Annotated in this window: 56 protein-coding genes and 2 pseudogenes; 23 read left to right on the forward strand and 35 right to left on the reverse strand. The window is 38.9% G+C overall.

What is annotated here, in order from left to right; all coding sequences use genetic code 11:
- From SCALIN_RS04420 to SCALIN_RS04430, 3 genes are all read right to left on the reverse strand, one after another.
- A partial coding sequence (locus SCALIN_RS04420; RefSeq protein ID WP_096893058.1) for an ABC transporter permease/substrate-binding protein occupies positions 1-1,158 on the reverse strand: 1,158 nt, incomplete at its 3' end.
- Positions 1,155-1,907: an ATP-binding cassette domain-containing protein gene (locus tag SCALIN_RS04425; RefSeq protein ID WP_096893059.1), complete on the reverse strand. Its 753-nt coding sequence runs from the start codon at positions 1,905-1,907 to the stop codon at positions 1,155-1,157. The genes SCALIN_RS04420 and SCALIN_RS04425, both read right to left, overlap by 4 nt.
- 216 nt (positions 1,908-2,123) lie before the next feature.
- Positions 2,124-2,900: a class I SAM-dependent DNA methyltransferase gene (locus SCALIN_RS04430; RefSeq protein WP_096893033.1), complete on the reverse strand. Its 777-nt coding sequence runs from the start codon at positions 2,898-2,900 to the stop codon at positions 2,124-2,126.
- Positions 2,901-3,066: 166 nt separating this feature from the next.
- On the opposite strand from SCALIN_RS04430, the gene SCALIN_RS04435 reads away from it, so the two are divergent.
- Complete coding sequence (locus SCALIN_RS04435) at positions 3,067-4,461, forward strand: IS1380 family transposase (RefSeq protein WP_096893034.1); 1,395 nt, start codon at positions 3,067-3,069, stop codon at positions 4,459-4,461.
- A 410-nt stretch (positions 4,462-4,871) separates the two neighbouring features.
- Here SCALIN_RS04435 and SCALIN_RS04440 read toward each other — a convergent pair whose 3' ends face one another.
- From SCALIN_RS04440 to SCALIN_RS04450, 3 genes are all read right to left on the reverse strand, one after another.
- Positions 4,872-5,246: a type II toxin-antitoxin system VapC family toxin gene (locus SCALIN_RS04440; protein WP_096893060.1), complete on the reverse strand. Its 375-nt coding sequence runs from the start codon at positions 5,244-5,246 to the stop codon at positions 4,872-4,874.
- Positions 5,233-5,469 carry a type II toxin-antitoxin system Phd/YefM family antitoxin gene (locus SCALIN_RS04445; RefSeq protein ID WP_096893061.1) on the reverse strand — a complete coding sequence of 79 codons (237 nt, stop codon included), beginning with the start codon at positions 5,467-5,469 and terminating at the stop codon, positions 5,233-5,235. Before SCALIN_RS04445 ends, SCALIN_RS04440 begins: the two co-directional genes overlap by 14 nt.
- Before the next feature lie 257 nt (positions 5,470-5,726).
- Positions 5,727-6,242 (reverse strand): hypothetical protein, encoded by a 516-nt coding sequence (locus tag SCALIN_RS04450; protein WP_133111660.1) that lies wholly within the window; start codon positions 6,240-6,242, stop codon positions 5,727-5,729.
- Positions 6,243-6,566: 324 nt separating this feature from the next.
- Between SCALIN_RS04450 and SCALIN_RS21950 the strand changes: the two genes are divergently transcribed.
- Complete coding sequence (locus SCALIN_RS21950; RefSeq protein WP_162532133.1) at positions 6,567-6,728, forward strand: hypothetical protein; 162 nt, start codon at positions 6,567-6,569, stop codon at positions 6,726-6,728.
- Between the two features lie 110 nt (positions 6,729-6,838).
- On the opposite strand, the gene SCALIN_RS04455 is transcribed toward SCALIN_RS21950, so the two are convergent.
- From SCALIN_RS04455 to SCALIN_RS04490, 7 genes and pseudogenes are all read right to left on the reverse strand, one after another.
- On the reverse strand, positions 6,839-7,957 hold the full coding sequence (locus tag SCALIN_RS04455) for an IS91 family transposase (RefSeq protein ID WP_096892569.1): 1,119 nt from the start codon (positions 7,955-7,957) through the stop codon (positions 6,839-6,841).
- Positions 7,954-8,861 (reverse strand): annotated as a pseudogene (locus SCALIN_RS04465) (tyrosine-type recombinase/integrase). Before SCALIN_RS04465 ends, SCALIN_RS04455 begins: the two are co-directional and overlap by 4 nt.
- A 549-nt stretch (positions 8,862-9,410) precedes the next feature.
- On the reverse strand, positions 9,411-9,815 hold the full coding sequence (locus SCALIN_RS04470) for a hemerythrin domain-containing protein (protein ID WP_162532142.1): 405 nt from the start codon (positions 9,813-9,815) through the stop codon (positions 9,411-9,413).
- 184 nt (positions 9,816-9,999) lie between these two features.
- Positions 10,000-10,710, reverse strand: coding sequence for a hypothetical protein (locus tag SCALIN_RS04475; protein ID WP_096893064.1), 711 nt, complete (start codon positions 10,708-10,710; stop codon positions 10,000-10,002).
- Between the two features lie 510 nt (positions 10,711-11,220).
- Entirely contained in the window at positions 11,221-11,595 is a 375-nt protein-coding gene (locus tag SCALIN_RS04480; protein WP_162532143.1) for a phage protein GemA/Gp16 family protein, read from the reverse strand.
- Positions 11,596-11,612: 17 nt separating this feature from the next.
- The gene (locus SCALIN_RS04485) at positions 11,613-12,161 is read right to left on the reverse strand and encodes a D-glycero-alpha-D-manno-heptose-1,7-bisphosphate 7-phosphatase (protein ID WP_162532144.1); all 549 of its coding nucleotides are present in this window, start codon (positions 12,159-12,161) and stop codon (positions 11,613-11,615) included.
- A gap of 58 nt (positions 12,162-12,219) precedes the next feature.
- Positions 12,220-12,807 (reverse strand): hypothetical protein, encoded by a 588-nt coding sequence (locus SCALIN_RS04490; RefSeq protein ID WP_096893067.1) that lies wholly within the window; start codon positions 12,805-12,807, stop codon positions 12,220-12,222.
- Between the two features lie 114 nt (positions 12,808-12,921).
- On the opposite strand from SCALIN_RS04490, the gene gcvT reads away from it, so the two are divergent.
- The 3 genes from gcvT (at position 12,922) to SCALIN_RS04505 (ending at position 17,418) form a co-directional block, all read left to right on the forward strand.
- Positions 12,922-14,019, forward strand: coding sequence for a glycine cleavage system aminomethyltransferase GcvT (gene gcvT / locus SCALIN_RS04495; RefSeq protein ID WP_096893068.1), 1,098 nt, complete (start codon positions 12,922-12,924; stop codon positions 14,017-14,019).
- Positions 14,020-14,158: 139 nt separating this feature from the next.
- Positions 14,159-16,678 carry a leucine--tRNA ligase gene (gene leuS, locus SCALIN_RS04500; protein ID WP_096893069.1) on the forward strand — a complete coding sequence of 840 codons (2,520 nt, stop codon included), beginning with the start codon at positions 14,159-14,161 and terminating at the stop codon, positions 16,676-16,678.
- A 143-nt stretch (positions 16,679-16,821) separates the two neighbouring features.
- Positions 16,822-17,418: a DUF6861 domain-containing protein gene (locus tag SCALIN_RS04505; protein WP_133111662.1), complete on the forward strand. Its 597-nt coding sequence runs from the start codon at positions 16,822-16,824 to the stop codon at positions 17,416-17,418.
- A 35-nt stretch (positions 17,419-17,453) separates the two neighbouring features.
- Here SCALIN_RS04505 and SCALIN_RS04510 read toward each other — a convergent pair whose 3' ends face one another.
- From SCALIN_RS04510 to SCALIN_RS04530, 5 genes are all read right to left on the reverse strand, one after another.
- Entirely contained in the window at positions 17,454-18,344 is an 891-nt protein-coding gene (locus SCALIN_RS04510; protein WP_133111664.1) for a hypothetical protein, read from the reverse strand.
- 242 nt (positions 18,345-18,586) lie between these two features.
- Positions 18,587-20,194 carry a hypothetical protein gene (locus SCALIN_RS04515; protein WP_096893016.1) on the reverse strand — a complete coding sequence of 536 codons (1,608 nt, stop codon included), beginning with the start codon at positions 20,192-20,194 and terminating at the stop codon, positions 18,587-18,589.
- A 281-nt stretch (positions 20,195-20,475) separates the two neighbouring features.
- Positions 20,476-21,378, reverse strand: coding sequence for a tyrosine recombinase XerC (gene xerC, locus SCALIN_RS04520; RefSeq protein WP_096893072.1), 903 nt, complete (start codon positions 21,376-21,378; stop codon positions 20,476-20,478).
- Complete coding sequence (locus tag SCALIN_RS04525; RefSeq protein ID WP_096893073.1) at positions 21,371-21,913, reverse strand: NYN domain-containing protein; 543 nt, start codon at positions 21,911-21,913, stop codon at positions 21,371-21,373. Before SCALIN_RS04525 ends, xerC begins: the two co-directional genes overlap by 8 nt.
- Before the next feature lie 21 nt (positions 21,914-21,934).
- Entirely contained in the window at positions 21,935-22,630 is a 696-nt protein-coding gene (locus SCALIN_RS04530) for an endonuclease III domain-containing protein (protein ID WP_096893074.1), read from the reverse strand.
- A 144-nt stretch (positions 22,631-22,774) separates the two neighbouring features.
- Between SCALIN_RS04530 and SCALIN_RS04535 the strand changes: the two genes are divergently transcribed.
- From SCALIN_RS04535 to SCALIN_RS04560, 6 genes and pseudogenes are all read left to right on the forward strand, one after another.
- Complete coding sequence (locus SCALIN_RS04535; RefSeq protein ID WP_096893075.1) at positions 22,775-23,176, forward strand: hemerythrin domain-containing protein; 402 nt, start codon at positions 22,775-22,777, stop codon at positions 23,174-23,176.
- A 2-nt stretch (positions 23,177-23,178) separates the two neighbouring features.
- On the forward strand, positions 23,179-24,036 hold the full coding sequence (locus SCALIN_RS04540; protein WP_096893076.1) for a hypothetical protein: 858 nt from the start codon (positions 23,179-23,181) through the stop codon (positions 24,034-24,036).
- A gap of 210 nt (positions 24,037-24,246) precedes the next feature.
- The gene (locus SCALIN_RS04545; protein WP_096893078.1) at positions 24,247-24,936 is read left to right on the forward strand and encodes a DUF933 domain-containing protein; all 690 of its coding nucleotides are present in this window, start codon (positions 24,247-24,249) and stop codon (positions 24,934-24,936) included.
- Between the two features lie 12 nt (positions 24,937-24,948).
- The gene (locus SCALIN_RS04550; protein WP_096893080.1) at positions 24,949-25,965 is read left to right on the forward strand and encodes a pyridoxal-phosphate dependent enzyme; all 1,017 of its coding nucleotides are present in this window, start codon (positions 24,949-24,951) and stop codon (positions 25,963-25,965) included.
- 42 nt (positions 25,966-26,007) lie between these two features.
- Complete coding sequence (locus SCALIN_RS04555; RefSeq protein WP_096893081.1) at positions 26,008-27,174, forward strand: homoserine dehydrogenase family protein; 1,167 nt, start codon at positions 26,008-26,010, stop codon at positions 27,172-27,174.
- Between the two features lie 350 nt (positions 27,175-27,524).
- Positions 27,525-27,851, forward strand: a pseudogene (locus tag SCALIN_RS04560) (ATP-binding protein); the annotation flags it as partial.
- 26 nt (positions 27,852-27,877) lie between these two features.
- On the opposite strand, the gene SCALIN_RS04565 reads toward SCALIN_RS04560, so the two are convergent.
- From SCALIN_RS04565 to groL (SCALIN_RS04610), 10 genes are all read right to left on the reverse strand, one after another.
- Positions 27,878-28,432, reverse strand: a complete 555-nt coding sequence (locus SCALIN_RS04565; RefSeq protein WP_096893084.1) for a hypothetical protein — start codon at positions 28,430-28,432, stop codon at positions 27,878-27,880.
- Entirely contained in the window at positions 28,429-29,802 is a 1,374-nt protein-coding gene (gene der, locus SCALIN_RS04570) for a ribosome biogenesis GTPase Der (protein WP_096893086.1), read from the reverse strand. The genes SCALIN_RS04565 and der overlap by 4 nt, the downstream gene beginning before the upstream one ends.
- 195 nt (positions 29,803-29,997) lie before the next feature.
- Positions 29,998-31,173: a hypothetical protein gene (locus SCALIN_RS04575; protein ID WP_133111666.1), complete on the reverse strand. Its 1,176-nt coding sequence runs from the start codon at positions 31,171-31,173 to the stop codon at positions 29,998-30,000.
- A 61-nt stretch (positions 31,174-31,234) separates the two neighbouring features.
- Positions 31,235-31,417, reverse strand: coding sequence for a DNA gyrase inhibitor YacG (locus tag SCALIN_RS04580; RefSeq protein WP_096893090.1), 183 nt, complete (start codon positions 31,415-31,417; stop codon positions 31,235-31,237).
- Complete coding sequence (locus SCALIN_RS04585; protein WP_096893092.1) at positions 31,404-31,691, reverse strand: FmdB family zinc ribbon protein; 288 nt, start codon at positions 31,689-31,691, stop codon at positions 31,404-31,406. Before SCALIN_RS04585 ends, SCALIN_RS04580 begins: the two co-directional genes overlap by 14 nt.
- 39 nt (positions 31,692-31,730) lie before the next feature.
- The gene (gene grpE, locus SCALIN_RS04590; protein WP_096893093.1) at positions 31,731-32,432 is read right to left on the reverse strand and encodes a nucleotide exchange factor GrpE; all 702 of its coding nucleotides are present in this window, start codon (positions 32,430-32,432) and stop codon (positions 31,731-31,733) included.
- A 41-nt stretch (positions 32,433-32,473) separates the two neighbouring features.
- Positions 32,474-33,601, reverse strand: coding sequence for a molecular chaperone DnaJ (gene dnaJ, locus SCALIN_RS04595; RefSeq protein WP_096893095.1), 1,128 nt, complete (start codon positions 33,599-33,601; stop codon positions 32,474-32,476).
- 252 nt (positions 33,602-33,853) lie between these two features.
- Entirely contained in the window at positions 33,854-35,476 is a 1,623-nt protein-coding gene (groL, locus tag SCALIN_RS04600) for a chaperonin GroEL (RefSeq protein WP_096893097.1), read from the reverse strand.
- A 20-nt stretch (positions 35,477-35,496) separates the two neighbouring features.
- Complete coding sequence (gene groES, locus SCALIN_RS04605) at positions 35,497-35,784, reverse strand: co-chaperone GroES (RefSeq protein ID WP_096893099.1); 288 nt, start codon at positions 35,782-35,784, stop codon at positions 35,497-35,499.
- Between the two features lie 101 nt (positions 35,785-35,885).
- On the reverse strand, positions 35,886-37,583 hold the full coding sequence (gene groL, locus SCALIN_RS04610; RefSeq protein ID WP_096893100.1) for a chaperonin GroEL: 1,698 nt from the start codon (positions 37,581-37,583) through the stop codon (positions 35,886-35,888).
- A gap of 447 nt (positions 37,584-38,030) precedes the next feature.
- Here groL (SCALIN_RS04610) and SCALIN_RS04615 point away from each other — a divergent pair, with 447 nt between their 5' ends.
- From SCALIN_RS04615 to SCALIN_RS04640, 6 genes are all read left to right on the forward strand, one after another.
- On the forward strand, positions 38,031-38,573 hold the full coding sequence (locus SCALIN_RS04615; protein WP_096893102.1) for an RNA polymerase sigma factor: 543 nt from the start codon (positions 38,031-38,033) through the stop codon (positions 38,571-38,573).
- Entirely contained in the window at positions 38,510-40,732 is a 2,223-nt protein-coding gene (locus tag SCALIN_RS04620) for a vWA domain-containing protein (protein WP_203415349.1), read from the forward strand. Before SCALIN_RS04615 ends, SCALIN_RS04620 begins: the two co-directional genes overlap by 64 nt.
- A gap of 55 nt (positions 40,733-40,787) precedes the next feature.
- Complete coding sequence (locus SCALIN_RS04625) at positions 40,788-41,177, forward strand: bactofilin family protein (protein ID WP_096893103.1); 390 nt, start codon at positions 40,788-40,790, stop codon at positions 41,175-41,177.
- 43 nt (positions 41,178-41,220) lie between these two features.
- Complete coding sequence (locus SCALIN_RS04630; protein WP_096893105.1) at positions 41,221-41,769, forward strand: bactofilin family protein; 549 nt, start codon at positions 41,221-41,223, stop codon at positions 41,767-41,769.
- A 142-nt stretch (positions 41,770-41,911) separates the two neighbouring features.
- Complete coding sequence (locus SCALIN_RS04635; protein ID WP_096893107.1) at positions 41,912-42,295, forward strand: secondary thiamine-phosphate synthase enzyme YjbQ; 384 nt, start codon at positions 41,912-41,914, stop codon at positions 42,293-42,295.
- Between the two features lie 61 nt (positions 42,296-42,356).
- Complete coding sequence (locus SCALIN_RS04640) at positions 42,357-42,794, forward strand: hypothetical protein (RefSeq protein WP_096893109.1); 438 nt, start codon at positions 42,357-42,359, stop codon at positions 42,792-42,794.
- On the opposite strand, the gene SCALIN_RS04645 is transcribed toward SCALIN_RS04640, so the two are convergent.
- The 7 genes from SCALIN_RS04645 to hisS form a co-directional block, all read right to left on the reverse strand.
- Positions 42,728-43,120 (reverse strand): MBL fold metallo-hydrolase, encoded by a 393-nt coding sequence (locus SCALIN_RS04645; protein WP_133111668.1) that lies wholly within the window; start codon positions 43,118-43,120, stop codon positions 42,728-42,730. The two genes, SCALIN_RS04640 and SCALIN_RS04645, sit on opposite strands and share 67 nt — an antisense overlap.
- A gap of 430 nt (positions 43,121-43,550) precedes the next feature.
- Positions 43,551-43,790 carry an AbrB/MazE/SpoVT family DNA-binding domain-containing protein gene (locus SCALIN_RS04650; protein ID WP_096893464.1) on the reverse strand — a complete coding sequence of 80 codons (240 nt, stop codon included), beginning with the start codon at positions 43,788-43,790 and terminating at the stop codon, positions 43,551-43,553.
- 80 nt (positions 43,791-43,870) lie between these two features.
- Positions 43,871-44,065 (reverse strand): type II toxin-antitoxin system HicA family toxin, encoded by a 195-nt coding sequence (locus SCALIN_RS04655; protein ID WP_203415350.1) that lies wholly within the window; start codon positions 44,063-44,065, stop codon positions 43,871-43,873.
- On the reverse strand, positions 44,066-44,332 hold the full coding sequence (locus SCALIN_RS04660) for a type II toxin-antitoxin system HicB family antitoxin (protein WP_096893112.1): 267 nt from the start codon (positions 44,330-44,332) through the stop codon (positions 44,066-44,068).
- A gap of 98 nt (positions 44,333-44,430) precedes the next feature.
- Entirely contained in the window at positions 44,431-46,512 is a 2,082-nt protein-coding gene (recG, locus tag SCALIN_RS04665; RefSeq protein WP_096893114.1) for an ATP-dependent DNA helicase RecG, read from the reverse strand.
- 205 nt (positions 46,513-46,717) lie between these two features.
- The gene (gene aspS / locus SCALIN_RS04670) at positions 46,718-48,490 is read right to left on the reverse strand and encodes an aspartate--tRNA ligase (RefSeq protein ID WP_096893116.1); all 1,773 of its coding nucleotides are present in this window, start codon (positions 48,488-48,490) and stop codon (positions 46,718-46,720) included.
- Entirely contained in the window at positions 48,491-49,924 is a 1,434-nt protein-coding gene (hisS, locus tag SCALIN_RS04675) for a histidine--tRNA ligase (RefSeq protein ID WP_096893117.1), read from the reverse strand.
- 249 nt (positions 49,925-50,173) lie between these two features.
- On the opposite strand from hisS, the gene SCALIN_RS22575 reads away from it, so the two are divergent.
- From SCALIN_RS22575 to tnpC, 6 genes are all read left to right on the forward strand, one after another.
- On the forward strand, positions 50,174-50,407 hold the full coding sequence (locus tag SCALIN_RS22575) for an OPT/YSL family transporter (protein WP_203415351.1): 234 nt from the start codon (positions 50,174-50,176) through the stop codon (positions 50,405-50,407).
- A complete protein-coding gene (locus SCALIN_RS04685) occupies positions 50,367-52,178 on the forward strand; it encodes an OPT family oligopeptide transporter (protein ID WP_203415352.1) in 1,812 nt (603 codons plus the stop codon). The genes SCALIN_RS22575 and SCALIN_RS04685 overlap by 41 nt, the downstream gene beginning before the upstream one ends.
- A 540-nt stretch (positions 52,179-52,718) precedes the next feature.
- Complete coding sequence (locus SCALIN_RS04690; RefSeq protein WP_096893121.1) at positions 52,719-53,594, forward strand: cytochrome C assembly family protein; 876 nt, start codon at positions 52,719-52,721, stop codon at positions 53,592-53,594.
- A gap of 119 nt (positions 53,595-53,713) precedes the next feature.
- Complete coding sequence (hemA, locus tag SCALIN_RS04695) at positions 53,714-55,000, forward strand: glutamyl-tRNA reductase (protein WP_096893122.1); 1,287 nt, start codon at positions 53,714-53,716, stop codon at positions 54,998-55,000.
- Between the two features lie 168 nt (positions 55,001-55,168).
- Positions 55,169-55,549 (forward strand): hypothetical protein, encoded by a 381-nt coding sequence (locus SCALIN_RS04700; RefSeq protein WP_096893124.1) that lies wholly within the window; start codon positions 55,169-55,171, stop codon positions 55,547-55,549.
- Positions 55,550-55,898: 349 nt separating this feature from the next.
- Positions 55,899-57,458 carry an IS66 family transposase gene (gene tnpC / locus SCALIN_RS04705; RefSeq protein WP_096893127.1) on the forward strand — a complete coding sequence of 520 codons (1,560 nt, stop codon included), beginning with the start codon at positions 55,899-55,901 and terminating at the stop codon, positions 57,456-57,458.
- Positions 57,459-57,671 lie beyond the last annotated feature (213 nt).

Consider the following 57,671-nt stretch of genomic DNA (forward strand, 5'->3'; position numbering starts at 1 on the left):
TACAATCGGCAAGACACTGTAGAGAAAGAGCGCCATAATAGCAGGAGGCCCACCAATACCCAGTAATGGAATCATAAAAACAAGAATGGCCAGTGAAGGAATTGTCTGGATTACCCCAACAATGCCCAGAACAATCTGTCCCAATTTCGGTAGTTTTGCGGAAAGGATACCTAGAGGTATTGAAATTATAATAGCGGCTGATAATGAGATTGCTACCAGAAAAAGGTGTTCTCCTGTATGGCGCATCAATCGGCGAATTGCAGATTCTTCAAAAAATTCAGTTTGCAGAGATAACTTTTCCAAAAGGAAGTCGGAAGCTATCTTACTTTCCGATACCATTTCAAGGTTGGCACGGGAATTCATTTTGATCATTTCTGATTCATTTATTTTGCTTTGAAGTTCTTTCAGAACAGCTACCACATACGGAGCACGTTTTTCTAAATCAGATCGATACAAAATAACAGCATTGTACATAGGAAAATGATTCAGGTCGTCTTCCAGTAACCGCAGCCCATAATACTTTATCCTGGCGTCGGTTGAATAGATATCAATTGCCTGAATACTACCTTTTTCAAGACCTCGATAGGCAAGATCATGATCCAGACCTCTTACATTCTTCTGTGGTAAATTGTAAATTTTGCGTAGGGCCGGCCAGCCGTCTCCTCGGTCCATGAATTCATTACCAAACCCGAATTTTAAATCAGGATAGTGGCGCAGGTCTGATATCTTTTGAATCTTGAGCTCTTCCGCGACTTCCTTGTTCATCCCGATTGCATAGGTATTATTAAAACCCAACGCCTTTGTCATTTTAATATGATGCTTTGTCAGGGCCTGACGAATCTCCTCTTCGCTATATACTCCCTCACCTGCCAGGATTTCCTCACTGATTGTGCCTGTATATTCAGGATAAATATCAATCTCGCCTTTTTTTAAGGCATTCCATAGTACACGGGTACCTCCAAGTTCACGCATATAAACAGGTTGTTTGCCAGTGCTCTTTATTAGATGAGTTACTATCTCACCGAGAATTACAGATTCAGTAAACTTTTTAGAGCCAATTTTGATCTCTGCTGTGGAACTCTGTACAGAAAGAGGAAGGATGGTTATGCTGAGAATATTGCATACAAAAAGGGGTAGGATAATAAAGTATGTTTTCAACTGGAATCCTTCCTCTTAACATCTAAAGGACTCCGTTGAGCATTAATAAAGCTTGTAACAAATGCATCGGCTGGTGATTGTATCAGATCTTCGAGTGTACCTTTCTGTAAAACTCTTCCATCCCTCAGTAACGTAATAGTATCCCCAAAGAAACCGGCTTCCGCTATATCATGAGTTACCAGAACAACTGTTTTGCCAAGTGCTTGAAATATCATTTTCAAATCCTCCTGGAGATCGGCCCTTATCATCGGATCAAGTGCACCTAAAGGCTCGTCTAACAGGAGCACGTCAGGGTCTAACATAAGAGCACGCATCAGACTCACCCTCTGTTGCTGACCGCCCGAAAGCTGTACCGGAAAACGCTCAAGCCCTTCATACGGAAAATGCGTCAGCCTGGTTAGCTCATTCAGCCGTCCATTAATCTGTTCATCACTCCAACACAGGTAGCGTGCCATCAGTACTATGTTTTCATGAGCGGTAAGGTGCGGAAAAAGACCTCCCTCCTGGATAACGTAACCCATTTTTCGCCTTAAAGAAATCACAGTCTCAGGAGTAACTTTGGTTCCTTTAAAAAAAACAGCTCCACTGTCTGCTTGTATAAGGCCTATAATGAGCCGAAGTATAGTTGATTTTCCACTGCCACTCTGGCCGATGAATGCCGTTGTCTGACCTGCAGGAATGGTCAAATTAATGGAATGAAGTGCTGCTGTTCGACCATAAGTTTTAGAAACACTATGTATTTCAATCATAAAAAGGTATGTTTTTAACTAATCGTTCTTGTCTGATTATATGCCCGGTATGTCATTATCGTTTCATAATATAATGAGTTGTAATTCTATTTTGATTGGCAGGTGGAGGTATGTACAGGTACACTTCAGAAAGAAATCGCGCAGCCATTTACGGTTTTGTAACCCATTCGCCACAACTTGTATGACTAACAGAAGTACTTCTTTCCTCAAATTAAGCTAATCAAAATATTTATCATAAAAATCTTTGGGGACATCATAATTTTTTTTACCTGCAACAGCAAAGTAAAATAATGGTTCTCCTTCTATTGAAACACGGTGACGGTATCTCTCTAAATGATATAAATCCATATACTTAGAGAAAATTAAATCTCTAATCATTCTTGAGAACCCGCTGTCGTCACTATTATCAAGAAATGTTTCTTTTATATTAAATGCTACCCAGCCTTCTGATTGGATGATATTAAATGCTACCATAAATGCTTTGGGTGGAATGTCACCAAACCCTAAAGCAGCGACTGTTGTCAAACAGTTTAACGACCATGAAGATAAATCCTCTGCCTCACTTTCATCTAAATTACACAAATCTATAGTGTCATAAGCATCGTATATATGTGGCCTGTCTCGTTCTGTCGCCCGTTTTGCTTCTGGGATAATATCAACACCTACAAGCCTGGAAACACCATGTTTTTTAAGTTCTGCACCCATTAGTCCATTTCCTGCTCCTACGTCTAGTACCCTGAGTTCTGTGAAGTTTTCATTTGTTTGCGCCACACTTGTGTTAAGAATTTCAGTCACTTTTTTTGGAGAGCAGCATTTGAGACGATCATAAAATATCTGTTCATATAATCCCGGGATGTTATAAATCACGTCGTAATCATGAAATTTAATCTTTTTTTGATCCTTAGACTCTAATAAATAAAAAAAAGCTTCATCCTGGTCAGCATTTTGGCATTCACTTTTCGGAAATTGGATTCTGTATCGTTTGTTATTCATAGATTTTTTTGATAAAAAAATTTTATTAAGGACATTATATATAACCTAAGTTGAGCGATTTGTATTTGCTAAAAAGACTTAAAACCCACTTAAAAGGCAATAGTAATTTGTTATAATACATTTTCAAGAAAACAAAATCCATCACCCATTAAGTGAGGAGAGTATTATGAAGAAAAATGTATTTAAAAGCAAGTGCAAGATTAACAAAATCGGAGTAACAAATGACACATTAACCGGCAGAGGAGGCATGTCTTTATTTGTTAAATATTTAAGTAGTGTAGAAATATACCCGTTATTAGAAGAGTTTTTTGGAGATATCAGAAAAAGTGGCAAAGGTCTTCCGGTGTGGAATATATTCAAACAGATATTTTGTTGGTTTTATGATGGGACGAGTCGCCACCTAAATTCATTTGATCAATTAAGAGCAGATGAGGGCTATGCATCAGTAATAGAGAATTCTCAGACAGAGATGGTGTCGTCACATCAGATAAAACGGTTTTATAAATCGTTTTCATGGGTATGTGGAGGCCCATTTCGGAAGATATTACGAAAGATGTTTATTTGGAGGTTAAGGCGAGAAAACCCTGAGGTCATAGACTTAACATTAGATACAATGGTTATGGACAACGATGAAGCACAGAAGCGCTATGGAGTACAGCCCACCTATAAGAAAGTAAAAGGTTTCCAACCTTTACAAGCAATTTGGAATGGTAAGATAGTGGATGCGGTCTTCCGAGGTGGAAAGAAACACAGCAACTATGGTAATACCGTGGTGAATATGATGAGAGACCTTGTGCGGGTAATCCGTGAGGAATATAGTGAGACAGTCACGATAATAGTCAGGCTTGATAGTGGATTTTTTGATGAGAAAATATTACAAGCATGTGACAATCTTGGAGTAGGATTTATCTGTACTGGCAAGATGTATAAGGGAGTAAAGGAGTATGTAGGTGTCCAGTTAGAGGACCAATGGGATGTCTACAGCAATAGGAATCAAGAGTGGAAGTATTTGGAGTTTGGTTATAGATGTGATTCGTGGGAGAGGTTTTATCGTGCAATATACACCAGATTGAGTCATGATGGAGAACAAAGGTTATTGGACTTTGCGCGGCCAGATAATGTAATTCTCACGAATATAGGAGTTAATCCAAAGGTGTTAGCCAACTGTAGTACTCAGGAGGAAGAGAGAAGATTGTTGCATACAGAAACAATTATAGAGAGCCATCATATGAGAGGAGCAGATGAATTACCGCATAGAGGGTTAAAGGATTTTGGATTTGAAGAATTACCGTTTAAGAGATTTGTACCAAATAGTGTAGTATATTATTGCATGCTCATATCATATTTTTTGTTTGAAACATATAAGGAAGATGTATTAGACGGAGTAATGCCAATCGGCAGCTATGCAACAACTGTAAGGAGAAAGGCATTAGACTTTGCAGCAAAGATAATAGGCACTGGCAGGCAGTTAATCCTTAAAGTAACACAGGCAGTAATGGACAATTTGCACTTTGATATATTATGGCAACGAAGTCAAAAACCCATACCAATAATCATATAAGCGTGACAAGAAGTTGAAAACAAGGTTATCTGTGGGAGAGGTATGTCCATGTTCCGGAAAATTGTACTAAAAATGCATTTCTAAAAGAATTTTTTTAGTAAGCGAAGGTTTATTGCCAAACCGAAACAATTTTGGCTAGAAAAAATTGAATATATTTCATTTTTTTTTGTCGTAATATTAAAACCGCTCAATTTAGGTATAAATTTACTATTAAATTCCTTAATATTGTTTAAAATATTTCAAATTCAACCTCTGATTACGTCTGATACAAGTGATTTCTGCATATGGCTAAAGAAATATCGAGCGAAATATAGACTCTTCATAAATCTAATGAATTTAATGTTTCCCGCATTTGAGCATTTGCAGTTTTCCTTATTCGTTATGTACAGAATAATAGACAGAAGCTGATATTACCATTTTGAGTTATTGTAATTATTTAACATCGCCTGATCCTTAGTCACTAATACATCTCCACCTAATGCTGCATTGCTTACAATGATCCTATCAAAGGGATCTCGCGTCCATTTTAAGTTTGTAGCCTTTGTAATAATATTTATAAAGTCTTTATTACATACCTCCAGTCCTATTCGGTTTGAAAGATCAGCAATAACATCGCTAGCTTTTTTTGTAATGCGTTTAATCTCATATAGATATTGCAATTCAAGAATAACTATAGGAGAAACAAAAAGGTCATGTTCATTGATCAAGGCTATTGATAAGTTGCTCAATCGCCCAATATCTCCACTGTAAAGCCAGACAACTATGTGTGTGTCAAGGTAGATCAAGATTCACCTCCTTGTCCCAATGTATATTTACCAGATCACCAGGATTACCTTTTATGAAATCAGGCCTTCTTTTCAATTTACTGATTTTATCCTGTTTTTCGACAGGCACTATCTTTAATTTTTTTCCTTTTCTGTTAATTTCCACAGGAACTCCACTCCGAGCAATCTCATCAAAAATTTTATATATATTAGTCCTAAGCTCTGTGGGAGTTACTGTTTTCATTTTCACACCTCCTTTTACCATTGTTATATTTAGACGTTGTCCATTTGTAATTTAATAAAAAAATTGCCATATCACAGATTATACCAGAGCTGTCGTACATGTCAATAATCAATAGCGTACGCACAAGGCTATGTTTAAAGAAGAATATATACTTGGGTAAAACAGAAATGTGGCAAAAAAATAACTACACAAAAAATCTAACCGGAAGATGTAGGTTTCAATTGTAAAATCTACCCATAATCTCTTTTTTTCTGTTCTTATAATCTTCTTCTGAAATTGAACCCTTTATCATTCAGGGCTTTCAATTTTATTAGTTTATCATGTATGTCTTTATCTTTACTCTTTTCTTCTATGGCGTGTTCTGTTATTCTCACTTTTCTTTCAACAATTCCACCACTACTGCCTGCTTCAATTGAATTATCATTAATTTCATCACCACCAGCCATACCAAACAAATTACTACTTAAGTCAATAATAAGCCAATTTGGACGTCCCGGTGTAAATCGTTGTCCTTCGATGGCAACAAGTCTCCAGCGACAGCCTCTCTTTACTACAAACGGATCTTTAAATATAGATTTATTGCTCTCTCTGGAATAGGTGTCCATCTGGATTGCTCTTCCGTCAGTAAGCCAGCTCTTTTTGCTTTTGATTGCACTGAATACAATGTTAAGTTCGTTGTTTGTCATAAACAAACTAAAATAACTTCGAGTATTGACCTTAATCTCATCATGAGGACGCGAAAAAACTAAAATATCTTGTGATTCGTCAGCCATTGAAAAAGCACTTATAATAGGAGGTATGATATTCTGCAGCTCATCCTCCCGAAACACCATTCTTTCTTTTTTGCCGGTAATATACCCACTTTCTTTGTAAAAGACAGATGAAAGGATATTGAAAAGCCCCACCTCCGTAAAGTAATATGGATGATTGAAACTTCTCTCTATTACATCTCCTTTTTCATCAAGTATTTCTCGTATCTCAACAGAAGCATTTTGGTCGTTAACCGTTACTCCAACTATTTTACTATTTCTGTGAGTTCTCTTAGAATGTGAGGAAGAACAACCAGATGATAAATATAACGAATAAGGTTAGATTGTGTGAGGGACGAACCACAATCTGAACCGTTTGTTGGACAAGCCCGTTGTTTGGGTGCTAAACATTGTATAAGAAAATATCTTATGAAGATTGCTTCTCTTTTTTACCGCAGAAGCTATGAAGCCAAAGAAGTGGATTTTTCAATTGCTGTCGTCATGCTTTAGGAGCTACAGAACATGGTTTTTCGGCCATTTTACCTCAAATTTGGGCAAACGGGGGCCATCTCGACCCGATAATGCCGTTTTTGCAAATCTTAGATGCATAGCGGATTCGATTACATAACCAGAACAGCCTCCTCTTTTGTTAACTTGTAGGGGAAAGACCTGGATTTGTGTGATGGAGGTATCATCGTTTTTATGATCTTCATTATTCCTCCACAGCATTTGCACGTAAGCTTTGGACGCTCTCTGAACCAGGCTGACGACTTATTCGGGTTGATACCGGTAAGGTACTGAAGCAATGCAATCAAGCGTTTGCTATTAGGGTGGAGGAAACCAAAGTTCCGTGTTCGCCTGAAACCTTTGGGTAGAACATGCTGGAGAATCAACCTGAGAAACTGCGGGCCGGGAAGTGTTCTTGTGAGCATTTTTTTGCTCTTACTATCCTGGTAACGAAAGGTCACCTGACCATCTTTGCACGTAATAATATCTTTCTCTTGAATGACCCCTTTGTAGAGATAACGACCAAGATAGACCAGTGCCTTTTCACCGTTGCCGACAAATTTGCAATCGACGACCCATGTTTTGGGATAATTAACTGGAAGCGTAAGAGCCGCTTTGTTCACGGCATCGAGCATTTTTGCTCGAAACACTTTAGCCAGCGCTTTGTGATTGAAAAGGTACCGCGTCTTTCCTTCGCTTTTTTTGAAGCTCCAAAGCTTTTTCTTCTGATTGATGGCCCCGGCTGGCATTACCAGATGGATATGCGGGTGGTAATCGAGAGAGCGAGAGTGGGTGTGCAAAACAGTGATGGCTCCAGCGTTTCCTTGTAATACGCTGTCATTTTGGACAAAGGTTTTTACGGTTTCCCAACAACACTGTATCATTATCGAGTAAAGCAAGCGTTGATGCTGCCATGCTAATGATCGAAGCTCTTTGGGTATAGTAAAGGTGAGCATAAAATAGTCAGCAGGCACTTCTTTTTTCAGTTGACGCTCCAACCACTGCTGACACTCATGACTCTGACAATGAGGACAATTGCGGTTACCGCAGGAGTGCGGTACAAAAACCTGTTTTTCACAGTCATTACATTGGACCAGCATGACGCGGCTTTGCGTAGTGCGACAATCCTTCATGGCTGCCAGGGCTTTGAATTGACTTGGCAGGATCGAACCATGATAAAGAGTGATAAAGTCAGCAATGAAGGTCTCAATTATAGAGGAGAGAGATATCATATAACATTCCCCCATTCTATGGAAAAACCATTCATCAAATCATTAATTAATTGCAAGGCATTACGATTTGTATGAGAGGTCAGGTGGGTATATTTGGCAGTGGTTAAAATACTGTGGTGGCCGAGGATTTTTTGTACTTCAAGCAGATCAACACCCGCCTCAATCAGATGGGTTGCGTAGCTGTGTCGCAGACTGTGTGGTGTAATTTTTTTTTAATTCCACACTCCCGGGCTACCTTACGCAGAGTGGCCTGAACGCCATTTCTATTCAGAGGTGTTTTTGCCAGGTGGGCTGATTTCAAGCCACCATGACGGCCTGGAAATAGAAAGACAGGATTGCGATGAACAAGCCAAAAACGGCGTAAGAGATTCAGGGTTACCTTTGGCAGGGGTACGAAACGGTCTTTATTGCCTTTGCTATCGCGGATATGCACCCGCATTCGCTGAGAATCGACATCGCTAACCTCAAGACGTAGTCCTTCACCCAGGCGGAGACCAAGACTGTAAAGAACAAAGTAGAAGGCCCGGTAACTGAGTTTTCTCGTCACCTGGAAAAGTTGGTGGGCTTCATTAATGGTGACAATATCGGGCAAACGTTGCGTTTTGGGTGGTTTAATAAGATTTACTTGCTCCCAACGCTTATGAAGCACATGAGTGTAGAAAAACTTTAGTCCGTAGAGGTCTAATTTGACTGCGCTCCATGAATGGGTATTGAGGAGATTGGAAAAATAGTCAAGTAGTTGCTGTTCAGATAGATCGTGTATCTGATTGTCAAAATAATCACCGATCCGTCGGATGGCACGTGAATAAGCCTCGATTGTTTTTGGCCGGAGTCCTTTCAAGCGTAGGTGCTTTAGATGCGTTTGGTAATTTTTGTTGAAATCGGATTGAGATAATGTTTTCATAGACCTGTAACCTCCTATTTGTTAATAGATTCACCCTCCCGTTGAGGGTGTGAGGTTACATTATATAATAAATTTCCGATTTTGTTCTCCGCGATAGCGGCTTCGTCCAACAACAGAAGTATAGATACAATTGATAAACACCCAGGGTAGCGATAATGATATTCAGTCATACGTTTGCTTTCCTGAAATAATTTTTTCTTTAAAAAATTTAATTTAGATGGCATAGAGAATATATGTATATTATTCAGTTCATATACATAATAACACGTAATGACTTGAGGATAAAAACGTAAATGGAGTTTTTCTTAGTACCTTGAAATTATTGCTGCATTAACTAAAAACCGTTGGGGAATGATATCATGAAATATTTATAAGGTGAACGAAAAATTCAGGTACATTATGAAGACATAAATGTACCTTCCGATGAATGGCAGGAATATGAAGAGAAGATATGAATCCCTGGACATCAAAAATAATATAGTTATAATCTTCTCAGGTTTAATATGAAGAGACTATCACTATCTATTCAAAAATTGTATAAACAAACAATTACATACCGGCTAATTTATCATACTCGCCATAGAGAATGTTTTCTTCGTACCTCATTCTGTTGCGAAGTACTGAAAAAAGAATCCCAAAATCCAACAAAAACCTATCACCGGAAAATCCTTTTTCATAGCTATCGAAAATTTCAAAAGCAATGCCGGATACATTTCCCCAGTCTTTTGCAAATACATCTAATTCCTTTTTGAGTTTTGTATTTTGCACTGCTGCTTTTCGGAGAGCAGGATAAAACTTTTCCTCCTCCTCTTTGAAATGCTCAAGCAGATTTGCTTTTATTGATATTAGTTTGGTTTGTCCTTTTTTTGTAAAAAACCCAAGCTCTCTACACTCCTTGAGCGTGTCAATAATTTCCGTATGCTCTTTTTTTAATTCTTCAATTAGTGCTGACATTTTTCCTCCTATTGCTTTTTTCCAGTGGTTTGCCTTATAAACGGTGTAAAAAAATATTAACCTTGACATGATAAGGTTTTCAATATTCCATACCTGTTGTTCTTTCTCAGCTATCGCCAGGCTTTTAGAGCCTAGCCAATAATTCTAATATATTATTTTTTAAAACATGAAATACCGTACATTCTTAGCTCTTTGTGAGGTAAATTTCACGTGCTTTCAAATTATCTTTACCTGTCTTACCTGTTTCAGTATTTTTAGAATGTTTATCTTTGCTTTCTGCAGATTTCAATCCGGTTTGATTTTCTTCTTCTGGAATGTGATAAATTATGTTTTCTGAATTATCACATTCCGTATACTTCTTAACTTCATACAATTTTACTTTTGCCTTTAGAGTCTCAGACCAATCCTTTAAATCGTTGGATACGGAATCTATCGGCATACCGATAACAGGAGACTTACAGAAAATCTCTCCCAGAACATTACGAATGTCATTCAAGAAGACCCCCTCATTCTCTTTGCCAAATCCGTCATCATTAAACTTCTTCATAATATTCTTGTCCTCCCTGAGTCGCTGTATAATAAGCTCTATTATCAACTGTTTTGTAGTCGACCGTTCAGCAGTTACCAGTTGTTTTATAACTTGTGGGACTATATGGTTCCAAACGTTGTGCCTGGCAAGTGTAGCATTCATAATAAACCATTGTCGGTTTGCGATATCAACTGCAAGCCCATCCGTAATCCCACCAAGACCATCTTTATTTAAAACCAACTCCCTTGACAGGAAGAAAGAACCTGGCCCAAAGAAGTAATCTGTATTTTCTAAAACCATCTTTTTCAACTCTTCTTCAGAAGTAAAAGAAGATTCGAAAAATTTACTCTTTCCAGATATTAGCATTTAATATACCCTTTTCTATAATGCATAAGCACGGAAGCAGAGCGATCTCTCCCGAACATTTTTATGAATCTATTTATTCGCTCTTCATTATTTAAATAGAGTCAGTATAAAAAGACCATGACGTAATATGTTAATTAATACATTCAAAATGAATAGCAAAATACATTCCATTGTCATTCCCAAACTTATTATATAGCAATTATTGTTCTAAGGTATGGTAAACATACACTTAAAGTCCTAAATCACGTTGCTGATCGAATTGATTAATTACAAAGAAATAGATATGGTTTTCTTTTTATAACACTTACAAGGTAAGGTTGTCTTATTTTATTACACTATCTGGAATATACTATGAGTGGGATCTGTTTTAAGGCACGTTAATAATCGCCCATCAAAAACAGGTCAATTTTTTCCCCTTCCTGATTGAAATTATATAGTAGCCTTACTGTTTAGTCTTTTTAGATCTTCGCCTTACTATTATCTAATACCTTAGTTTTGTCCAGGCTATCTTTAAGTTGAACGTTGACTTCGAAGGATTTTGTTTAACGCCACTATGAGATTGCTGGCATCGTGTTTGGAATAGGTGTCGAGATCGCAATTGTGGAAATATTTATTTATGTAGTTCCGGAAATGGGACTCGTCCCAGCCAAGGTTCTTTTTTATCTGTTTAATATAATACTTTTGCCGTAATGTTATCCCTTTCCCTGTGACACGATAATGCAATGTACGCACAAAATATCGCATCAGCTTATGAAACTGGCTGTCAGTTAAATCTTTGGATGAACGAACACATGCAATCCGTTCAAGTATATTACGATACTCCTCATCAGTCAAAGAGAGTTCTTTCTTAACAATGTGAATAACCGCCAGTTTTTTATTGTCCACAATGTCCTTAAAACTTTTTAGAAATTTTGTATAAGATGTTTTACCGCACTCAACATATCCGGCTTAATGTAATCAGCCCTGGTATCATTCTGGTACTCTCTACCATATCCGGTCAGTACTAAATATGTAGTCAAACCCAACTTAAACCCGGCTTCAACATCACTATCTCTGTCCCCTACAAGGGCTATTTCATTTGCATTAAGTTTCTCTTTATCCATAACATCTTCGATTAATTTAGTACCGGGTTTTCTACATTGGCATTTCCGGGTATATTCGGGTATTGTTCCGTCAGGATGATGGGGACAGTAAAGGACCTTCTCTATTTTACACCTGTTTTTATCAAAACAACTAAGCATATACCGTGTCAGATCAAGGAATTGCTTCTCTTTATAATAACCCCTTGCAATACCTGCCTGATTTGTAATTATATAAATTTTTATATTACAGTCTGTTAGTAATCTGAGGGCTTCAAGAGTACCTGGTATTAATTCAAAATCTTCAATCTTATGAACATAGTTCCTCTCATAATTTATTGTACCGTCTCGGTCCAAAAATACAGTTTTCACTCTGCTCATTAATTGGTAAGTCCTATAAAAAAAGCCAGGAAAATATGGAAGTAATATTTTATTGAAGACTGGTTACGAGGTTTTTCAATATCGTTTTGAGTTCCGGATCATAGTTTTCTGAAATGCCAAGCCTGTTAGCCTGAGATTCTAACGCAATCTTGAGTATCATCTTTTCTCTGGACTCTGCTGCAAGTTTACTCACTAATTCATCATTACGGTCTCTCAACTCTCTTAATTGCGTCTCTTCTCTACTGATATCCACATCTCCTATTATTGGATCCTGTGTGCGATTCTCTACTAATTTGATAACCTTCTGTATCTCACTGACATCTTTTTCAAGTATTTTTATTGTTGTTGCGAGTGATGTGTATTTTTCTTTAATGGTTGCATAATCTTTAATTATTTGCCCTTTCTCCACACTCAAACCATATCTAACAGCCTCCAACTCTTTAGTTTTGATATCAAGTTTTTTGATCTCTTGGTTAAGGTCTTCCACTCTTTGCTCTAATAATATCGTCTGCACAACCTTATTTCTGTATCTATCAGCAAATCTTATGGATACAAACAGGCACACTATGCAGATAATAACTAAAGCACCGCCTGCAACAAGGACTCTTTTAAATTTTTCATCTTGTGTCAATTTCATATTTTTTAATAATTATTCCCTTTGATATTTGAGCTCAAGTTTAATATATTATTACGTCTTAAACTTTACAAGTTAATTATTGTGTAATTATTATTACAGAAAGTGGATATTTAGTTGGAAAATCTCCTCAAAAAGACACAATTATATGACGTACATGTAGATCTCGGTGCCAAGATCGTAGATTACTACAACTTTAAGATGCCATTACAATATGATAGCATCATAAGCGAACATAAGTGTGTAAGAAGCAATGCCGGTCTTTTTGATATCTCACATATGGGAGAATTTGTAATAGACGGCAAAGGGGCGACGGATTTTGTTCAGAAGATAATAACCAATGACGTAAAACACCTCCAGGATTGTACGGCAGTGTACTCCCCTATTTGCGACGAGGAAGGCGGAACTATCGATGATATTATAGTTTATAAATATACCTCTGAAAAATATATGTTCGTAGTAAATTGCTCCACTACCAAAAGAGACTTAAAGTGGATTAATAAACATAAAACTGAAGATATAAATATATATAACAAAAGCGACCAAATCTCCCTTCTGGCCCTTCAAGGACCTAGATCTGAAGAGATAATGCGACTCATTTTTGGGGATAAATGCGCCTCTCTCTCTCGTTTCCAATTTATAGAGATAAATGAACACGAAATGAAACCAACTATATCCAGGACCGGTTACACCGGAGAAGATGGATTTGAGATATTTGTCGACAATTCACATTGCATAAAATTATGGGATCTATTACTAGAAAAAGGAAAAAAGATGGGACTGAAACCTGCTGGCCTTGGAGCGAGAGATACCTTAAGACTGGAAGCCGGTTACCTGCTCTTTGGCCATGAGATTGATGATTTTACAACACCTTTTGAAGCAGGTATCGGCTGGACCGTAAAATTTGATAAACCTGAATTTATTGGAAAAGAACCTTTATTAAGATCAAAAAAATATGGTTCAAAGAGAAAACTTATTGCGTTCAAGATGCTTGATAAGGGCATCCCCAGAACAGATAATGAGATCGTCCTCAATGGCAATGTTATAGGCAAGGTAACAAGTGGGACTTTCAGCCCTAGCCTGCAAATAGGCATAGGTCGTGGTTATGTGCTTAAACATATTGCTGAGCACAAAAGCCAGATAAGTATAAGGATCAGGGACAAAGATTTTCCTGCAAAGATAGTAAGTACTCCTTTTGTCACCCGGGATCAGTGATTTTATGTCGGGTATGAAGATCCGACTAAAACAATAACCTTGACTCCGCCTAAGATGACGTCACGCTGAGCGCCAGCCAGACGTCATTCTGGCCGGTAGTCGAAGTGCTATTAACATTAAATTTAATATATACCTAATCATGAACAATAGAGAATACAAATTTAGCGAAATAGAGAAAAAATGGCAGGATTTCTGGGAAGGGAGTGGTCTTTTTCGTGTAGATGAGGAATGCGACAAAAATAAGTTTTACTGCCTCGTCATGTTTCCATATCCCTCCGGTACACTTCACGTAGGACACGGCAGAAACTATATTATAGGAGATGTTGTCTCCCGCTACAAAATTATGAAAGGGTACAGAGTACTCTCTCCTATTGGATGGGACGCCTTTGGCCTGCCGGCTGAGAATGCGGCAATTGCGAACAGCATCCATCCCTCCATACATACAAAGAACAATATCAAAAAAATGAAAATACAGCTCGAAAAATGGGGTGTAGGCTACGATTGGGATAGAGAAGTCGCATCCTGTGAACCTGACTATTACAAATGGACACAATGGATTTTCCTTAAACTATTTGAACAAAATCTGGCATATAAAAAGAAAGCTGCTGTAAACTGGTGCCCTTCCTGCGCGACAGTCCTGGCAAACGAACAGGTAGTTGACGACCTTTGCGAAAGATGTGATACAAAGGTCAAACAGAGGGATCTTGAACAGTGGTTTTTTAAAATCAGTGACTATGCACAAAGGTTGCTTGATGATCTTGATACACTCGACGGATGGCCGGAACGAGTAAGGACCATGCAGGCAAACTGGATTGGCAGGAGCGAAGGCGCAAAGATCAACTTTGCATTAGACGGGTCTGACAAGGCTGTCCCATGCTTCACCACAAGGCCTGATACTATATTTGGCGTCACATTTATGTCATTAGCCCCTGAGCACCCCATTATAAGCGAATTGATTGATGGTACTGAGTACGAAAAACCTGTATCAGCATTCATTGAGAGAGTAAGAGGGCAAAGCACCATTGAAAGAACTTCTGAAAGCACTGAAAAGGAGGGTATCTTTACAGGCAGATATGTCATCAACCCTGTAAACAATGAAAGAGTGCCTTTATGGATTTCAAATTACGCACTGATGGGGTACGGTACCGGAGCTGTTATGGCCGTACCTGCTCATGATCAGAGGGATTTTGAATTTGCAAAGAAATACAATCTGCCCATAAAACTCGTCATTCAACCTGCAGGCGATGATACTATTCTAAATCCGGATGAGATGCAGGAAGCATATGTTGAAGATGGAGTACAGGTTAACTCCGATCAGTTTAACGGCATACCGAACAGAGAAGCTATCCCAAAGATTTTAGATTTCTTTGAAGAAAAAGATATTGGAGAGAAAAATATAAATTTCAGACTGAGAGACTGGTTAATATCAAGACAAAGATACTGGGGCGCCCCTATACCTATTATTTATTGTGATAGCTGTGGAACAGTACCCGTAGCAGAGGAAAACCTCCCGGTACTTCTACCGGACCATGTAGAATTTAAGCCGCATGGACGTAGCCCGCTTGATGATGTAGACGAATTTGTAAAGGTGACCTGCCCAAAATGCGGAGGCGGTGCAAGACGGGAGACGGATACGATGGACACCTTCGTTGATTCGAGCTGGTATTTTCTCCGGTATATTTCATCTAAAGACAATAACCAGGCGTTTGACACGACAACTGCTAATAAATGGCTGCCGGTTGACCAATATATTGGAGGCATTGAACATGCGATCTTACACCTCCTCTATTCACGGTTTATAACAAAGGTATTTTTTGATCTCAAACTTATAAACTTCAATGAGCCCTTTAAAAACCTTTTCACACAAGGTATGATCATAAAAGACGGGGCCAAGATGTCTAAGTCAAAAGGGAACGTTGTTAATCCTGATCTGTTCACCGATAAATATGGAACGGATACGCAGCGCCTCTATACCCTATTTATTGCCCCGCCACAGCGAGACGCTGAATGGAATGACAGGGGCGTGATCGGTTCATACCGTTTCCTGAACAGGCTATGGAACACTATTACGTCATTTGAAGAACACTTTAATACTATTCCTACATCAGAGATCAAACGCAACTTATTTTCAAAAGAGACAAAAGAACTTTACAGACAGATAAATATAACAATAAAAAAAGTTACTGAGGATATAGAAAAATCCTGGAGTTTTAACACAGCAATCGCCTCAATAATGGAAATGCTGAATATAGTAGTAGATTTCAGCGCTGAGTTAAGAGGCAAGGATTTTAATGATGAGGTTAATATCAATGCTTTGAATGTCCTGAGACTTTCTCTTGAGACAACGGTTAAGATTCTGGCTCCATTCGTACCCCATATATGCGAAGAACTATGGGAGATACTCGAAAAAAATCCAAGTATATTCTCCGAACCCTGGCCGACGTATGATGAGAGCGCAATTGCAGCCGATGAGGTGGAAATGGTGATCCAGATAAATGGTAAAGTAAGAAGCAAACTGGTTGTACCGTCAGAAATAAATGAGGATGACTTAAAATTACTCGTAATGGAAAACAAAAAGATACATGAAAATTTGAATGGAAAGAGGATAATTAAAACTATTGTAATTCCAAAGAAGCTTGTAAACCTCGTGGTCAGATAAATAACAGTTTTCTACTATTAATAAATCGGATGAGAGTCCCAAATGCCTGTAAAAATCGTTTTTTGTTTTTTGTCCTCTTTTTATTACAAATTAAACCTGTCCCTGGACAGATGAATATTTCTCACCAGATTAGAGATATTTATGTGTCGGATGATAAAGGAAATGGAATTCAAAGCGAACTATTTAAAGTAGACTTTCAAGATAGTCGATCTGGATTGGGCACAACTGATGAATATGGATATAAACAAATTTATCTGTTATGTAAAAATGGAGATCAAATCGAAGTTATTCCCGAAAGTGGAAACTACTTTCAACGAACAATTGATTGTACAAAGAGCAGGACAATAAATGTAGAACTGGGTAAAAAGAGGCTCTATAAACTTATTTTTATTAATGGCAATGAAATAGTAGCTGAAATAGTAGCTATGGACCATGAAAAAATTAAGATTGATCCCGTTGATGGTCTTCCAACGGTAACAATATTTTTTAGAGACCTGGACCAGATAATTACAGTAAAAAATCTCAAAACTACCGGTAAAATTGGAAGCAGGGTTGTAACAGGTGCTGGAATTGGCGCCGGAATTGGTGCTCTCTTTTTTGGAATTGGTGCTATCCCGGGCGCTATTATTGGAAGTATTTTTGGTGGAACAACTTCAACAACAGTTATTGGAGATGGAAAAGACGTGTTGCCAATATATTACGCACCGAAAGCAAACTTAAAGAAGGAACTGAATTATTAAGCATTAAGATAGTAATAATTAAAATGAAGTGAATTTCAACTAACAAGTTTATGTAAGTATGTAGTTTTTACCCAATCTTCATTTCTGTACTTTTTCTGATAATGAGTAAGTAAGTGCATGATCACATCTTTAACCTCCAGCCTCTCAATTTCCTTGATCCTGAAGTAATTCCACTCAGGAAAAACACTGAGCCATTTTTTCATCTCCCTATGAACATTTTTTATCTCTTTAATACCATACATCTCATTTTCAGCATACCATTTAACTAAATGACCTTCCAATTCCCTCTCCCACTGTTTCATTATCCTGGTTCTTCCTACACCCGATCTTTTGCCGTTATTCGTTAATTCCATCACCTGGCTTCCATGTGCAATCAATTCATGATACATAGTGCCAATTAATGACTTCTCGCTTGTCTCTTTAAAGGTACGGGCAACATGAATTTGATGAACAGCCTTACCACACATAAAATATGTTAAATCAACATAATATGGATGATACCAGATCTCATATGTTATATGACTGTTTTTCTTGTTAAATTCAGTTAGTATTTCATAACATCTGTGAGCTTCACACAACCTGTTAATCACTTTTTTATATGTTTTGAAGAATATCTCATTTGTAGGCTCCCAGTCGTATCTTTTTAAGCTGCCTATCAGTTTATACTCTTTTTTTGCATCTATATATATGTTATCAGGACGTACCTTTCCTTCAGCTAATCGTGATTTTTCCAGCTCTAATCTTACCTGCCATTCACCATTTATTTTTAATCTCTTCTGCTGTCCATAGTACCCCGGATAGTGTACGATTTCAGAACCAGATGTGTTCAATCCTGTACCATTAAGAATAAGCCCCATCACCGCTGCTGCCATTCCGGTTTTAACAGTATATCCAGCGAACGTAATACCAGGTATGTCGCTGAACATGAATTGTCTTCTACCATAATTGAGTTCTGAATTATTGTTTCTTGAATTATTGTTTTTATTATAGAGCGTAAGCATAAACTCGCACGAAAAGCGCTTGATGCAAAAATTTTTTTCAATCGTACTCAAAAATTACGTTAAAAGAAGACAGTATAAAACTGCACAGCACCAACAATGGAGATAATTTGCAAATTTGAAAACACCTCTCCTACGGTTTTTTGTTTTTTACTTTAAAAATCACCAATTTAATTCTGTAACAACAGATGAAAAGCAATCATCGTCTTGTCCAGGTATGCCTGAAACGCAAGATTCCCTCTCTTGCTTAAACGATCATCACCAATATCACACTTCAAGCGCTTTATCATCCGCTCAACTGAAGGACGACGTGTCATTATTGCCTTGAATCTCTTTGCCATTGGAGGATCTTCCGTGTCTATGTGGGGTAATAACCCAAATGATATATTAATCATCCTGCCAGTTAACGAATTGGGACAACACTCTACCTGATGCAAGCATGTTGAACACACCGGTTCACCATCTGTATCCGTTGGCGCATGGTAAATGAATTTTTCTTTTTCATAACGCATTCCTTTGTAATCCATCTCATGGCCACCATTGCATATTACCACACCATACGGCGTTATCTTCTCCATGCCACGCGGCAAACCATCTGTTATTCCATTCTTGCGCCTTGGATTTAAAGATGCCTTTAATTCTAAGCCGAGTTTGTCCATAAACTTATCTTTCAAATCTCTGCTATCACACGCGCTATCATACAACGCTCTTTTAACCGATTCTTCAATCACCGGATATGTATCAAATACCTTTTCTACATGTGGAAAATATGTCTCTCCATCATGTGTCGGTCCATCCAACACTGCTCTTGCATCCAGAGGCACGCCTTGACGTGGAAAACCTACAATACTTGCTTTGTGCCCCCAATACATCTTTGTTATGGATTTCACGATTGTCCCCGCTCCTTCATCTGCCAATACCCAGTCATGTTCACACTTGTCTCTGTCCTGACAGCGACACCTCTTAGTCAGCTTTGATTGCGACTTCTTCTGCTCCTCCTTACCATCTTCGTCCTTATACTTTACTGTCTCAAACCCTGAATATGCATAATAGTGAGTTGTATCTCCTACTACTTCCTTTTCTATTTTAATCGCACCTGTCTCTATGTTCTCAGTTACCAGCGCAATCTTCATCTTATCCCATAGCCCCCACTCACTCATGATCTGGTCAAATTGCTGCAGTTTACGCTCACTTGGTATATGCCTGCTACAATACTCATCCCTTTCCCCCTTCGGTGCAAATCCACATACTCGCACAAAACTCGGATTACTCTTTAATAACATGGACACTTTTTCCGGCTCGCACGGAAATCCCATTAGAGCTGTACCCAAAAAACTTTTTAACAACGCAAAAAAACATTTTGGCCTCTTACCTCCCAATCGAAATGGCACTACCCCGGGAGATATACTCAGGGGACTTACCATCCGCTGCTTTGATTCAGCCGCTACTTCATAAAGCACATCACCTCTCTTCTCCTTGTCAACTTGCATTGTTGCTCTATTAAACAAAAGCTCCTGTCTTGCATCTTCTTTGCTCTGAGATAATACTACTTGCTTTTGGGGTTGATTTTTCAGCCTCTTTCTCTCTTCTCGTTTATTAAATTCATAAAGTGCATCGTAGTACTCAGCACCGAAATTACGGTGTTTCTCCCAGGGAAAATAATATAAAGCCCGAAACCATTCCGCATCTGGTGTATTAAGCAGTACTTTGTCATCTTCGTGAACAGTGTGAATTAGTAGCGATTTTTGGTTGATTTGAATTTGTGATATTGGTAGCATTCTAGCGTGTCCTTTCTTGTATAGTAGTTTGTGTTATTGTGTGACTTCTATTATACAAGTTGGGCACCGTATTTTGTAATTCTACTATTGGATTTTGTAAATTATTTCACAAAACCCTTTAAAATACGGCTTACTGGCTCGTTGGCACATTATTCTTGTCTCTCCTTTTACAAAATATTGCCTCTAACTCTTTTTATAACTCTTTTACTATCAACATCTTTGTAAGTTTATGCGTCTGCTCTATATTCTGACATATTGATATCTTACAAATGACAGGAAAATTATTTTCGTGGATGGGCTTTATCGTAAACGTTTTTTAATCGTTCTGTCGTAATATGTGTATATATCTGAGTAGTTGAAAGATTGGTGTGCCCAAGCATCTCCTGGACTGATCGCAGATCGGCCCCTTCATCCAAAAGGTGAGTTGCAAAACTGTGCCGGAAGGTGTGTGGTGATGTAAGCATATTAAGCCCGGACATCTTCAAATATTTATCAAGAGACCGCGCGACACTTCTCGCCGTCAGGCGACCTCCAAATTTGTTTAAAAAAAGAGGCCCACTCGTGCTTACTTCTTTTTCTCCATATTTTATCCCTATTGATCTGGATTCTACATATTTATTTATGGCATTTATTGCGTGACTCCCGATCGGTACCAGTCTCTCCTTCTTACCTTTCCCCTGTACCTTTACCATCCCACCGAAGAAATCAATATCTTTTTCATCCAAACTCACCAGTTCACTTACTCTGATTCCCGTGCTGTAAAGAGTTTCCAGGATCGCCATATCTCTTAATCCCATCACAGTAGAACAGTCAGGTGTCTTCAATAAGAGGTTCACATCGTTTATACTTAAAAAATGAGGTAGTTTCTTGTCCTGCTTGGGTGTCCGCAACATCTCAAAAGGATTTGAAACAAGCACACCTTCCTGAATGAGAAATTTGAAAAAAGATCTTATTGATGCCAGCTTACGAGCAATGGTAGTTTTTGAATAATTCTTTGCTCTCAATACAGCAAGAAATTTTCTTAATAGAAGGTGATTTATGCTCTCTAAACCAGTACGTTTTTCAGACTTCAGGAAATTGTTAAATTGTAGCAAGTCTTTGTGATACGCTCTCAGCGTATGCTCGGAGAAACCCTTTTCAAGTTCCAATTTAGTAATAAAATCCAGGAATAGTTTTTCAATCATCAGTCCTCTTCCCCGTTTCTTCAGAGAATATTCTAAGCCAGTATTGTGCCTCACTCCTGGAAGGCCCCAGGTATTTACTGATTGGCTCATCATCTTCATTCTTTTTAAACCTTCTTTCTTCCTGCCCTGCTACCTGCAAATGCGCAACCTTCTTTTTAATATCTCGATAAAATGCTAATGGTCCAACTACCTTAGATCCATATTTCTTTACATACTGTTCTATATCCCTGTCTGAAGTAATTACCGTAATGTGCCTGGGATTTACACTGGCACTCACCATCCTCTTAATCTCTTCATCTGCATCAAGGCCCTGCCTTGAAAAAACGACGTCTATACCGGCTGCTCTCATTCCGGAGGAGTTACCGTTACCCTGACCATCAAAAACAACTATTAATTTGTGTTTCCTTTTTTCTTTATACTGTTCAAGCAATGTGAGTAATCTGTTTCGCAGGACCTCAATATCACACTTTTCAGTAGTGTATCCCAATTCAGAAATCTTAAAGATTACATTATACCCATCTATAATTATATCCATATAAGTCAAACCTTCAGCATTTCATTTTCTATTCTTTCTAATTTTATCTGCCTTTGGGTTATAGGCGCCTTTACGATGAACATTTACCAGAGGACACTCTTCACACTGCATTTTAGGTTTACAATAGTGTTTACCCACCATTACGATAAGAGCATGATACTCATTGTAAAGAGAGACCTCTTTCGGAAGATTATTTTCAAAAACAGCCTTTATTGCATCATATTCATAATCTTCCGTTATCAAACCATGCCTGATAAGGACACGTTTCGTATACGCATCAACAACAAAAGCAGGCTTCTCGGCTGCATACAAAATTATGGAGTCTGCAGTCTCTCTCCCGATCCCATTAACGGAAAGTAATTGCTCGCGTAACAGGGGATAATCCAGTTTAAAAAGCTTCGACAAACGACCATTATAATTACTGAAAAGCCACTCTATAAAGTATTTAAGTCTTTTTGCTTTTACATTGAAATAACCTGAAGGTTTTATCAGTTCAGCAAGTCTGTCTATGTTAATTTCGTACAATTTCTTTGGCGTGAATATTTTCGCTGCCTTCAGGTTCTTAATAGCCTTTTCAACATTGGTCCAGTTTGTATTTTGAGTAAGTATAGCTCCGATAACAACCTCAAAATCAGTGTCCCCAGGCCACCAATATTGTTTGCCAAATGATTTCAACAGACTTTCGTAGATCTCAGTAAGAACTTTTGTTTTATTCATGTCAGCTATTCTAACAAACCTCGTTACATAAAAGCAAAAATTAAAAATGTCTTCATAAAAATATCATCTTACAATTTTCTTATAAATTTGATACTATATTTCAGACATCTTATACCCATCAAACCATTATTGAAAGGAGTAAACATGTCAATACTGATTGATCAGCTTACTAAAGAGCATTCGGATATTTTTGCCGAACTCAACGAAGCTGATAACCTTAGTATTATTACGGAAGAGGGACAGAATAGACTATTTTCTACAAAAGCGGATTTACTTGTACATCTTCACAATGAAGATGAAAATCTCTATCCTGTCCTGAGAAAGGAAGCTGAAAATAATAAGCATCTTGAAAGTGTATTAAAATCATTTTCAAGTGAAATGGAGAGTATTACAGAATCTACGATGAAATTCTTTGAAAGATATTCTAATGGTGTAATAGACTCAAAGTACGTAGAATCATTTCAAATTATTTTATCAGCCCTTAGCGAAAGAATGAAAAAAGAAGAATCAGTTCTTTTTGTGGAGTATGAAAAAATAAATCAATAATTATGAGAAAACCAGTTTATTGCTTCATAGATGATTCACCATTCGAACTTAATCTTTTCAAGGATGTTATTGAAGTTCGTTTCCGGGGAATACAGTTTATATATGCCTCCACATACGATGAGTGCCACAGACAACTGAAGGAACTGGAACTGTATCCATCTCTATTTATTCTCGATCTTTATGGCCCTGAAAATTTACAAAATAGTGGCTGTATTCCCAGGAAAGAGTTGCTGGAAGAACGAATAAAGAAAATACCAGGCGTGGGCGTTGCCTATGATGGCCTTGAGAAGTTTGATCACGATAAAAAACTGCATGCAAATGAGTATCTTAAACGCCTGTTTTCAATATTGAATGAATGGAGGAATCTCTTCTCTGAACAGTGTGCCAGCCTTGACCAGGGATGCCAGTTTGGAATCAATAACCTCCTGCGGGTCAGGCAAGACTATCCATCCGTCACTGCCATCATGTATACCAGAAAAGGTGTATTTACAGATGCTGTAAAATTGTCTCAACACAACTGTGATGGAATATATATAAAGCCTCCCGGTGCTACTGACGAAGACATTTTCGTAGAAACGGAAAAACAAGCAGAAAGCCTTATGGACAACTGGAACAAGAGTGTGATGAATAGCTACTGCCTGTTTCTCCAAACACTAAATACACACGATAAAACACCCAAAAAACTTGCAGATATGTTATCCAGAGATAAGTATCAGATCTCAAAGAATAAAGAAGAAATGAACAATGTGAGTACACTTCTGGATTCATTACAAACTACACTTTCTAACACAACAGATACATCAACACCAAAAATAGAGGCACTCATTCAATGGGTAAACTTTTATTATAGTTTGCCTTGAATACAACACAGCCATCCTCCTTAATATAACAATAAAAAATTGACAATTTCTCTAAATATTTGATAATACGTGAAATTTAAAAAGGAATTATTGTTTTTTTCAATAAGAAATGAGAAGATGTAGCATATGAGCAAACAAGCCCCGCAGTTTATATGGTACTAGAGTACAATTAACTTAACTACGGCATTCTTTCATTGAAGGAGATAGTAGGTGAAAATAGGATTTACGGGAATTGATTTACCGGAAGGAAAAACTAAATATAAGGATGAAAAGCTTATTGCATTGGAAGCAAAAGACAATGCAAAAAAAGTTTCTCCGTTTTTTGCTGAATTTATAAAAGACGAATTTGTACATTCTGAAGCAATCGTTGTTCCGAAAAGTAATATTATTGATCTATTGATTCTTGATATGGATAAGCTTGAGACCCGAATGTCAAAGCTGGAAGATGGTGAAGAAAAAAACTTAATGACAAAATGTATGGAACTGTTGGAGCTGGAAAAACCACTTTGTGATGTCGATTTCAATGATCAGGAGATTGAGTTATTGACAGCCATAGCTCCGGTAAGCTTTAAACCTGTAGTACAGATTGAAGGGAGTGAGGATATCAATACTATTATTTTCCTGGCACTCGAAAAAGCAAATCAGATGTTCTTTTATACTTCAGGTCCAAAGGAGTCGCATGCCTGGCTCGTACAAAAAAATTCAGAGATTATTGCCTGTGCCGAAAAAATACATTCAGACCTTGCACGCGGATTTATAAAAGGCGATGTTGTAAGTTTTGAGGACTATATGAATTGTCATAATTTTAATGACTGCAAATCAAAAGGGGTAGCTAAATTGGTTGATCGTGACTATAAAGTCCAACCTAATGATATTATAGAAATCAGGTTTAATGTGTAAAAGGAGAAAAAGATGATTAACGAAGACGAACTATACCGAAAAGTAGAAAGCGCCTGCCGATTAATATCGGCTGAATCTTTTAACCTCCGGAGCCGCATCCATAGATTGCGATGGTTTAACCGTTCGGATATATGGATTAAGCGTGACGATGAACTCAGTTTTGGTGTGTCTGGGACCAGGTTGCGTAAGCACGCGTCAATAATCCCCGCATTAAAGCTGAAAGGAATTGAAGAAGTCGTCGTAATTGGCGGAGCAAATTCTAACAATGTTCTTTCTGCCGCTCAGACGCTGACAGAAAATAATATTAAGATAACTCCTTTTTTGCTGGGACCACCGGCAAAAAAACAGGGCAATTTAAAGCTGCTCTCTCTATTTGTTGACGATGATGAAATACATTGGATTCCACGTGAACAATGGACTGAGATTGAATCCCATGTAAACAAATATGTAGAGAAGGAAAATGAACAGGGTATAAAGGTATTTGTGATTCCGGAAGGCGGACACCATCGTCTGGCCCTGCCGGGCTCATTAAGCATCTTATTAGATATTCTTCGAAATGAATCTGAATCCGGTACCACTTTTGATCATATTTTTATTGACTCCAGTACCGGTATGGTAGCGCAATCCCTTCTAGCGGGAGCTGCGGCAATTAATAAGAAAACACAATTTCACATAGTCGTCCTGGCAGGTTCGTTTGAAACTTTTGAATGCGGACTAAGCCAGATTATTCAATATACTGAGGAGTTTCTTCAGGGTTTAATTGAATCGCAGCCTGACTATAAGCTCTATTATCCTGCTATTGCCAAGTCTTTTGGAAGCACCGAGAGGACTATTTTCAGGGAAATAAAGAGTATTGCCAGAAATGATGGTATTCTCACAGACCCGGTTTATTCAGCTAAACTTTTTATTACGGCAAAACAGATTATTCAGGATGTTCCAATTGATGGTAATATACTCCTGATTCATTCAGGAGGCACATTGGCATTAAGCGGTCTTATGGACTATCCACTATCCGGTACCGAGACATAAAAAGAGAAAACATACTTTTATAAAAAATGGAGTAATCAAAATATGACTTATCAAAATGTTGTAGTTTTAGGAGGAAGTGGCAATGTTGGCCGGGAATTTATGTCCCAGGTAATGCGACATGATACTGTTTTCTCAAAAAAGCACCTTAATCCCACAAATATAATAGGCCTGACAGACAGCAAGGGTTTCTGGTTTAATCGCCACGGTCTTAATATCCAGAAGAATCCTGAAAACATTTATAAATGGAGGGATTCAAAAGAGACATTTAATACATTTATGCGGGATTTAGATGAATATCACCAGTATGACAATTTATGCGATTTATTAAAATTTATTCAAGATGAAGGAATGGCCGGTGAAATTGTTTTTGTTGATATTACTGCCGGTAAGGACGATTTGAGGGATTTTCATCTTAAAGTAATCAATGATTCAGAAGAGACTATAATTACCGCAAACAAAAATCCGCTCTCCATATACTCAACCGACGTTTTCGGAACACTTACCAGATTTAGAGAAAGATATGGGTTTCTGTGCACTGTAATGGCGGGCGCGAATGCGGTCTCCAACCTACTGGACTATTACGATACCTCAGAGATAGTAAAGAAAATAGAAGCATGTTTTTCCGGTACCCTTGGATACCTGTGTGCAGAACTGGAAAAAGGCGGAAGAAGTTTCTCAGAAATACTGAATGATGCGAAAATAATGGGTTATACCGAACCTCACCCAAAAGATGACCTGAATGGAATTGATGTTGCCAGGAAACTGATAATCTGTGCAAGAACATTTGGGCATAATGTTTCAATGACAGATATTGAGCTGGAGGGTTTCATAGATGAATCATTCCTTAATATCGATGATGTAGACGATTTTATGGAATCAGTAAAAGGAGCTGATCAGGATATGAAAAACAAATTTGATTCTGCGAAAAGAAACGGAAAAACCTTAAGATACATTGCCTGTTTTGAATTGCATGAAAATGGAAATTCAGTTTTTAAAGTAGGTCTGAGAGAAGTCCCTCCAGACTCCCCTCTTGGCAGCCTGAAGGGTTCGGCAAATAAAGTCATCGTCGAGACAGATATTTTTTGCGGTGATAAACAATCTATTATAGAGTCACCCGGAGCAGGGCCAGATGTGACTGCCTGGGGATTAAGAAGAGAACTCCTGTCAAGGTTGACAGGGAGAAAGGGTGGAGACTACAAACTGACGTAACAAAGTAGAAAGAATTTATACCTGAAGAAAAAAATTTAGATTCTATTGAATGGAATAATGGTCTAGATTTAGATCGTGAACTGCTATATCAAAAAAGCATAGAATTAAGGGGAGAATTAAACACAAGCTCACGTGCATGATGGCAGTAATTATTTTGGAGTACTTGGGCCCAAACCTCATTTTCTAATTGGATTGTTTGAAAGTGCCAATTAGCAAGATCATTCTCTGCTCTACCACAACCGTTGAAATGGTACCATGCACCAGGAAATTCTATTGGTAATGACCCTGACGACCCAACAAACTAACACGTCAGATCAAGTTTATCAATAGATTAGGTTTGACCCTAAACCCTGGAGTTACTTGAGTCGGTTGAAATTGGAGAAAGTAAAGGAGAGTTAAAAAAGAAGATTAATGCGATCTTGAAATACGACATCGTAACCATTGACGAGTTGGTTTATTTGCCACTAAACAAACAGAGCGTCTTTAACCTGTTTCAGTTGATTAATGCCTTGTACGAGTATAGATCAATTATCATTACTACAAAAAAGGAGTTTACCAGTTGGGAAGACTTCTTTGCTAATGAAAATGTTGCAGTCCGTATTGTTGACAGGGTCATACATCATTCACACATTTTAATGATGGGAGGTGATAGTTATAGACTAAAAAAAGCAGAATAAATTGTAGTTTTTATCACTATGAGTGGTCATTTTATTGTCCGCAAGGGGGTCACTTCAAAATGGCCATTGACACTATAATTTACACGTTTTGTCCTTTCACTCCCAAGTGACCCGGTAGTGGTAGTCAAAGCAGTCCTTCTTCCAAGGGCATCGCACTCGTATTCAATCTTGCCTATACCAGGATAGTTTAAGGAGATCAGTCTGTTATCTACATCGTCATATCCATAGTGTGTCCAATTTTCTAAAATATCACTATTTGAGGTCATTCTACCATTCGCGTCATAATTGATTTCTACTATCCCAGCTGGTGTAGTCTGCTTGATTACATTGCCATTTGGATCATATGTAGTTTCAGAGATGATCGTATCTTCTTCAGCCGTTCCAACATCTACAGCTTGAATGGTTTTGGTTACACATCCCTGGTCGTCGTACTCAGTCTCTGTCTTTGTTAATAATGCGTCAGGTTCGCCTTCTCTATACGTGGTAGTCTGTGTCAATAGGTTGTTCGTGTTATACTCAAACGCACTTACCACACTTGAATCGTCCTTTAGTGTTAAAAGGTTATTACTATCATTAATCATCTATAGGTTTGAGGTTTTTTGTTGCTGAAATATCTGGTCTCTTCAGCTTCCGTATTGTACTTACTTTTCGGTCTGAAATAAAATTTCAGTGGGATTTCACTGAAAGGGAGTTTCGCCCGCAACTGATTTGAAAGATATCTTTCGTAATCTGAGTTGAATAACCTCTTGTCATTGACAAACAATACAAATGTCGGAGGGCAGACAGACACCTGTGTGGCATAATAGACTTTTGATACTTTGGTTTTCCTTTTTGTAGGTCGGTGGCGTGTAAATGCGCGTTCAAGGACCGTGTTAAGCTCTGCTGTTGATACTCGTGTATTTGCCTGCTGAAACATTTCCTGTGCCAGTTCTATCGTCTCAATGATGTTATCTCCACTGAATGAGCTTATGAATGAGAGAGGCGCGAAGCCCATACCTGGTAAACGTGCATGAACATATTTAATAAATTCTTCTACTTCCACATCTTCCGCAAGATCCCATTTACTTACAACCAGTAAACAGGGTTTATATTGGGTCTTGATGTAGTCACTTATTTTCTTATCTACCTGAGAGATATCTCTGGGTGCGTCAATCAAAAGGATCACAACATCCGCACGTCGAATAGATCTCTCCACCCTTGTCATACCATAAAATTCAATAGAATCCTGAATATGTTTCTTTTTTCTCATCCCTGCAGTATCAATGGCAATAAATTCTTTTCCATCTATTTCGAATTTTACATCAACAGAATCTCTTGTTGTACCGGGAATCTCACTTACAATAACCCTCTCCTCTTGAGCAAGTGTATTTATCAATGTAGACTTTCCCGCATTTCTTTTCCCCACTATCGCAATCTTCATTAACGGCTCCACATTAACTGGCTTTGAGTCAGCCTCAGGAAGCATGGATACAATTTTATCTAAAAGGTCTGATCTGCCGAATCTTTGTAACGCGGAAACCGGGATAGGATCTCCCAACCCCAGTTTGAAAAACTCTGTTGCCTGAAGATCAAATTTCTCTGCGTCACATTTATTAGCTATGAGAAGGAGTGGTTTTTTAATCTTCCGCAGTCTGTCCGCAACTTTCAGATCCAGCGGTGTGATGCCGTCTCGAACATCTACAACGAAGAGGATCAGGCTTGCCTTTTGAATTGCAATTTCTATTTGAACGTCAACTTCGTGGGCTATATCCTCAATGTCTGTTATCCCTATACCGCCTGTATCAATCAACTCAAATAGAGTCTCTTCATGTTCGATATCTATGGACACTCTATCTCTGGTAACACCGCTTGTTGGATCAACAATTGAAACACGTTTATTTGCCAGACAATTTAACAGAGAAGACTTACCTACATTAGGTCTTCCTACAATGGTTACGATGGGAAGGAACATTTTTTTATTTTTTAAAATCCAAACACTAATTTTACAAATTTACACTGACTAAATGGCATTAAGTAATCAGGATAATAATTGATGCCGTTCGCGGTATAAAAGTGGGCTTATTTTAATTCCCCCTTAAAAAAGGGGGATAAAGGGGGTTGTCAAAAACTATTTAACTTGTCTTAACAACATTCAGTTGTTTTCAGGTCACTTTTCCGGTACATCCGATTTTTCCTGTACCGGAGGTACTATTGATTCAGGTGTCAACTGGGTTTTCTGTTCTACAGGTTCTTCAGGCATCTCGTCCTCAACTGCTACCTCTTCATCGCTTTCTTCAATATAGACATCATCAATTTCTGTACCATCGACGTCCTTTCTCAGGATTAAATATGCAATAGTGCTGGCAGAGCCAGTAAACGCAATTATTATACTGCCAACGATCATCTTAACCAAAACTATATACAACATAAACAACAGAGCTGCAATCCGCATTGTTATTGGATTAAGCGATGAGACTATATCACCGACTTCACTTAAGCCTGTTATGAAATTTCTTATTTCATTAAGTTTGCCTCCCATACCTAAACCAACTGTAAAATAGCTGATCCGCATAACAAAACAGGCGCCATATCCAACGACAAAAGTTAAGATTGTTCCACAAACTATTATAGTTATAAAAAGTGATAAAAAATGTAACGGTCTAGATAATACATAACTATATGCTCTACTGATTGCGTCAAAAGCATCAGAGCCCTCAGAACTTATTGCTGGAAACATAAGGACAAATCCTATTAAACCAACAATACCTAAAAAGACGATTAAGAATCCGGAAAGAATAGCTAATGGAAACCCAACGGCAACGGCTATCTCACCTGCAAATTCTATTTTACCCAACAACCCACCGGCCACATTACACGCAATAAAGAACAACACACCCAGGATAGGCGTAAGTGGAGACCAGAAATATGACCAGAACTTCTTCATCACAAAAGTTAGAGAGTCCTTAAGTCCTGTCTTTTCACCTCTGGCAAATTCCAAAGCCGCCAGGCGTGTAACAGCGCCTGCAAAAACTGACCAGATCAGCATTAATCCCAGGACCAATACCATGAGAACAACATACTCTCCCCACTCAACACTCTTTATTGATTCCACAAATACATTTACCAGGCTGCATAGACCAAGCCTGGGCGAAATTAAATAACCATTGATTATCTCAAACGGGGTAATTTTTATTAATTTAAATGCTGAACCAAAGGCAAGTATTACTAAAACCCAAAGTATACTGAATATAATCCCTACAAAGGCAGAGATCAGCTTGTTGAAATCAAGTGACATCTTAATCCCCCGTAGAATATTCTGAGTATCCTGTATGAACGATTGCATTAACACACCCCTTTCTAATTTAGGCACTTTTAACTTTGAACTTTCAGGTGCCAGTATATATCTATTCGTTGTGGTCTTCAAGCGTTTCGTTAGTAACCGGTTCTTCAATACATCTATCCTCATTAAACCATGAACCCAGGTCCATTAGCTTGCATCGATCACTGCAAAAGGGAAATGTTGGTATGTCGCTTATAGAATTGTAGAGAAGTTCTTTACCACAACTACGGCATTTAATCTTTGACATCTTTTTTTGTTTCTTTTTTCTTGGTTTTACTATCTTTCTTCTCAGCGGTACAAGATGATTTATCAGCTTTCTGTCGTGACTTATACTCTTCACTACGGTAGTCAGTTTGATAGAATCCTGAACCTTTAAAAATAATTGTACTACCGGCCCCTATCAGACGTTTTACCTTCAGCTCACCACACTCCGGGCATTTTCTAATATGCTTTGCAGTTATTGATTGAAACAGTTCGAATGTATGGTTACACGCGTTACATTCATAATCGTAAGTAGGCATAATTTTCCTTCTTTCTAACAAATATTAAGACATACAACATTAATCATCAGACTTCTCATCTTCTTCTTTTTCTCCTTCTTCCTCCATGGCCCTTCTCGAAACCTTTACTTTTGAAGGCCTGATAACACGTTCCTTTAAGAGGAAACCTTTTTGAAATTCATCAATAATTGTATGATGAGGCATTTCATTATTCTCTTCTTCCATAACAGCTTCATGAAGATTTGGATCAAACGGTTTTCCTACTGTTTCAATAGGCTCCACACCGTATTTCCCTAAAACTTTAAACAACTGCTCTTCTATTAACTTGATACCTTCCACAAACTTATCAAAATCTTGAGAACTATCCGCAAGTTTCATGGCCCTGTCAAAATTGTCAAGTTCCGGTAAAAAATCAAGTATAAGGTTTCGCACAGCAAACTGTGCGGTTGATTCATTTTCCTTAACCATCCTCTTTTGATAATTCATGAATTCCGCCTTGGTCCTCAGTAATTGATCGAGATAAGTATCACGTTCTTCAGCTTTTTTCTTTAACTCAATAATATCTTCCATTGTCAATTCTTCAGGAACTTTTACATCGTCCTGGGACTTTGCCTGCACAGTCTCTTCACCGCTTTTCTCTTCATCATTTACGACTGAATCAGTTTCCTCCTTAGAATTTTCCTGATCTTTATCACCGTTCATACCGTCTCCCTGTTCAGCTCTGACATTTTCTTCATCATGATTATTTTGCCCTTTAGACATAATAACAAATACCCTCCAATGATTTCATAAGAATGTATTATTTAAAAGAGTTTTTTTACCTTCTGAAAAAAGCTCTTTCTCTTTGGAGTCACATTCTTATGTTCTGATTCTGCAAATTCTCTTAATAATTCTTCCTGCCTTGGAGTCAATTTAGTTGGTGTTTCAACAACAACATGTACCAGCAAATTCCCAACACCATAACCACGAACATGAGGAAAGCCCTCCCCTTTTACAGAAATGATATCATCACTTTGCATCCCGGCAGGTATTCTTACCTTCCTCAGTTTTCCAAGAATAGTAGGAACTTCAATTTCACATCCTAAAGCCGCCTGAGTAAACGTAATGGGAAACTCACAAATAATGTCGTAATCCTGTCTCTTGAAGATAGGATGAGGTTTAATATGTATGTCACAATACAAATCTCCCGGATGTGCTCCATTAGCCCCTGATTCACCCTGACCTGTAACACGCAATCGCACGCCATCTTCAATACCGGCAGGTACCTGGACCTTAATATTTGACTTTTTAGGATAAACGCCATGTCCATTACATTTTTTACATGGTGTCTCTATAATCTTACCATTACCCTGGCATTTAGGACATGTAGTTCTTATAGTAAAGAAGCCTTGTCTTTGATGAATCTCTCCCTTGCCCTTACAATAAGGACAAGAAACAGGAGATGTGCCTTTACGCGCGCCTGTCCCACGGCACTCTTCACAAAAGTCTCTTTTGGTAATCTCTATTGTTTTCTCAATCCCTGTGGCAACCTCCTTAAATTCCAGAGATATATCACATCTTAAACTGGCACCACGCTTTTCTGTCTGACTTCTCCCACCACCAAAAAAATCCTCAAAAATGCTGCCACCACTACCGCCACCACCAAAGATATCACCAAAGGCATCGAATATATCTTCAAAATTGCCAAATCCCCTGGAATCTCCACCTCTTAATCCTTCATGACCAAATTGGTCATATCTTTTGCGTTTAGCAGGATCGCTAATTACTTCATATGCTTCAGCTGCAATTTTAAATTTCGCCTCGGCCTGCTTGTCATCAGGATTTTTATCAGGATGATACTTCAATGCCAATTTTCTATAAGCACGTTTTACATCATCCGGGCTCGCGCTTCTTTCAACTCCAAGAACGATATAATAATCTTCTTTTTGCATTTTTCAGCTCTAAATACGTTATCGTCTGTCCAAACTCCGAAGACTCAACACGCTTCACCAATTAGCACGTAAGTGCTTGTACCACAACTGCTTAATACAGTTCTGCCGCTAATTACAACTACTATAATACAAGTGATAAATAAAATGTCAAGCAGGTTCTACCCCTCATAATACCGTAAAACATGAAAATAAAAAGGCCACATAAATGCGGCCTTTTTTAGAAACAACAATCTAATGTTTTCAGTCAATAAGTTAAGACACGCTTCCCTCAACCGGGTTTGCTTCCTCATCGTCCTCTTTTAATTCAGTAATCATCACATCTGTCGTCAGCATGAGTCCTGCTATACTTGCCGCATTTTGTAATGCAGTACGTGCAACTTTTGTAGGATCAATAATTCCTCTTTCAAACATATCCACATATTCAGAAGTGTTTGCGTCAAACCCTGTATTGGTACTCTTCTCTTTTACTTCTTCAACAATTACCGAACCCTCACCACCTGTATTGGACACAATCTGTCTCAGAGGTGCCTCAATTGCTCTTGCTATAATATCTGCACCCATTTTTTCATCACCTCTAAGCTTTTTGCGTAACTCATCAACTTTTGGTATTGTCCTTATCAGGGCTACCCCACCTCCGGGAATAATACCCTCCTCTACAGCAGCTCTTGTTGCGTTCAACGCATCTTCTACACGCGCCTTCCTTTCATTTACTTCAGCCTCTGTCGCGCCACCTACATTTATCACAGCAACACCTCCGGTAAGCTTTGCCAACCGTTCCTGAAGCTTTTCTTTATCATAATCAGATGTCGTCTGTTCGATTTGATTTCTAATCTGCGAAATCCTGCCCTGTACATCTGATTGTTTCCCGCTACCTTCTATTATTGTAGTATTTTCTTTGTCAATAGTAACACGCTTCGCGGTACCAAGATCACTAAGTTCCAGGGTCTCTAACTGAACACCAATATCTTCCGATATCAGACGACCGTTTGTCAAAATTGCTATATCCTCCAGCATTGCTTTCCTTCTATCTCCAAAACCAGGGGCTTTAACAGCCGCACAGTTCAAAACACCTCGCAGTTTATTTACCACTAACATAGCCAACGCTTCACCTTCAACTTCTTCTGAAATAATTACAAGCGGTTTGCCAACACCCGCAAGCTTTTCCAGCAGAGGCAACAGTTCTTTCATATTGGAAATCTTTTTTTCATGAATTAATATGTACGGATCATCGAATATAACTTCCATAGTCTGGGCCTTTGTAACAAAATAAGGTGAGATGAACCCTTTATCAAACTGCATACCCTCAACTATATCTAAAGTTGTCCCCATACTTTTCGCTTCTTCAACCGTAATAACACCGTCCTTGCCAACCTTATCCATCGCATCCGCTAACAGGTTTCCAACGGTTGAGTCATTATTAGCCGAGATAGTACCAACCTGTGCAATCTGTGCCCTGTCCTTGACCTTCTTGCACATGTTATTTAACTCATCTACCACAGCGCCTACAGCTTTATCAATACCTCTTTTGAGGGCCATTGTATTTACACCGGAAGTAACATACTTCATCCCCTCATTGTATATCGCTTCAGCCAGAATAGTTGCGGTTGTTGTTCCGTCACCAGCTTTATCACTGGTTTTAGAAGCCACCTCACATACCATTTTTGCACCCATATTCTCAAATGGCTCACTGAGCTCTACTTCTTTAGCTACTGTAACTCCGTCTTTCGTAACGGTAGGTGAACCAAAACTCTTTTCCAAAATCAGATTTCTGCCAGTAGGACCCATAGTTATTCTCACAGCGTCTGCCAGCTTCTTTATACCGTTTTTTATGTTGCGCCTTGCCTCTTCATCAAACAACAGCTGTTTTGCAGCCATAATATACCTCCTGAACTTGATTAATCAATTTTAGCCAAGATATCGTTTTCTTTTAAAATAAGATAATCTTTTCCACCAACTGTTATTTCTGTTCCAGCGTACTTTCCGTAAAGGACCTGGTCACCTTTTTTCACTAACAGTTCCGCTCTTTTTCCGTTATCCAGGAGCTTACCTTCTCCCACAGATACCACCTTACCTCTTGTTGGTTTTTCTTTTGCTGAGTCCGGCAGAACAATTCCACCCTGCGTTTTCTCTTCCGCTTCAAGCGGTTCAATAACAACTCTATCATCTAAAGGTCTAACTGCCATAACAAATACCTCCTTTTATTTTTTATTATTACGTAAAAACTGAATTATTTACACCGTCAGGAAAACTCCATAATCGGCTTACGGTTCTATCAGGTTATATCCTACATCATTCCAGGCATACCACCCATGCCGCCCATTCCAGGCATACCACCCATGCCGCCCATGCCGCCCATACCACCACCTGGCATACCGCCACCTGGAGGCATCATAGCTTCTTCTTTACCGGGGACTTCTGAAATAAGACAATCACTTGTAAGCAGAATACTTGAAATGCTTAAAGCGTTTTGTAACGCACTCCTTGTTACTTTTGCGGGATCAATCACACCGGCTTCAATGAGATTACCATATTCTTCTTTTTCCGCATCATATCCAAATGCGTTATCCTTTGATTTTAAAATATTCCTCACTACAACAGCGCCTTCCAGCCCCGCATTTCTGGATATCTGCTTTATTGGTTCGCTGAGAGCATTTTTAATGATGTCAACACCGAAATGTTCATCACCCTTCAATGCAAGACCATCCAATGCCTGAGATGCCCTTAACAGAGCAACGCCACCACCGGGCAATACTCCTTCAGCAATTGCAGCACGTGTGGCATGTAACGCATCCTCTACACGCGCTTTTTTCTCTTTCATCTCTGTTTCAGTTGATGCGCCCACGTTTATTTGTGCCACACCGCCTGCTAATTTAGCCAATCTTTCCTGTAGTTTTTCACGGTCATAGTCAGAAGTTGTCTCTTCAATCTCTTTCCTTATCTGATTTATACGCGCACTTATATCTTTCGCGCTGCCTCCGCCCTGCACAAGCGTAGTATTTTCAGAATCTATATTTACCTTTTTTACAGTCCCAAGATCTTTTAACTCAATATTTTCAAGCTGTGTACCCAAATCCTTAACAACAGCATTACCACCCGACAGGACTGCAATATCATCCATCATTGCTTTTCTTCGGTCTCCATACCCGGGGGCCTTGACTGCGGCACAAACAATAGTACCACGAATATTATTTATAACCAGAGTAGCCAGAGCCTCACCCTCTACATCCTCCGCGATTATCAAAAGAGGTTTTTTAGTTTTTGCCACCTTTTCAAGTAACGGGACAATCCCCTTTATATTTGATATCTTCTCTTCGTGAATTAATACATAAGCATCTCTTAACTCTACCTTCATATTCTCTTTATCTGTTGCAAAGTGAGGCGACAAATAACCACGATCAAACTGCATACCTTCAACTATATCAACGTCCGAACTGATACCTTTACCCTCTTCAACAGTAATAACACCGTCCTTACCAACTTTTTCCATTGCATTGGCAATCATTTTGCCAACTTCACTATCGTTATTGGATGCGATAGTACCGATGTTAGCAATTTCACTCTGGTCCTTGATTTTCTTACTCATGCTCTGAAGTGTTTCCACAACATTGTCAACCGCTGCTTTCATACCGCGGTTAAGAGCAACAGGATCAATACCTGCTGAAACACATTTCATTCCCTGGTTAAAGATCGCTTCAGCCAGTACTGTGGCAGTTGTAGTTCCGTCTCCCGCAATGTCACTTGTTTTCGACGCCACCTCTTTTACCAGTTTTGCTCCCATATTCTCATACGGGTCCTTCAACTCAACTTCCTCAGCAACGGATACACCGTCTTTTGTTATTGTAGGACTTCCCCACCCCTTATCAAGAACGGCATTTCTACCTCTTGGCCCCAGTGTACATTTCACCGCACTGGCCAACTTAGTAACTCCCCTTTTGATTGCCATTCTTGCATCTTCTTTGAATAACAACTGCTTTGCTGCCATTACATACCTCCTTTTAAAATTGCAAGCTCGATTTTTTAGATGCCAATGTACAAAGCAAAATATGTACCAAAATTTAAAAAAACTACTTATGCCATTGCTGTATAACATGTTACACACGTAACAATTAAAGTTTTTTAAATAGTTTTTATAACAACAACCTGCAAAATGCCATTTTGGCAGTAGCCTATTTCCATTATATTAGCGCAAATGTCAAATTGGCATAACAGGAAATTGTTAGAGAATTTCAAAAAAAGTTTTTTCTCAAAGAATTTTAAACTTTCAATCGTCTAAACATAAGTATAATTATTTATTAGTAAGAAAACCAAAAATCAGGAATTGAGATATTCCCACCTAACAAACTGACGGACAGGCAGGAACTCCAGCAACGCTTGACTCCCCAATATTTAATAATTCTGATTTGTTCAGATTTGAAAATAAATACCGACAATGGAAAACCCTGAATATACTGAATTAGTAAAACTTGCTAAAGACGGTGATTCAACCGCTTTTGAAAACCTGGTAGAACAGAATTATCTGCTTGTATATAAAATATCGTATAACTGGTGCAGAGCAAAAGAGGATGCTGAAGATATTACTCAGGAGGTTTTTGTTAAACTAGCCAAAAAAATTTTCAGCTTCAATGAAGAATCTACATTTCAGACCTGGCTATATCGTATTGTAATCAATACTGCAAAAGATTATAAAAAAAAGCAGGAAAGAAAGCGTATAAAGGAAATGAAGTACAAAGAGGCACAAAGAATAAAATCTGAGTCACTTCAGGAATCACCCTCAAATGCTGATAAAATCCATCAATTATTTGAGCTCCTGCCAACAAAACTAAGAGATACCGCCCTTCTGGTATTTACAGAGGGTTTGACGCATAAGGAAGCCGCGGTAGTCCTGAATTGCGCGGAAAAAACCATCTCATGGAGGATACATCAGGTAAAAAAGGAGTTGAAGAGGCATTTAGAACATGGAGAAGTCATATGAATGATGAAGAGATAAAAAAAATTATGCAGCAATTAGACATTCCCGGACCGGATGAGTCAAAGAAAAAGGTGACTGTCAACGCAGCTATGACTGAATTCAATAGGCAAAAACAGATAATCCAAAAAAATTTCAAAGGAATTGAAGGCGAACGACGTCTAACAGGCAAATTAAAAACAGTTTTAACCTTTTTCGGAGAATTTGCCATGAAGAAATCTTTTGTTATCACCGGAGCTGTAACTGCTTGCATCGCCCTTCTCATCATTGGATTATCATATTTCTCTGTCTATAAGTCAGATTTCCAGACTAAAGTTGTTCAATACGAACCTGAAAAAACTCCCATACAACCCAGTGATACTTTAGAACAAAACAATAAAAGATCTCAAAAAGATACTGTAACAAACAACCTGCAGAAGATCGGGAGTGTAGACTCAAACCAATCTGTCTTAACTAAAACAGAGAAGCAGGATGGTAAGATGAGATTTGAGGATGAAGGCATCTTCGCTTCGGTTATGGTAAATGAAGAAAAAGTTGACATGGCATCCCCTTCTGTCACTACTCAGCCTAAACCTAAAGAACGTTCCAGGAATATAGTATCTGAAAAAAAGAAAACTACTGCCGGTCTCAGGCAAGGTAATATAACTCCCAGACGAGAAGCATTAGCATTAGAAGAAATGGACTGCATAGCAACAATCCCTCCACCCGGAGAACACGGAATCAACGAGTATCGAGAAACCGGAAGGGACAGATTTGAAACCATTAAACCAAATCCGGTTAAAATGGTAACGGAAGAACCTGTTTCTACATTTTCTGTGGATGTTGACACCGCTTCATACGCATTCATTCGCAGACAACTGAACCATGGAGCACTGCCACAGAAAAATGCTGTACGAGTAGAGGAGATGATCAACTATTTTGATTATGATTACTCCGTACCAACTGACAGATCCAGACCGTTTCAACCAACCATAGTGGTATACCCGACTCCATGGAATTCGGAAACAAAGTTATTGCATATTGGGATAAAAGGTTATGATATAGTGCCTGAACAAAAACCGGTATCAAACCTTGTCTTTTTACTGGATGTATCAGGTTCTATGAATTCTCATGACAAATTACCATTGTTAAAGCATTCCTTCCGAATGCTTATTAACACGCTTAACGAAGAAGACACTATAGCGATTGTAGTCTACGCAGGTGCGGCCGGAACCGTGCTGGAACCTACAAAAGTAAAAGAGAAGAGTAAAATACTCGCGGCATTAGATAAATTACAGGCCGGCGGGTCAACTGCCGGTGGAGAAGGCGTTCGAAAAGCTTACGAATTGGCTGAAGCTAATTTTAACAAAGAGGGAGTAAATCGAGTTATTTTAGCCACTGATGGTGATTTCAATGTAGGCATTCAAAATCCTGAAGAATTGAAAAACTTTATAGAGAGAAAGAGAGCAAAAGGTATCTTTTTATCTGTCCTTGGTTTTGGGCAGGGAAACTACAATGATGCCCTGATGCAAAAACTCGCGCAAAATGGAAATGGTAACGCAGCATATATTGACAACCTCAATGAAGCGAGAAAGGTTTTAGTGGACGAATCCAGCTCCACTATATTCACTATTGCCAAAGATGTTAAGCTCCAGATTGAATTTAACCCGAATCTGATAGCTGAATATCGATTGATAGGGTATGAAACGCGAATTCTTAAACGAGAAGATTTCAACAATGATAAAGTTGACGCCGGTGATATTGGATCTGGCCACTCAGTGACAGCCTTATATGAAATCACTCCGGTTAACAGTAAGCAAAAGCTGATTGATGACCTTCGATACAAGGACAGTAATCATAGTGGAAAAACTGAGAAAAAATCATTTAATAATAATGAATACGGATTCTTAAAAATCCGTTATAAATTACCTGATTCTGATAAAAGCGATCTGACAACTACATCTATTAATAAAGATAATGAGTATACACGGATTGATGATGTTTCTGCTGACGTCAGATTTGCGGCATCGGTAGCCGCATTCGGACAACTCCTGAGAGGAGGCACCTATACCGGTGAGTTTACTTACAAAGACGTAATCAATTTAGCAAAAACCGCAATCGAAAAAGACACATTTGGCTATCGACATGAATTTCTCAATCTTATTCGATTAGCAGAAAACTATTGATATTTAAGAAAAAACCTCTATTCTTGTTAATAAATAAACCTGAAAGGAGGTTATAATGAGTGAAAATAGTATGACTAATTTGACAACCGATGTAGAAATCAAGGGTACGATAAAATTTGAAAAGGTTATGAATGTTGATGGAAAGTTTGAAGGAGAACTGATAGCCGACAATGGAGAGCTCATAGTCGGCAAGACAGGTATTGTCAAAGCAAACATTAAGGTGAAAAATGCCACAATTGAAGGACGTCTGGACGGAAACATTGAAGCGGCAGAAAAAGTTGAGCTTAAACAGAACGCACAACTCCTTGGAGACCTTCAAGCAAAAACATTAATTATTGAGGAGGGTGTTGTTTTTGTCGGTAATTGTAATGTAAATCCCGATGGCACTAAGACAGAGAAGCAAAATGTGGAAAACCAGAATATTAAAGTAATCAAAAACATATAGCATATAGAGAGAATGTTGTTTTGTTTAAATTAGAAAATGATTTATGAGTCCTAAATCAAACGAGTTGCCAGAAACCAGGAATATAGCATGTCCTTATTGCAATGGAAGCCTGACAGTATCAGTCAATTGCGTGTCAATACCGTGCAATCATTGCAATAAACACATTAATGCCAAAGAGATTATTTTCCCACCTGAAAAAAAACGAATATCTCATATTGGCAAAAAAAAAATTCTCTGCTTTAAATGTAACAGAGAGATTTTCACTGATGAAAAAGCACAAGCGACAACATGCCAACACTGTTACAACAGTAACGACTTGAGCGATCATAAAGTAAAGACTCTTCTGGGTGTAAACCTTGAGACTTATGGCACGCTTCATTTAAAAAAGAGAGGCATAATCGAAATTTCAAGTATCCACGTTGGAAATGCTATTGTAAAAGGTAAAATTAATGGAGACATCAATGCAATGGGTACTGTTGAAATAAAAAAAAAAGGCGAGGTATATGGCAAGATAACCTGTCGAAAATTAATCGTTAATAAGGGAGGAGTATTCAGCGGAAAAGTAAAAATGCTGAATAGCGAAACAAACTGACAAAGTGTACAATGGCATGGCTAAAAAAACATAAACGTTTTATCACTTATCAATAAATTTGTCATTCCAAAATTCTGCCCGCCCGGCAAGCCGGAACTGACGGGTTGAGTGAGAATCCATCAATAATATTTTTTTACATTACATGATCAAACAAATTACCGTTAAAACATCAAAACGTAATGAGTTCATCGACATCACGTCGCAAGTCCAGGACCTTATAGGAGGAGTTTCGGAAGGCGTGGTTACAGTATTCGTCCCACACACCACAACTGGGATTACTATTAATGAGAATGCAGACCCCGACGTTCCCCGGGACATTCTGAAAAAACTTGAACAGATGATACCACAACAAGACAATTACTCTCATATGGAAGGCAACAGCGACGCACATATCAAGGCATCCCTATTCGGGTCATCCGTAAGTGTCATCGTCCAAGACAGTCGCCTATTATTAGGAACGTGGCAATCTATCTTCTTTTGTGAGTTTGACGGGCCCAGGACGAGGAAGTTTTATGTTCAGTCTTGATTTCTAAGTACACAGAACGACAACGGTGAACGCTGATAAAAAATTTTAAGGGAGTTAGTAATTGCATATTGATATAAAATTTTTATTTTCCGGAACCGCAATTGCTGTCTCGATTATTGCTATCACCGTTTCATATTTATCTGCCAGAAAATCAAGAGTTATCGGTCTTCGTCCTGTTCTTGTTTTTTGTTTTAATACCGGAAGTGGGTGGAGTGTCAAAAATATTGGAAACGGTCCGGCACTGAATACTGTTTTAGCATTGTTAGATGCAGATGATAGATGGATATCACCCGAAGGGATTCCCTCACTTGGGGTAAATGGCGAGTTTGTATTTGGTGGATTCAACACACAAATCGGAATCGTTGGCTGGGGTTGTCTTTATACCGATATTTCTGAAAGGCCATATTCAACAATACATAAAGGCAACAAGACTCAAATCGTTAAAGGTTCAATATTTCCTGCCTGGAATAGTGATGAAATAAGTATGAAAGAAAAATGATAGGGGCCAAAAAAACAACTTAACCAGGGCAGCCTGGACCTTTTTTTATCAACCTCATCTTCTCGTTCTACTTCATATTTTACTGATACTTTTAAACCAAAATTGTCAGGTAAGTATCCAGGCTTGTGTACTTCTGCGACTTCCCCGACATCAATTAGAAAAGGTCCGTCAGGATGTTCCACTAACCAACAATAAATTGGATACCAATCGCTCCAATTTTTTCCAAAAAAAAGCTGCCACAGACGTGAAATTATACTATTTGCGCCCGTTATTTGAAATTGTTTAACCTTGACTTTACCCGTTTGTATTGCATGGATCTTTATCATTTTCATCTCCCACCGCCACTTCATAACCAATCATAAGAAACTACCACATATTCGCAATGTGCACAAGAAAAGCTTAAACTGTATTATTTCTGGTGGTTAACATTGCTGATTTCACTCAATTATGCTATATTTTGTCAAAACTATTTGCAACTATTTTAAGATATTCCAGCCCATTAGAAATGACACCTGCCTTCTAATCTTCATCATCAGAACAAAACACATTCTTCCGTTGCTGTTTATGTTCATTCAAAATAATGTCAGAGAGCGTTATTTTATCAATAGTATTTTCATTTATCAATCCAAAGAGAACATCCAAAAGGGAATATGTTCCTCTAAATTTATGTTATCAGTTTGTGAAAAATATTTGTTTTGGACAGTTGGCTGTATAAGGGTTTGTCTGTGTTATAAATGGTATCTATAAGATAATCTCTCATTTCTTCTTCAACACCCTCATTTTTCTGGATTGTAGAATATCTTCTCTAATATTCCCGGATTTAATTTTGATAGATCCCTTATATTTTAGAAATGGTTTATTGACAGGCCCAACTACTATCTTATCTTCTTCAATCTTCCATTCAATTGAATCTGATACGCTTAATTTAAGCCTGTCACGGATTTCCCTTGGAATTGTAGTCTGGAATTTTGACGTGATCTTTGACTTCGTCTGGATTTTCCTTGAATTTGGAAATGATAATTATCGGCAGCTAACACCACTATTACACTTCTTCAAGCAATACAAAGTATTCTTCCCTAGATATACCCGCAGTTCTCAAATTGTTTTTTAATAAATACCGGTACTTCTTTCCAGTTAGGAATAACTACTGGCCTTACAATCCCTTTTTTCGTATATGTAAAGTGGTCACCTTCGACTCTTACACACGTAAAGCCTGCCTTTTTAAACAACTTTTGTAATTTACCAGCAGGTATGGGATTTATTTTAGGCATTTACGATAACCTGACCAATTCTGTTGCTACAAGCCTTGGTGGTAACCATCGCCCATTTACATCTTTTTTGAATCTAGACTCTTCAAGAATATCCTTAAGGGTACCCATTTTCTCTGTTTCTTCAATAAATAATCTTATTGCTGTTCTCAACATCTCTTTTGAATGTTCGATAGAATGTCCACAACTTGAGACATCAAGCTCCGGGCAATACGCTATATAAGTCTCGTTTTCTTCAAAAACAATAACATCATAATCAATAGATATCATAATAGACCCCTCATTTGGTCACATTATTAACTCTTTTTTTGCCCTTCCTGCATTCCTTAGAGAAAGATTTTGCTTTCCTCTGTATTCGCGTAATAATATCATCCCGTATTTATCAAATCAAGCTTATCCTTAAATTTCTCTATTATCTTTTTTAGCAGTATCTGTTTCTCAGAGTCCTTTGATTTATATCCTTCCTTGACCAGCTCAAAGGCATCCGCACGTGCCAGTTTTATTATATCGTAGTCATTAATTATATCACCTATCTTGAACTCAGGCAGGCCGTGTTGTCTTGTGCCGAAGAACTCTCCCGGTCCTCTAAGTTTAAGATCTTCTTCAGCAATCTTGAAGCCGTCGTTTGTTTCCAGCATGATATTGATTCTCTGTCTTGACTCGATACTCTTTTGTATACCAAAGAGAAGACAGTAGGACTGATGTTCACTGCGTCCTATTCTGCCCCTGAGCTGGTGAAGTTGCGCAAGACCAAATCGTTCAGCGTGTTCTATCGCCATTACGGTAGCATTAGGCACATCGATCCCAACCTCTATCACAATAGTTGATACAAGAATGTCGTACTTATGTTTAACAAAATCGGACATTATCAAATCTTTCAACTCCGGTTTCAGCTGTCCATGCAATAACCCAACATTTAAACCGGAAAATACTTTATCCCTGAGTCTCTCGGCTTCGACTGTTGCTGATTTTAGATCGAGCTTTTCAGATTCATCAACCAGAGGGAATACAACAAATGCCTGCCTCCCCTTCTCTATCTCTTTACGAATAAACCTGTAGGCATCATTCTCTTTCTTTGCAGGCACTCGATATGTCTCCACCGGAGTGCGGCCGGGTGGAAGTTCATCAATAGTTGAGATATCAAGATCACCAAATACGGTTAGGGAAAGACTCCTGGGTATGGGAGTTGCCGTCATGACCAGCACATCCGGTTCGTGTTTGTCGTACCCTTTTTGTCTCAGGCGTGTACGCTGCATCACACCAAATTTGTGCTGCTCGTCAATTACAATAAGTCCCAGTTTCTTAAACTCCACTCCTTTATCAATCAATGCGTGTGTACCAATGATCAGATCAATATCTCCCTGTTTTATGCGCTCAATATTTTCCTTCTTTATCTTTGTCTTAGCGCCACCTGTGAGAAGTAACATTTCAACCTCGGCTTTTTTCAGAAATACACTGAGTGTGCGATAGTGCTGTTCGGCAAGGATTTCTGTCGGTGCCATAAATGCAGTCTGAAAACCGTTTGCAACGGCCGCAAGCAACGCGTAAACAGCAACTGCCGTCTTACCTGACCCAACATCCCCCTGCAGCAATCTATTCATCGGTTTCTCACTGCACATATCTTCGTGGATTTCTCTGATTACTTTCTGCTGACTTTTAGTAAGTTCAAATGGGAAAAGTTTGTAGATGTGTTTTTCAACATTTTGACCAATACGGAATTTATAACCACTCACCTCCTTTATGCCGCGTTTACGAAGAGCCATTGCCGTCTCAAACAGAAAAAATTCCTCATACTTGAGCCGTCGTTTAGACTCTTCCAGATTCTCCATGGAATCGGGAAAGTGAATATTCTTTATTGCAAACGTGATTGGCACAAACTTGCGCTTTTTAATAATATCATCCGTAAAAACCTCTTCAACCTTATGAGAGTATTCATCAACAACCATCTGAACCAGTTTTCGGAAGCTAAGTTGCTTCATCTCCTCAGTCAATGAATATACCGGCAATATACCAGCACTCTTACCCGGACTATCTTCCTCTGTAACTATCTCATATTCAGGATTCACCATCTGAAGTGACTGCTTATACAGAGAGACCCTTCCATACAAAAGCACATGGTCGTCTACCTGAAATACTTCACTTTGATAGGGCCGGTTGAACCACTTGATCTGGAGCATGCTGGTCCCGTCACCAACTGATGCCTCAAATACACTCTTCCACCCTCTGGTCCTGAATGACTTGATATTGATGACAATGCCCTTCACCATTGCAGTGTCGCCATCTTTCAGGTTTGAAATTTTTTCTACACGGGACCGGTCCTGATATGTACGTGGAAAGTAATAGAGTAAGTCTTTTACGGTATGTATTCCGAGCCGTCCAAGAGTCTGTGCTCTTTTGGGACCAACACCTTTGATGTATTGTATTGATTTGTCTAGATCGGATATGGACATTTTAAAAAAACAGATTATGTCATTTACTTCGTTGTCATTTAGGCAACTGGCGTTACCAAAGTCATTTTGGCTTCGCCGTCATTAAATCAAAAGGTTTTGCCGTCAGTATGGTTTTGCTCAATTTTTGGCACCGATTGACTTAATATAATTGTTCAGCTTATAAGCGATAATGACGTCCATACTATAATTAATTTTAATGGACAACTTAATCCGGTTTTAAAAGTGACAAGCCAAGATCCCTGAGTTGCTTCTCATCTACATCTGAGGGCGCATCCACCATGAGGCATGTTGCTTTCTGAGTTTTCGGAAATGCGATGACTTCTCTTATATCGTCAAGCCCCAGGAGTAACGTAACCATCCGGTCAAGTCCCAATGCAATACCACCATGTGGCGGCGCACCATATTTAAGCGCTTCGAGCAAAAAACCGAATCTCTCCTGCGCCGTCGCATCATCAATGTTAAGCAGATTGAATATCTTCTTTTGTACTTCCTGACTGTGTATTCTTATACTGCCGCCTCCCAGTTCAACACCATTCAATACCAGGTCATAAGCCCTTGCCCTGACGTCGAGCGGACGATCTTCAAGATGTTTCAGATCATCAGGATGAGGTGATGTAAAGGGATGATGAAGTGAATCGTTTCTGTCCATCTCCTCGTTATATTCAAATAACGGAAAGTCTACAACCCATGACAGATTAAACTCTTCCTCATTGATCATGCCATTACTCTTAGCAATATTGAGTCGCAGTTGTGAAAGAGTCTGTGACGCCACACTCTCCTTGTCTGCAACAAACAGGAGCAGGTCACCGGGAGCAGCATTAAGACGTTCGATTATTTCCTTCTGCAATTCAGCATTAAAAAACTTTGCAATCTGAGATGTCAGCCCATTTTCATCAACTTTAAACCAGGCAAGTCCTTTTGCTCCGAACTGATTTACAAATGAGGTAAGTTCGTCTATATTCTTCCTGGAAAGGCTTGCACATCCGACAGCATTTATACCCCTGATCTGACCACCTGATTCAGCAACACTCTTAAATACCTTAAAGTCAGATTTTGCACCAATATCGGTAATCTCCTTTATCGTCATCTCAAATCTCAAGTCCGGGGCGTCACAACCGTATAGATTCATGGCATCATGGTATGAAAGTCTTGGAAAAGGAGCGGATATCTCTTTACCAAGCACTTCCTTAAAAATCTCGACCATCAAACCCTCTATCATATTGATAACATCATCCTCCCTGACAAAAGACATTTCCAGATCTACCTGTGTAAATTCTGGCTGGCGTTGCGCACGCAGGTCTTCATCCCTGAAACATTTGACTATCTGAAAGTATCTGTCGAAACCGGAAACCATCAATATCTGTTTAAAAAGCTGCGGAGATTGTGGCAACGCATAGAACTGTCCCCTGTTTATCCTGCTTGGTACAAGATAGTCCCTGGCGCCTTCCGGTGTACTCTTTGTCAAAAAAGGTGTTTCTATTTCAACAAAATCATTACTGTCAAAATAACGCCTGGTAATCTGATACACTTTATGTCTGGATGTTAAATATTTCTGCATTTGCGGTCGTCTGAGGTCAAGGTATCTATACTTGAGCCTCAATTCAGTTGATACTTCCGTGTCACCTGTAATTTCAAATGGTGTCGTTTCACTTGAATTTAATATTTCAAGTTTATCAACCATCACATCTATTTCACCAGTATCTAAATCCGGGTTAGCCATTCCCTCCGGCCTCTCCTCAACCTTTCCTTTCACCGATATAACGTATTCAGTCCTGAGCACCGAAGCGGCTTCGTGAGTCTCTGCGTTATGTTCCGGATTGAATACGATCTGCGTCTTACCGTATCTATCTCTTAAATCGATAAAAATAACACCACCATGATCTCTTCTGGTGTCTACCCATCCTGAAAGTGTGACCTCATCCCCGGCATCCGCCTTGCGAAGTTGCCCGCATGTTTGCGTTCTCTGTAAATCAGACATTTATCTATTTCCTTTCACTATCTCTATAATCTTATCTGTATCTTCCGAGAAATTTTCATCTCCCGTCTGCATATTCTTTAGTTTAATAACCCCTTTTTCTCTTTCTTCACTACCCATTATGATAGTAAACCGTGAATTAAGCTTGTTGGCAATCTTCATCTGCGCCTTGGTTGGCCGGCATTCGTAATCCATATCAACCCTTATCCCTCCCTGTCTCAGCTGATTGAGCAGTTTGAAACAGTAATTTCTGGATTCAATACCGATTGACACAATGAATATATCCGGAGCCAGAGAGGAAGTGTCGAGTTTTGATTCCTTGTTCTTTTCTCTCACTTTCAACAGGGCTATCATTGATGCTTCCATCCCGGCAGCAAAACCTACCGCACCTGTTGGAGGCCCTCCAATATCTGATATCAGGTTGTCATAACGCCCTCCCGCACATATAGTATCCCTGGCGCCCATTGCCGAATGTGTTATCTCGTAAACTGTTTTTGTATAATAGTCCAGGCCCCTGACAAGATGCGGGTCTACAGTATAATCGAGGCCAATATCCTCAAATGCACCTTTGACAATCTTAAAATGTTCCAGGCAATCTTTACAAGTATGGTCTTCGGTATTCGACACATTCTTGCGTATCTCTTTACATTTTTTATTTTTGCAGTCAAGCACCCTGAAGACATTTCTCTCAAGCCTCGCCTTACAGAGTTCACACAATTCATCTTTATAATTAGAAAGTTCTTTCTTTAATATGTCTCTATATCCTGGTCTGCATTTCTCACATCCGATAGTATTTATCTTTACCACATAACCGTCCAGCCCAAGCCGGTCGTAAACCCTTGTGGCAACCTTAATCGTTTCAACATCCAGTAAGGGATCGTAAGACCCGATTGCCTCTACGCCCATCTGATGAAACTGTCTCAACCTCCCTGCCTGGGGACGCTCTTTCCTGAACATCGGCCCGATGTAATAAAATTTCTGGAATTTCTTTGTCTTATACAATTCATATTGTAAGTATGCCCTCATTACAGATGCTGTATTTTCAGGACGAAGTGTAATGGATGTTCCTGCGCTATCACCAAAAGTATACATCTCTTTCTCTACTATATCTGTCGCCTCCCCAATACTCCTTACAAAGAGGCGTGTATCTTCGAAAACCGGCGTTCTTATCTCATGATATCCCGCTATTTCAAACTCTTCCCGTGCTGCATTTTCCATCTCTACCCATAACAACCTCTCCTCAGGAAAGAGATCTTTCATACCTAACGGGGCTTGTACATATTTATCGTTACCTTTTTCCATATTACCCTTAATCTTCTTTGCTTTTTTTCCCTTACCCCCCAGGGGCTTGTACATATTTATCGTTACCTTTTTCCATATTACCCTTAATCTTCTTTGCACTCTTTGCGGTGAATAATTATTAATTTGTTTTAACATTTAACGAAAATCTTAACCCTAAGATCAATTTGCCAAAGGAGTTAGATTTGTGCAATTATATCAAGTCAGGCTTAAGATTCAAGGGATTTAAAAAAACAGGGGAAAAGTTGCCATATAAGACACAAAAACACAAAGAAAAACAGAAAGATATTAAAGAGAACGTTGTAATAAAAGCAAATAAATGCTTTATTATGTCCCTTATCCTATATTGGTACCTTAGTGTTTTTATGGCTGAATTTATTAAAAAAAATGGATAAAGAAACACACAAACTATCTTCAGACGCATATCAGGAAATACCGGGTGATCACTATAAACCATATATTGGAAAACGTGAATTTCTACCGGAATTTACCCTAAAAGCAATAGTTACGGGAATGGTCCTGGGTATTATCTTTGCCGCTGCTAACGCATATATAGGACTTAAGGTAGGTTTAACCGTAAGTGCCTCTAACCCCGGTTGCAGCAGAAAAGATAGGACTTAAGGTAGGTTTAACCGTAAGTGCCTCTATACCGGTTGCTGTTATGGCAGTTGCCATATTCCGCATTATTGGCAAAGGGAGCATTCTTGAAAATAACATGGTCCAGACAGTAGGGTCAGCAGGTGAATCTCTGGCAGCCGGAGTTATCTTCACCTTTCCAGCACTCATCATCTGGGGAATGAAACCTGAACTGACTAAAATATTTGTCTTCTCTCTTCTAGGCGGATTATTGGGTGTATTGTTTATGATTCCCTTACGCAGCCTTCTCATATCCCGACAGCATGGACTTCTGCCTTACCCTGAGGGTACCGCCTGTGCAGAAGTACTGGTTGCAGGTGATAAAGGGGGAGGAGATGCGAAGACCGTTTTCATGGGATTGGGTATAGGAAGTTTTTATGAATTTCTGATGAATGGTCTCAAACTCTGGCATTTCAGGCCCTCATGGAACATCCCCTTCTACAAAGGTGGTAAGATAATTGGAGAAACCACACCCGCCCTACTCGGAGTTGGATACATTATCGGGCCCAGGATTTCAGCAATTATGTTAAGTGGTGGAGTTGTTGCATGGCTGGTAATAATACCTTTAATTATGGCAGTTGGCGAGAACACTACCGAACCGATATATCCAGCCAAAGTCTTGATTTCTCAGATGAGTATTGAAGAGATATGGCACTATTATATCAGATATATAGGTGCAGGAGCAGTAGCTTTCGGTGGACTGATAACATTATTCAGAGCAATACCAACCATACTGGACACATTCAAAACCGGCTTAAGCAAGGTATCAAATAAAAGCAGAGACAAAGAGGAGAGAACCGACAGAGATCTTCCCATGGCGGTTGTTATTGGCGGCTCTGCCATATTAGGAATATGCCTCTGGCTGGTACTCTCTTTCTGGACGGCAACAGAAATAGGAACTGTACCTAATCTCCTGGTTTCAGTTCTTATGGTCATCTTTTCCTTTTTCTTTGTTACCGTATCTTCGAGGATTGTCGGTCTCATCGGATCTTCCTCAAATCCGGTTTCCGGTATGACGATTACTACGCTCCTGTTAACAAGCCTGATATTCTCCCTCATGGGATGGACCTCAGAGGCGCATATGGTAATAGCGCTGAGTGTTGGTGCTGTTGTCTGCATCTCGATCGCGATTGCAGGAGACACGTCACAAGACCTGAAGACCGGTTTTCTGGTAGGGGCAACACCCTGGAAACAGCAGTTAGGTGAGTTTATCGGTGTACTGACATCTGCTGTCTTTGTCGGTTGGGTAATTTTAAGACTCCACAAAGGAGTGGGAATTGGTTCTGAGGAATTGCCTGCACCTCAGGCAACGTTAATGTCGCTGGTAGTAAAGGGCGTAATAACAGGTGAACTTCCCTGGAGATTTGTCATTATCGGAATATTCCTTGCGGCACTTATAGAACTTGTCGGTATCAGATCTCTTCCATTTGCGGTAGGTGTATATCTACCGTTATACCTTACTACACCCATAATGGCAGGAGGACTACTGAGATTTTTCACAGAAAAAACAAAAGAAGAAAACCAGTTGAAGAAAAGATGTGAAAGCGGGATCTTATTCAGTTCAGGATTGATTGCCGGAAGCGCGCTTATAGGAGTTGGGCTGGCGCTGGCGGCGTCATACAGCGGAACATTTATCACCTCTCTTGAGCTTGGCCATCAATGGATGGGACCATTCAGCAACGCAGCATCACTGTTTATCTTTGCTGGATTATCTTTACTCGTGTGGAAATATACCAATAAAAAACACCCTCCATAGTATTACAAAACAATAAACAACGTATTGTAACCATTAAGTTTTTTCTGTACTATTGTTTAATTATTTATACATATCTGCCAATTATATATAAAATGGAAGATCATCCATTTAGCTTTCCAAAAAACACACAAACATATTTAAATCAAGGGGTAAAAACATGTTGTCAAGCCAATTTATAATGTCTTGTTTTTAGCGAAATAGAAAAATCCTGTTTTTTTATAAATACATTAATAAATATTTTGTAATAACGATTGGCTTAACAGAACACATTTTTTTATTTGATTAATTACTTAATTTGTATAAAATCAAATATTTCCTATAATTTACACAAGCTCGAATGATTTATATAACTATATACCAGACATAGACATAATGGCGTGGCAAAACTGCTACCAAGTTATAAGTACCTGCCCGCCTGACCGAACAGTACGGGCAGGAAGTGTCAAGTAAAGCTTATAGGAAAAGACGGTAGCTGTTGTTAGAAATCTTTCAATTCAGGCTTTTTTATTTGATAATTAATTTTTTTTAGTAAGAGTAAGCATGCTTAGTCCGATACAATACATTTTTATAGCAGCAATTGTCCTCTATCTTCTGGATTCAATCTGGGAAGTAGGATCTATATTTAATTCGAACAGATTCAGTAAAAAGCTGGCCGATTACTTTCTCCTTTCAGGTTTATCAATCCACTGTGCATTTTTGATTATTATAAGTTCACAATCCGGTACACTGCCGATATCGACCCTTTTTGAGTCATCCACATTCTATCTGTCCCTGATTGTATTACTCTCTGTGATACTCAAGTTTTTATACAGGTTGCAATCTCTGATGCCATTTGTTATGCCGGTCGTTACAGGGTTTTCAATTGCTGCAATCACGCTGGTTAATAACGATCTGGCCCTGACGGCTGACTTGAAAACATTCTGGCTGTTTGCCCACATAATACCAATATTCCTGGGCTATGCCTCATTTACTGTCTCTTTCATATTCAGCATAATGTACCTGACGATGGAAAGACAATTGAAGAAAAAATCATTTGGCCCTCTTTTTGAGAGTTTACCCTCTCTTGAGACCCTGGACACGTTAATGTGGAAAACTATCACGATGGGTTTTCCATTATTGACGATTGGCCTGGTTTCAGGAACCGTATGGGCCAAAACAACCAATATACTGGGACTACAATGGTATCTGGACCCAAAAGTATTATTGGGATCTTTGACGTGGCTTATTTATGCCGCAATATTACACTTAAGGCTCGGGGCTTCTTTTCATGGTACAAGGGTAGCGGTGGTTACCATAGCCGGTTTTGTTATTGTAATACTTACCTTTATCGGCCCATTTTTAATGGGGCATAAACATGGGTATGAAAAAAACTCAGCTACGCTTGAGCAGGAGATAATAATACCGGAAGAAACCTGAATGGTAAAAGTTTAATCTAAAAACTAATAACATCCATGATTATTAAATGAAAGATAGAAACCATAGAATGGTATCTGTGTAATCAGTGGTTCCTAAAATAAGAATTAATATATATTATTATGAATTTACATACACTTGGTCTAAATCATGACTCCGCACCAGTGGAAATCAGGGAGAAGCTTGCATTCAGCCCTTCCTCTGTTCCAATCGCGCTCTCTTCATTTGCACAGTCTTTTCCGTCTTCAGAGACTGTTATTCTATCGACATGTAATCGTGTTGAGATTTACGCGACATCACCTGATAACAGCATGGACAAAGATACGCTGCTGGATTTTCTTTCCGCCTTTCATAATTTGCCAAAGGAAAAATTTGCTGATCATATGTATCACTACCAGGGCATAAACGCTGTCAGGCACTTGTTCTTTGTCTCTTCCAGCCTTGACTCCCTGGTAAGAGGTGAGACGCAGATCCTTTCCCAGGTAAAAGAAGCGTATATGACTGCAACAGCTGCGGAAACGACTGGAAGTATTTTAAACCAACTCTTTCAACGTTCCCTGAACGTTGCCAAGGAGGTGCATACAAAAACCAATATCGGCCGTGGAAAAGTTTCCGTTAGCACAGTAGCTGTTGACCTTGCCATCAAAATCTTCAAAGATTTCTCTGAAAAGACGATTTTTATTATCGGCGCAGGAGAAATGTGCGAACTTGTTTTAAAACATTTAGTGGATTGCGGTGCAAAGTCTACAATCGTCGCGAATAGAAGCTTCGACAAGGCTATGTCACTTGCAGAAGAGTATGATGGGAAAGCCATCAATTATGAAAAGCTTGAAGATTATCTCCCAGAAGCAGACATAATCATCAGTTCTACTTCTGCCCCTCACTATGTGGTCAAAACAGAGCATGTAAGACATGCTATAAAGGTTCGCAGGGGAAACCCCATGTTACTTGTAGATATTGCCGTACCCAGAGACATAAACCCGGAAATAGCAAATATCGACAATGTCTATCTCTATAATATTGACGACCTGCAGACAGTAGTGAGCAGTAATATAGACGAAAGGGAAAATGAACTCGGCAAGTGCCAGGTCATTATTGATAAGGAAGTATCTCAATACATGGCATGGACAGAAGAACTGAAGATCGGTCCTGCTATTTCTCAGTTAAGAAATCACTTTCATGATATTGGTGAACAGGAACTTGAAAGACTGCGCCCAAAACTTGGAGATATTGCACACGAAGAGTGGGAACACATCGTCTATTCAATGCAGCGGACGCTTAATAAAATCCTCCACAAACCTGCCAAGGTAGGAAAAGAAAAGGCAAAAAACGGAGGTGGGTTTCAATATGTAGAAACTATAAAACACCTCTTCGGTATCCACCACAAAAAAGATAGTTCTAAGAAATAACAGATAAAAATATTTGACAAGATATAGGCTAAAGATACACAATTCCGTTAAGTTTTTTAATATATATTTACTACTTTAACATATCTGGTAATTTATTTATTTTACTGACACGGATGATAAACATTTATCCGCACAATCTGTACTCGTAGAAAAGAAGGAGAAGTAGCCATGGTTGTAAAAAAGATATCTTTTGTATTGGTTGTACTTGCAATTGCTATTATGGGAACTGCAATTCCCCCTGCATTGGCAGCAGATGACGCTGCGAGTATAGCGAGAAGGGATAAGATGATAAATGCATTAAAATCTGAATGTGCCGTAAAAGTTGGAGCAAAAAAGAAAGCGGCTTCAACAGTTCCTGAAACTGCTGAGGCTACTACAGATATAAAAACAGTGATTACTGAGAAAGTAGAAGAGTTGAAAGCTGAAACAGACTCTGAAGCAGAGCCTGTAGTTACTGAAACAATTTCAGAAGTTAAGGATGCCGCTGAAGCTGCCTCAGAACATGGAACAGAAGCAGCCGAAAAAGTTAAAGCGGAGATTACGTGTTAATCAAATCGTAAATTTATAGCCATGTCATTCGCTTTTAAGCCGTAGTTGTAAATCACAAACACACAACTGCGGCTTATTAATCTCGTTTATATCCATCACGATTCCTATTAAATCTGATCTGGTTATAGATTTTCTGAAAACACTACTGAAATAAATATACACAATCTCTTTCAGAAGACAGAGATCCTCTTCTAACTCAATAGTTCGTGTGATATCAGCATCGATTTAACAAGTACCAACACCACATCAGTAAGCACCAAGTTAACACCCTTTAAAGTTTGGTAAAAAAACCAGTAATAATTGCAGTATAAGCTATCGAATGAATAGGAAATATGGTATGATTTAGGTCATGGAAGCGGTGGTTGAAATAACAGATTTTAGTATTGAAAATGTGCTTGCGCAGAACGATGAGTTGCGTTGTAAACTCGAATCTAGAGACCACCAGATCATGCTACTCGAAGAAAAGATCAACTACCTCCTTTATCATCGTTTCAGTTCAAAGTCTGAGCGTTTTGATAAGCGCCAGCAATTGCTGTTCGGTAACGAGGATGCTGCTTGTGAGGTTGAACCTGCAACCGAAACTAAGGTACCTGAGCACACCAGAAAGACTGGTGGTCGACGTGTCCCTCCCCAGCATCTTCCGCGTGTTCGCGTGGAGCATGATCTGCTGGAAGAAGAGAAACAGTGTTCCTGTGGTTCTTGCCTGAATCGAATAGGAGAAGAGGTTTCATTTCAGTACGACGTGATTCCCGCCAGGTTTCAAGTAATAGAGAACATTAAGTTCAAGTACAGTTGCTCTAACTCCAAGTGCAAGCAACCGCCAATAACTGCACAACAAAGTCCACCGGCTCCTTTGCCTCGAACCCAAGCATCACCAGGTGTTCTTGCCTGGGTTGGTTCGAGCAAATTTGCTGATGGTCTTCCGCTAAACCGTATAGCTTCTATTGCTGGAAAACGTTTTGGCGTACCGTTCACCAGTACCACATTGGCAGACTGGATGATCAAAGGTGCAGAGCAAATTATTTCTCCTCTGGTAGCTACCATGGAAAATGCGCTTGATGGACATGACTATCTTCACATTGATGAAACCACCCTTCAGGTTCTGAGCGAAGAAGGACGAACTGCTAAACAGAAGTCCTATATCTGGTGTCGTGTTACTGGCGGTAACGATACCCCGATTGTACTTATGCACTACAGTCCCAGCCGTGCAGGAGCTGTAGCCAGCAAACTGTTGGAAGGGTTCAGTGGTTTTTTGCAAACCGATGGTTACGCTGGTTATGGGGCATCAGCCTCGCGTCCTAATGTTATCCAGTTGGGATGCTGGGCACATGTTCGTCGTAAGTTTGATGTTGCAAGAAAAGCCAGTTCGCCAGGCGCTGCCAATATTGCCCGGCAAGGCATGGAGTTGATCAGAGAACTCTACTACCTTGACAATCAAGAAAAAGAGAAACCACCGGATCAACGAAAGAGATATAGACAAGAGGTAGTTAAGTCTTGCTTGGATAAGATCCGTTCCTGGATTAATAGAAATCAGGTGCAGGCGTTTAGCTATGGAGGTTTGCTGTCGAATGCATTTACCTACATTAACAACCAATGGTCAAAACTAACAGTTTTCGTGGAAGACGGACGCCTGCAACTGGACAACAACAATGCGGAACGTCATATCCGGCCTATTGCGACGGGTAGAAAGGTGTGGTTGTTTGCACAAAGCGAGGCCGGTGCAAGGGCAACTGCAACTTGGTATTCGCTGGTTGAAACTGCAAGGGCTAATGGATTAGAGCCTTACTGGTATCTTCGAAAGGTTTTCGAAGAGATGCCAATGTATTTACGAGATCGAAAACCAGTAAATGATTTACTGCCTTGGAATGTCGATTCCAAGGAACTGGAGCAACTCGCTAGACGTGATTAACTGGGTGCTTACCCACATCACATTGATTATTTTTCGCTTAACACACCCTTGTCTTTCGTAATATTTTCGCAATAATTAAGCCATAGTAAAATGTAATGTTTTAAATTTGTTTTTTGTATATTTACAAGATGTTACTATAAAACTGGTTATATAGCACAAGATCATTATGCTTGCCTGATAAATATTCGGCATTAATATTGCTAATAACCAATC

The sequence above is a fragment of the Candidatus Scalindua japonica genome (assembly GCF_002443295.1).
Lineage (GTDB): Bacteria > Planctomycetota > Brocadiia > Brocadiales > Scalinduaceae > Scalindua > Scalindua japonica.

What these genes read in the sequence shown, in the direction of transcription:
- SCALIN_RS04585 (WP_096893092.1), bottom strand. Translation starts at nt 31,691, where the DNA reads ATGCCTACTTACGATTATGAATGTAACGCGTGTAACCATACATTCGAA.
- SCALIN_RS04530 (WP_096893074.1), bottom strand. Translation starts at nt 22,630, where the DNA reads ATGAATAAAACAAAAGTTCTTACTGAGATCTACGAAAGTCTGTTGAAA.
- SCALIN_RS04490 (WP_096893067.1), bottom strand. Translation starts at nt 12,807, where the DNA reads ATGAAATTGACACAAGATGAAAAATTTAAAAGAGTCCTTGTTGCAGGC.
- der (WP_096893086.1), bottom strand. Translation starts at nt 29,802, where the DNA reads ATGTTCCTTCCCATCGTAACCATTGTAGGAAGACCTAATGTAGGTAAG.
- SCALIN_RS04645 (WP_133111668.1), bottom strand. Translation starts at nt 43,120, where the DNA reads ATGATAAAGATCCATGCAATACAAACGGGTAAAGTCAAGGTTAAACAA.
- SCALIN_RS04540 (WP_096893076.1), top strand. Translation starts at nt 23,179, where the DNA reads ATGAGAAAACCAGTTTATTGCTTCATAGATGATTCACCATTCGAACTT.
- xerC (WP_096893072.1), bottom strand. Translation starts at nt 21,378, where the DNA reads ATGATTGAAAAACTATTCCTGGATTTTATTACTAAATTGGAACTTGAA.
- SCALIN_RS04425 (WP_096893059.1), bottom strand. Translation starts at nt 1,907, where the DNA reads ATGATTGAAATACATAGTGTTTCTAAAACTTATGGTCGAACAGCAGCA.
- dnaJ (WP_096893095.1), bottom strand. Translation starts at nt 33,601, where the DNA reads ATGCAAAAAGAAGATTATTATATCGTTCTTGGAGTTGAAAGAAGCGCG.
- SCALIN_RS04525 (WP_096893073.1), bottom strand. Translation starts at nt 21,913, where the DNA reads ATGGATATAATTATAGATGGGTATAATGTAATCTTTAAGATTTCTGAA.
- SCALIN_RS04690 (WP_096893121.1), top strand. Translation starts at nt 52,719, where the DNA reads ATGCTTAGTCCGATACAATACATTTTTATAGCAGCAATTGTCCTCTAT.
- SCALIN_RS04430 (WP_096893033.1), bottom strand. Translation starts at nt 2,900, where the DNA reads ATGAATAACAAACGATACAGAATCCAATTTCCGAAAAGTGAATGCCAA.
- grpE (WP_096893093.1), bottom strand. Translation starts at nt 32,432, where the DNA reads ATGTCTAAAGGGCAAAATAATCATGATGAAGAAAATGTCAGAGCTGAA.
- SCALIN_RS04450 (WP_133111660.1), bottom strand. Translation starts at nt 6,242, where the DNA reads ATGGCTGACGAATCACAAGATATTTTAGTTTTTTCGCGTCCTCATGAT.
- groL (WP_096893100.1), bottom strand. Translation starts at nt 37,583, where the DNA reads ATGGCAGCAAAGCAGTTGTTATTCAAAGAAGATGCAAGAATGGCAATC.
- SCALIN_RS04630 (WP_096893105.1), top strand. Translation starts at nt 41,221, where the DNA reads ATGAGTCCTAAATCAAACGAGTTGCCAGAAACCAGGAATATAGCATGT.
- SCALIN_RS04455 (WP_096892569.1), bottom strand. Translation starts at nt 7,957, where the DNA reads ATGATATCTCTCTCCTCTATAATTGAGACCTTCATTGCTGACTTTATC.
- SCALIN_RS04445 (WP_096893061.1), bottom strand. Translation starts at nt 5,469, where the DNA reads ATGAAAACAGTAACTCCCACAGAGCTTAGGACTAATATATATAAAATT.
- aspS (WP_096893116.1), bottom strand. Translation starts at nt 48,490, where the DNA reads ATGTCTGATTTACAGAGAACGCAAACATGCGGGCAACTTCGCAAGGCG.
- tnpC (WP_096893127.1), top strand. Translation starts at nt 55,899, where the DNA reads ATGGAAGCGGTGGTTGAAATAACAGATTTTAGTATTGAAAATGTGCTT.
- SCALIN_RS04660 (WP_096893112.1), bottom strand. Translation starts at nt 44,332, where the DNA reads ATGATATCTATTGATTATGATGTTATTGTTTTTGAAGAAAACGAGACT.
- SCALIN_RS04615 (WP_096893102.1), top strand. Translation starts at nt 38,031, where the DNA reads ATGGAAAACCCTGAATATACTGAATTAGTAAAACTTGCTAAAGACGGT.
- groES (WP_096893099.1), bottom strand. Translation starts at nt 35,784, where the DNA reads ATGGCAGTTAGACCTTTAGATGATAGAGTTGTTATTGAACCGCTTGAA.
- recG (WP_096893114.1), bottom strand. Translation starts at nt 46,512, where the DNA reads ATGTCCATATCCGATCTAGACAAATCAATACAATACATCAAAGGTGTT.
- SCALIN_RS04655 (WP_203415350.1), bottom strand. Translation starts at nt 44,065, where the DNA reads ATGCCTAAAATAAATCCCATACCTGCTGGTAAATTACAAAAGTTGTTT.
- SCALIN_RS04510 (WP_133111664.1), bottom strand. Translation starts at nt 18,344, where the DNA reads ATGTTCAGCGACATACCTGGTATTACGTTCGCTGGATATACTGTTAAA.
- SCALIN_RS04580 (WP_096893090.1), bottom strand. Translation starts at nt 31,417, where the DNA reads ATGTCAAAGATTAAATGCCGTAGTTGTGGTAAAGAACTTCTCTACAAT.
- SCALIN_RS04620 (WP_203415349.1), top strand. Translation starts at nt 38,510, where the DNA reads ATGGAGGATACATCAGGTAAAAAAGGAGTTGAAGAGGCATTTAGAACA.
- SCALIN_RS04555 (WP_096893081.1), top strand. Translation starts at nt 26,008, where the DNA reads ATGACTTATCAAAATGTTGTAGTTTTAGGAGGAAGTGGCAATGTTGGC.
- SCALIN_RS04700 (WP_096893124.1), top strand. Translation starts at nt 55,169, where the DNA reads ATGGTTGTAAAAAAGATATCTTTTGTATTGGTTGTACTTGCAATTGCT.
- SCALIN_RS04435 (WP_096893034.1), top strand. Translation starts at nt 3,067, where the DNA reads ATGAAGAAAAATGTATTTAAAAGCAAGTGCAAGATTAACAAAATCGGA.
- SCALIN_RS04635 (WP_096893107.1), top strand. Translation starts at nt 41,912, where the DNA reads ATGATCAAACAAATTACCGTTAAAACATCAAAACGTAATGAGTTCATC.
- SCALIN_RS04475 (WP_096893064.1), bottom strand. Translation starts at nt 10,710, where the DNA reads ATGCTAATATCTGGAAAGAGTAAATTTTTCGAATCTTCTTTTACTTCT.
- SCALIN_RS04575 (WP_133111666.1), bottom strand. Translation starts at nt 31,173, where the DNA reads ATGCAATCGTTCATACAGGATACTCAGAATATTCTACGGGGGATTAAG.
- hisS (WP_096893117.1), bottom strand. Translation starts at nt 49,924, where the DNA reads ATGTTAAAACAAATTAATAATTATTCACCGCAAAGAGTGCAAAGAAGA.
- hemA (WP_096893122.1), top strand. Translation starts at nt 53,714, where the DNA reads ATGAATTTACATACACTTGGTCTAAATCATGACTCCGCACCAGTGGAA.
- SCALIN_RS04535 (WP_096893075.1), top strand. Translation starts at nt 22,775, where the DNA reads ATGTCAATACTGATTGATCAGCTTACTAAAGAGCATTCGGATATTTTT.
- leuS (WP_096893069.1), top strand. Translation starts at nt 14,159, where the DNA reads ATGAACAATAGAGAATACAAATTTAGCGAAATAGAGAAAAAATGGCAG.
- SCALIN_RS22575 (WP_203415351.1), top strand. Translation starts at nt 50,174, where the DNA reads ATGGATAAAGAAACACACAAACTATCTTCAGACGCATATCAGGAAATA.
- groL (WP_096893097.1), bottom strand. Translation starts at nt 35,476, where the DNA reads ATGGCTGCAAAACAGCTGTTGTTTGATGAAGAGGCAAGGCGCAACATA.
- SCALIN_RS04550 (WP_096893080.1), top strand. Translation starts at nt 24,949, where the DNA reads ATGATTAACGAAGACGAACTATACCGAAAAGTAGAAAGCGCCTGCCGA.
- SCALIN_RS04625 (WP_096893103.1), top strand. Translation starts at nt 40,788, where the DNA reads ATGAGTGAAAATAGTATGACTAATTTGACAACCGATGTAGAAATCAAG.
- SCALIN_RS04515 (WP_096893016.1), bottom strand. Translation starts at nt 20,194, where the DNA reads ATGCTACCAATATCACAAATTCAAATCAACCAAAAATCGCTACTAATT.
- SCALIN_RS04470 (WP_162532142.1), bottom strand. Translation starts at nt 9,815, where the DNA reads ATGTCAGCACTAATTGAAGAATTAAAAAAAGAGCATACGGAAATTATT.
- SCALIN_RS04565 (WP_096893084.1), bottom strand. Translation starts at nt 28,432, where the DNA reads ATGATTAATGATAGTAATAACCTTTTAACACTAAAGGACGATTCAAGT.